Annotated in this window: 47 protein-coding genes; 21 read left to right on the top strand and 26 right to left on the bottom strand. The window is 63.1% G+C overall.

Translation table 11 applies throughout. The features are described 5' to 3' along the window. Positions 1-86: 86 nt before the first annotated feature. The 6 genes from C8D72_RS15880 to C8D72_RS15855 form a co-directional block, all read right to left on the bottom strand. On the bottom strand, positions 87-1559 hold the full coding sequence (locus C8D72_RS15880; RefSeq protein ID WP_170140627.1) for a glycoside hydrolase family 2 TIM barrel-domain containing protein: 1473 nt from the start codon (positions 1557-1559) through the stop codon (positions 87-89). Positions 1560-1638: 79 nt separating this feature from the next. Further along, on the bottom strand, positions 1639-2730 hold the full coding sequence (locus tag C8D72_RS15875; protein WP_115855412.1) for an ABC transporter ATP-binding protein: 1092 nt from the start codon (positions 2728-2730) through the stop codon (positions 1639-1641). A gap of 59 nt (positions 2731-2789) precedes the next feature. After that, positions 2790-4991, bottom strand: a complete 2202-nt coding sequence (locus tag C8D72_RS15870; protein ID WP_211308869.1) for an alpha-galactosidase — start codon at positions 4989-4991, stop codon at positions 2790-2792. Next, a complete protein-coding gene (locus tag C8D72_RS15865) occupies positions 4988-5836 on the bottom strand; it encodes a carbohydrate ABC transporter permease (RefSeq protein ID WP_115855411.1) in 849 nt (282 codons plus the stop codon). The genes C8D72_RS15870 and C8D72_RS15865 overlap by 4 nt, the downstream gene beginning before the upstream one ends. A gap of 3 nt (positions 5837-5839) precedes the next feature. Continuing rightward, a complete protein-coding gene (locus tag C8D72_RS15860) occupies positions 5840-6760 on the bottom strand; it encodes a carbohydrate ABC transporter permease (protein WP_115855410.1) in 921 nt (306 codons plus the stop codon). A 47-nt stretch (positions 6761-6807) separates the two neighbouring features. Then, the gene (locus C8D72_RS15855) at positions 6808-8022 is read right to left on the bottom strand and encodes an ABC transporter substrate-binding protein (RefSeq protein ID WP_115855445.1); all 1215 of its coding nucleotides are present in this window, start codon (positions 8020-8022) and stop codon (positions 6808-6810) included. A 280-nt stretch (positions 8023-8302) separates the two neighbouring features. Between C8D72_RS15855 and C8D72_RS15850 the strand changes: the two genes are divergently transcribed. Beyond that, positions 8303-9088 (top strand): IclR family transcriptional regulator, encoded by a 786-nt coding sequence (locus tag C8D72_RS15850; protein ID WP_115855409.1) that lies wholly within the window; start codon positions 8303-8305, stop codon positions 9086-9088. A 98-nt stretch (positions 9089-9186) separates the two neighbouring features. On the opposite strand, the gene C8D72_RS15845 is transcribed toward C8D72_RS15850, so the two are convergent. Beyond that, positions 9187-9834, bottom strand: coding sequence for an HD domain-containing protein (locus C8D72_RS15845; RefSeq protein ID WP_115855408.1), 648 nt, complete (start codon positions 9832-9834; stop codon positions 9187-9189). Positions 9835-9904: 70 nt separating this feature from the next. Next, positions 9905-10243 carry a tRNA-binding protein gene (locus C8D72_RS15840; RefSeq protein ID WP_115855407.1) on the bottom strand — a complete coding sequence of 113 codons (339 nt, stop codon included), beginning with the start codon at positions 10241-10243 and terminating at the stop codon, positions 9905-9907. A 277-nt stretch (positions 10244-10520) separates the two neighbouring features. Here C8D72_RS15840 and C8D72_RS15835 point away from each other — a divergent pair, with 277 nt between their 5' ends. The 4 genes from C8D72_RS15835 (at position 10521) to C8D72_RS15820 (ending at position 15767) form a co-directional block, all read left to right on the top strand. Then, positions 10521-11939, top strand: coding sequence for a glycoside-pentoside-hexuronide (GPH):cation symporter (locus C8D72_RS15835; RefSeq protein ID WP_170140626.1), 1419 nt, complete (start codon positions 10521-10523; stop codon positions 11937-11939). A gap of 35 nt (positions 11940-11974) precedes the next feature. Next, entirely contained in the window at positions 11975-13492 is a 1518-nt protein-coding gene (gene arfA, locus C8D72_RS15830; protein WP_115855405.1) for an arabinosylfuranosidase ArfA, read from the top strand. Between the two features lie 340 nt (positions 13493-13832). Then, positions 13833-15302 (top strand): glycoside-pentoside-hexuronide (GPH):cation symporter, encoded by a 1470-nt coding sequence (locus C8D72_RS15825; protein WP_211308868.1) that lies wholly within the window; start codon positions 13833-13835, stop codon positions 15300-15302. Positions 15303-15419: 117 nt separating this feature from the next. Continuing rightward, complete coding sequence (locus C8D72_RS15820) at positions 15420-15767, top strand: zinc ribbon domain-containing protein YjdM (RefSeq protein WP_115855404.1); 348 nt, start codon at positions 15420-15422, stop codon at positions 15765-15767. 77 nt (positions 15768-15844) lie between these two features. Here the strand turns inward: C8D72_RS15820 and C8D72_RS15815 are convergent, their stop codons facing one another. Next, positions 15845-16774 (bottom strand): LysR substrate-binding domain-containing protein, encoded by a 930-nt coding sequence (locus tag C8D72_RS15815; RefSeq protein ID WP_170140625.1) that lies wholly within the window; start codon positions 16772-16774, stop codon positions 15845-15847. A 104-nt stretch (positions 16775-16878) separates the two neighbouring features. Between C8D72_RS15815 and C8D72_RS15810 the strand changes: the two genes are divergently transcribed. The 4 genes from C8D72_RS15810 (at position 16879) to C8D72_RS15795 (ending at position 21049) form a co-directional block, all read left to right on the top strand. Next, a complete protein-coding gene (locus C8D72_RS15810; protein WP_147301554.1) occupies positions 16879-17820 on the top strand; it encodes a DMT family transporter in 942 nt (313 codons plus the stop codon). A gap of 88 nt (positions 17821-17908) precedes the next feature. Further along, positions 17909-19348: an amino acid permease gene (locus tag C8D72_RS15805; protein WP_245955298.1), complete on the top strand. Its 1440-nt coding sequence runs from the start codon at positions 17909-17911 to the stop codon at positions 19346-19348. Further along, complete coding sequence (mmuM, locus tag C8D72_RS15800) at positions 19345-20298, top strand: homocysteine S-methyltransferase (protein WP_115855401.1); 954 nt, start codon at positions 19345-19347, stop codon at positions 20296-20298. The genes C8D72_RS15805 and mmuM overlap by 4 nt, the downstream gene beginning before the upstream one ends. Before the next feature lie 148 nt (positions 20299-20446). Further along, a complete protein-coding gene (locus C8D72_RS15795; RefSeq protein ID WP_115855400.1) occupies positions 20447-21049 on the top strand; it encodes a hypothetical protein in 603 nt (200 codons plus the stop codon). Between the two features lie 91 nt (positions 21050-21140). Here C8D72_RS15795 and C8D72_RS15790 read toward each other — a convergent pair whose 3' ends face one another. From C8D72_RS15790 to C8D72_RS15780, 3 genes are all read right to left on the bottom strand, one after another. Next, positions 21141-22583, bottom strand: coding sequence for a YfcC family protein (locus C8D72_RS15790; protein ID WP_115855399.1), 1443 nt, complete (start codon positions 22581-22583; stop codon positions 21141-21143). 139 nt (positions 22584-22722) lie between these two features. Then, a complete protein-coding gene (locus tag C8D72_RS15785; RefSeq protein WP_115855442.1) occupies positions 22723-23790 on the bottom strand; it encodes an aldo/keto reductase in 1068 nt (355 codons plus the stop codon). Positions 23791-23919: 129 nt separating this feature from the next. After that, the gene (locus tag C8D72_RS15780) at positions 23920-24711 is read right to left on the bottom strand and encodes a sulfite exporter TauE/SafE family protein (protein WP_115855398.1); all 792 of its coding nucleotides are present in this window, start codon (positions 24709-24711) and stop codon (positions 23920-23922) included. Between the two features lie 304 nt (positions 24712-25015). Here C8D72_RS15780 and C8D72_RS15775 point away from each other — a divergent pair, with 304 nt between their 5' ends. Further along, positions 25016-26839, top strand: a complete 1824-nt coding sequence (locus tag C8D72_RS15775; protein ID WP_115855397.1) for a glycoside hydrolase family 15 protein — start codon at positions 25016-25018, stop codon at positions 26837-26839. Positions 26840-27000: 161 nt separating this feature from the next. Beyond that, entirely contained in the window at positions 27001-27795 is a 795-nt protein-coding gene (locus tag C8D72_RS15770; protein WP_211308867.1) for an MBL fold metallo-hydrolase, read from the top strand. Positions 27796-27875: 80 nt separating this feature from the next. Here the strand turns inward: C8D72_RS15770 and C8D72_RS15765 are convergent, their stop codons facing one another. Then, positions 27876-29078, bottom strand: a complete 1203-nt coding sequence (locus C8D72_RS15765; RefSeq protein ID WP_115855396.1) for a PQQ-dependent sugar dehydrogenase — start codon at positions 29076-29078, stop codon at positions 27876-27878. A 219-nt stretch (positions 29079-29297) separates the two neighbouring features. Here C8D72_RS15765 and rhtB point away from each other — a divergent pair, with 219 nt between their 5' ends. Next, positions 29298-29921 (top strand): homoserine/homoserine lactone efflux protein, encoded by a 624-nt coding sequence (rhtB, locus tag C8D72_RS15760; RefSeq protein ID WP_115855395.1) that lies wholly within the window; start codon positions 29298-29300, stop codon positions 29919-29921. A gap of 5 nt (positions 29922-29926) precedes the next feature. Here the strand turns inward: rhtB and C8D72_RS15755 are convergent, their stop codons facing one another. The 5 genes from C8D72_RS15755 to C8D72_RS15735 all read right to left on the bottom strand — a co-directional run bounded on the left by C8D72_RS15755 (position 29927) and on the right by C8D72_RS15735 (position 35399). Next, on the bottom strand, positions 29927-30928 hold the full coding sequence (locus tag C8D72_RS15755) for an ATP-grasp fold amidoligase family protein (protein WP_115855394.1): 1002 nt from the start codon (positions 30926-30928) through the stop codon (positions 29927-29929). A gap of 302 nt (positions 30929-31230) precedes the next feature. Beyond that, positions 31231-32742, bottom strand: coding sequence for a tripartite tricarboxylate transporter permease (locus C8D72_RS15750; RefSeq protein ID WP_115855393.1), 1512 nt, complete (start codon positions 32740-32742; stop codon positions 31231-31233). A 3-nt stretch (positions 32743-32745) separates the two neighbouring features. After that, a complete protein-coding gene (locus tag C8D72_RS15745; protein WP_147301553.1) occupies positions 32746-33219 on the bottom strand; it encodes a tripartite tricarboxylate transporter TctB family protein in 474 nt (157 codons plus the stop codon). Positions 33220-33308: 89 nt separating this feature from the next. Continuing rightward, the gene (locus C8D72_RS15740; protein WP_211308866.1) at positions 33309-34262 is read right to left on the bottom strand and encodes a Bug family tripartite tricarboxylate transporter substrate binding protein; all 954 of its coding nucleotides are present in this window, start codon (positions 34260-34262) and stop codon (positions 33309-33311) included. A gap of 99 nt (positions 34263-34361) precedes the next feature. Next, on the bottom strand, positions 34362-35399 hold the full coding sequence (locus C8D72_RS15735) for a 4-hydroxythreonine-4-phosphate dehydrogenase PdxA (RefSeq protein WP_115855391.1): 1038 nt from the start codon (positions 35397-35399) through the stop codon (positions 34362-34364). Positions 35400-35652: 253 nt separating this feature from the next. Here C8D72_RS15735 and C8D72_RS15730 point away from each other — a divergent pair, with 253 nt between their 5' ends. Next, positions 35653-36327, top strand: a complete 675-nt coding sequence (locus tag C8D72_RS15730; RefSeq protein ID WP_115855390.1) for a GntR family transcriptional regulator — start codon at positions 35653-35655, stop codon at positions 36325-36327. On the opposite strand, the gene C8D72_RS15725 is transcribed toward C8D72_RS15730, so the two are convergent. From C8D72_RS15725 to C8D72_RS15700, 6 genes are all read right to left on the bottom strand, one after another. Next, positions 36311-37114, bottom strand: a complete 804-nt coding sequence (locus tag C8D72_RS15725; RefSeq protein WP_115855389.1) for an ABC transporter ATP-binding protein — start codon at positions 37112-37114, stop codon at positions 36311-36313. The two genes, C8D72_RS15730 and C8D72_RS15725, sit on opposite strands and share 17 nt — an antisense overlap. Positions 37115-37183: 69 nt before the next feature. Beyond that, positions 37184-38227: a FecCD family ABC transporter permease gene (locus C8D72_RS15720; protein ID WP_425453300.1), complete on the bottom strand. Its 1044-nt coding sequence runs from the start codon at positions 38225-38227 to the stop codon at positions 37184-37186. A gap of 5 nt (positions 38228-38232) precedes the next feature. Further along, positions 38233-39294: an ABC transporter substrate-binding protein gene (locus tag C8D72_RS15715; protein WP_115855387.1), complete on the bottom strand. Its 1062-nt coding sequence runs from the start codon at positions 39292-39294 to the stop codon at positions 38233-38235. A 139-nt stretch (positions 39295-39433) separates the two neighbouring features. Further along, positions 39434-40633: a multidrug effflux MFS transporter gene (locus C8D72_RS15710; protein WP_115855386.1), complete on the bottom strand. Its 1200-nt coding sequence runs from the start codon at positions 40631-40633 to the stop codon at positions 39434-39436. Between the two features lie 172 nt (positions 40634-40805). Next, complete coding sequence (locus C8D72_RS15705) at positions 40806-42032, bottom strand: pyridoxal phosphate-dependent aminotransferase (protein ID WP_115855385.1); 1227 nt, start codon at positions 42030-42032, stop codon at positions 40806-40808. Positions 42033-42120: 88 nt separating this feature from the next. Continuing rightward, positions 42121-43065, bottom strand: a complete 945-nt coding sequence (locus C8D72_RS15700; protein ID WP_115855384.1) for a LysR substrate-binding domain-containing protein — start codon at positions 43063-43065, stop codon at positions 42121-42123. Positions 43066-43248: 183 nt separating this feature from the next. On the opposite strand from C8D72_RS15700, the gene C8D72_RS15695 reads away from it, so the two are divergent. The 4 genes from C8D72_RS15695 (at position 43249) to C8D72_RS15680 (ending at position 48021) form a co-directional block, all read left to right on the top strand. Continuing rightward, positions 43249-44640 carry a GntP family permease gene (locus C8D72_RS15695; protein ID WP_115855383.1) on the top strand — a complete coding sequence of 464 codons (1392 nt, stop codon included), beginning with the start codon at positions 43249-43251 and terminating at the stop codon, positions 44638-44640. A gap of 86 nt (positions 44641-44726) precedes the next feature. Then, on the top strand, positions 44727-45695 hold the full coding sequence (locus C8D72_RS15690; RefSeq protein WP_115855382.1) for a sugar phosphate isomerase/epimerase family protein: 969 nt from the start codon (positions 44727-44729) through the stop codon (positions 45693-45695). A gap of 53 nt (positions 45696-45748) precedes the next feature. After that, positions 45749-46699 carry a 3-hydroxyacyl-CoA dehydrogenase family protein gene (locus C8D72_RS15685; protein WP_115855381.1) on the top strand — a complete coding sequence of 317 codons (951 nt, stop codon included), beginning with the start codon at positions 45749-45751 and terminating at the stop codon, positions 46697-46699. A 188-nt stretch (positions 46700-46887) separates the two neighbouring features. Further along, positions 46888-48021, top strand: coding sequence for an aldo/keto reductase (locus C8D72_RS15680; RefSeq protein WP_115855380.1), 1134 nt, complete (start codon positions 46888-46890; stop codon positions 48019-48021). Between the two features lie 20 nt (positions 48022-48041). On the opposite strand, the gene C8D72_RS15675 is transcribed toward C8D72_RS15680, so the two are convergent. Beyond that, complete coding sequence (locus tag C8D72_RS15675) at positions 48042-48794, bottom strand: IclR family transcriptional regulator (RefSeq protein WP_115855379.1); 753 nt, start codon at positions 48792-48794, stop codon at positions 48042-48044. Between the two features lie 202 nt (positions 48795-48996). Here C8D72_RS15675 and C8D72_RS15670 point away from each other — a divergent pair, with 202 nt between their 5' ends. The 3 genes from C8D72_RS15670 (at position 48997) to C8D72_RS15660 (ending at position 54499) form a co-directional block, all read left to right on the top strand. Next, a complete protein-coding gene (locus C8D72_RS15670) occupies positions 48997-50334 on the top strand; it encodes an NAD(P)/FAD-dependent oxidoreductase (protein WP_115855378.1) in 1338 nt (445 codons plus the stop codon). A 96-nt stretch (positions 50335-50430) separates the two neighbouring features. Further along, the gene (locus C8D72_RS15665; RefSeq protein WP_115855377.1) at positions 50431-52500 is read left to right on the top strand and encodes a hydantoinase/oxoprolinase family protein; all 2070 of its coding nucleotides are present in this window, start codon (positions 50431-50433) and stop codon (positions 52498-52500) included. Further along, positions 52490-54499 carry a hydantoinase B/oxoprolinase family protein gene (locus C8D72_RS15660; RefSeq protein ID WP_115855376.1) on the top strand — a complete coding sequence of 670 codons (2010 nt, stop codon included), beginning with the start codon at positions 52490-52492 and terminating at the stop codon, positions 54497-54499. Before C8D72_RS15665 ends, C8D72_RS15660 begins: the two co-directional genes overlap by 11 nt. Before the next feature lie 49 nt (positions 54500-54548). Here C8D72_RS15660 and C8D72_RS15655 read toward each other — a convergent pair whose 3' ends face one another. Beyond that, complete coding sequence (locus C8D72_RS15655) at positions 54549-55403, bottom strand: GNAT family N-acetyltransferase (protein WP_115855375.1); 855 nt, start codon at positions 55401-55403, stop codon at positions 54549-54551. Positions 55404-55656: 253 nt separating this feature from the next. On the opposite strand from C8D72_RS15655, the gene C8D72_RS15650 reads away from it, so the two are divergent. Further along, entirely contained in the window at positions 55657-57132 is a 1476-nt protein-coding gene (locus C8D72_RS15650; protein ID WP_115855374.1) for an aldehyde dehydrogenase family protein, read from the top strand. Positions 57133-57230 lie beyond the last annotated feature (98 nt).

Raw genomic sequence — 57230 nt, 5'->3', positions numbered from 1 at the left:
TTGTTGCGAATAGTCGCATTTAGCCTCAGTCCCGGTGTTTTCTGGGCTCATGGCCTATAACTCCCGCCACAGGCGGCCCTTATATCTCATTCGTACTGCACCGGCCGCGAGGGGTCACGGCTCTTGAGCCAGCGATAGAGGGCGTCGTGGTTGGCGCCGTGGCCGGACTCGTTGCCCAGAGACCAGATCACGACGCAGGCATGATGGGCGTCGCGCTCGAACATGCGAGTCACCCGGGCTGCATAGGCCGGCAGCCAGTCCGGATCATCGGACAAACGACCCATCGGTTTGACCCCATGGGTTTCGATGTTGGCCTCGTCGACGACGTACAAGCCGTAGCGGTCGCACAGGCGATACCACTCGGGGTGGTTCGGGTAGTGGGAGGTGCGCACCGCGTTGAAATTGTTCTGCTTGAGCAGGCGGATGTCTTCGATCATCGATGCTGTTGTGACGGCATGCCCGCGGCGTTCGTCATGCTCGTGGCGATTGACGCCGCGCACTAGAAGCGGCTTTCCGTTGATCTCGAGCACGCCGTCACGGATGGCGACATCGCGAAACCCGGTATCGAACGCCTCGACCTGCCACGGCTGGCCTTGTCCGTCTTCAAGGCTGATCACCGTCCGGTACAGGTGGGGCACCTCGGCACTCCACAGGGCCGGCTCGTCGACGGTCAGCGTCGCGATGACACGATCGTCATGACCGCCGTTGGCATCCACCGGTGGCGTGCCTGGTGAAACCACCGTCTCGCCGACACGGGTCTGCCCGTCGTAGAGCGCCACGCGCGCACGCACCTCGGGGTTGGGGTGCTCAAGGGCGATCGAGGCGCTGACGTGCAGCTCGCCGCGCGAGCGGTCATGCGTCAAGTGTGGCTCGATGCTGACCTGAATCAGACGGTTGGCCGGCCGGTGATGGAGCGTGACGTCGCGAAAGATGCCGGAGAGACGCCACATGTCCTGGTCTTCCAGATAGCTGCCGGCCGACCAGCGCAGCACGACCACGACCAGGCGGTTTTTGCCCGCCCGGGCGGCGTTGCCCAGATCGAAGAACGACGGCAGGCGGCTGTCCTGGGCATAGCCGATGAAGTAGCCATTGCACCAGACATAAAACGCTGAATCCACGCCGTCAAAACACAGCTCGACCTGGCCGGAGTCGCACCACGTCGTCTCCAGCGCAAAATCGCAGGCATAAACGCCGGTCGGGTTGTCCTCCGGCACGCGAGGCGGGTCGACCGGAAATGGATAGGTCACGTTGGTATAGATGGGTGTATCGAAGCCTTCGCACTGCCAGTTGGAGGGCACGGGCATGGCGGTCGCCCCTGTCGGGTCGCGGTCGAGCCAGCCGTCCGGCACGTCGTCAGGGCGATCGTAGAGCGCGAATCGCCAAGTGCCGTTCAGGCTCGCCCGGGTGGGGCTGTCGGCGTCGGCCAGCGCATCGGCAATGGTGGTCCAGCCGTGAAAGGGGGCGTGCATGGGCAGGCGCTGGCGGTCGATCACGGCGGGGTTTTGCCAGTCGCGCGCGGCCAGTACGGTGCTGATCGACAGTGGTTTTAGTAGGGTCATGGCGGGTCCCTTGAGATCGAAAGCATTCATGGCGCGCGGCTCGCCGGCGAGTCGCACGTGATATGAACCTGGTAAATGGCTAGAGAATCGGCTGCCCGTCAGCGTCAAACACATGGCTGCTGGCGGTATCAAACGACACGGTGGCGTCATCCCCCGATTGCGTCGGACTCAGGGCATCGGCCTGAATCACGAAGCGCTCCAGATTGGCAAAGCGCCCGTAGATGAAGGTGACGTTCCCGAGCCGCTCGGTCACATCCACTGCCACCCGAATGACCGTGTCTCCCTCGTGGCCCTCGTGCAGATGTTCGGGGCGCACGCCAACGCTGACGCTGTCGCCGGGCGCCACCGGGCGCTGTGGGGTGCGATCCAGCACGACCGACGTTTGATCCTGATCGGCCAGCTTGATGATTAGACGCTGCTCGCCGACCTCACTGACGGCCCCGTCGATAAAGTTCATGCGTGGCGACCCGATGAAGCCGGCGACGAAGCTGTTGCAGGGCCGTTCGTACAGCTCCAGCGGCGCCCCGACCTGCTGGATCACGCCATCGCGCAGCACCACGATCTTGTCTGCCATGGTCATGGCTTCCACCTGGTCATGGGTCACGTAGATCATCGTGGCATCGAGCTTGTGGTGAAGCTCCTGAAGCTGCACCCGCATCTCGACCCGGAGCTCGGCATCGAGATTGGACAGCGGTTCGTCGAACAGAAACACCTCCGGCTGACGTACGATCGCCCGGCCGATGGCGACACGCTGGCGCTGCCCTCCCGACAGGTGTTTTGGCTTGCGATCCAGCAGCGCCTCGAGCTGCAGCGTCTGCGCGGCGTGGTCGACGCGTTTTCTGACCTCGCCGGCGGGCATGCCGGACATCTTGAGTCCAAATCCCATGTTCTGGGCCACGCTCATGTGGGGATACAGCGCGTAGGACTGAAACACCATGGCAACGCCGCGCTCCGAGGCATCGATATCGTTGGCTCTCGTGTCGCCAATATGCAGATCGCCCTCGGTGATCGATTCAAGACCGGCAATCAGGCGCAGCAGCGTGGTCTTGCCGCAGCCCGAGGGGCCCACGAACACCACGAACTCCTTGTGCCGGATGTCCAGGTCCACGCCATGGATGGTCTCGACGTCGCCAAAGCGCTTGACGACATTTCGCATGGTTAAAGCGGCCATGATGCCTCTCCTTTACGGGTTCAGCCTCGCCATCGGCGCGGTGAACGCTTGCGTGCATCTCACGCGGTGGCTGAAAACGGCGGCAAATCGATCCGTTCCCCGATAACGACCCAGAGCGAGTCGGGAAAACCGATGGGCAGTCGCAGCCCGCTGTGCATCAGCGCGCGTCCGCTGAGGACCAGCCCTTCCGGTGTGACAAGCGGTGAAGCATGAAAGCGCGTCGGAGGGGCGGTCATATCTTCCCGATTCCACAGCGTGACGCGATAGCGCGCGTGGTCGGCCAGCCCCGCCAGACACAGCGGGGTAGTGCTCTCACTGCGCGGCGTTTCCAGCGTGGCCGAGAACAGCAAAAAGCGTTGCCCGTCGGCGGCAACCGACATGTGGGCCCGGGTTTCGCCCTCATCGCCGGGACAGAGGCGATAGTCCAGCGCCGTGTGCAGCCACTGGCGATTGCGCTTGTAGAATGCGGTATAGCGCATCAGCGTCTGCTGCTCTGCCTCGGTCAGCTCTCGCACGTCCATCTCGAAACCCATGTGCCCGGTCAGCGCCGTGCCGGCGCGAAACGCCATGCTCAGCCGGCGCCCGGAGGTGTGACACAGCCGCGGCCCGACATGGCTGCCCATGATCTCGGATGGCAAAAACAGTCGGGCGTCGTGCTGCATGCGCCAGCGCTCGTGGGCGTCGTTGGAGTCGGACAGCCACACGCGCTGGGTGCGTGCCAGAATGGCGTAGTCGATGCGGCCCCCGCCGGATGCGCAGGATTCGATTTCAACCCTGGGGTGACGCGCGCGCAGCCGGTCGAGCAGCGCGTAGACCGCCAGCGTCTGACGGCGCAGTAGGGGCCGGCCATCGCCGTCGACGGCCAGCGTGAGATCGCGATTCATGTCCCATTTGAGATAGTCGATCTCATGCTCGGTCAGCAGCGCGTCCAGGCAGGTGAAGAGGTACTCGGCGGCTCCCGGGGCGGTCAGGTCGAGCACCTGCTGGTGGCGTGCGGTCGGCTGATGGCGGCCGTTCGGCGCGATCATCCACTCCGAATGCGCGCGCGCCAGATCGCTGTCGGGGCTGATCATTTCGGGTTCGACCCATAGCCCGAAGCGCATGCCCAGGCCGCGCACGTGTTCGATCAGCGGGGCCAGACCGTGCGGATACTTGCGCGTATCGACCTGCCAGTCGCCGAGGCTTGTGGTGTCGTCGTCGCGTCGTCCGAACCAGCCGTCGTCCAGTACGAAGCGTTCCGCACCGAGCGCGGCGGCGCGACCGGCAAGGTCTGTCAGCGTGTCGATATCGTGGTCGAAATAAACGGCTTCCCAGCAGTTATAGTGCACCGGGCGTGGCCAGCCGGTGGCTGTATGGGTCACGACATGGTGACGCAGGTGCTGCTGATAGCGCTGACCGATGGCGCTCAGACCGGCATCGGCCCAGCCAAGGTAGGTGGTTTGCGAGGTCAGGACGTCGCCCGAGGCCAGGTGGGCCGGCTCCGGCACGCCTGCCTGGAGTTGGCGTCGGCCATCGGCCAGGCACTCCACCAGCAGCCGGTGCGCCCCGGAAAACCCGAAGTGCAGGGCCCGGACCTCGCCGGCGTTGTCGGTGCAGCCGGGTTCGGGGAACAGGATTGCCGGAAAATGATCGTGACCGGTGCGGCCGCGCCGGCTCTCGCGCAGATGCACGCCGCGGGCGAAGGCGACTTCTCGCAGGCCGAATTCCCGGGTCCAACGGCCGGCAAATTCGAGCATATGCGACGCCGTGCTGGAGACGGGCATGACCGGCGCGGACAGCCAGGCGACCGTGACCGGTGTCTCGCCGGCGCTGAGTTCGGCATGGCTTTCGATAATGTCGCTGTGCGCCCGGGTCTGGAATACGGCGCGATAGCCAAGCCCGGTGGGCCGGTCCACGGCCTCGATGACCAGGGCGCCGCCGTGAAGGCCCACCGAGCCCAGCGTGAACTGAGTCAGCACCGGGCGCTGCTCGGCATCATGCACGACAAGCCCCGGCTGGCCATACATCCCGCGGCCGATTTCCGGGCAGATCGACAGATCGATCGGCTCATCGAGCGCGTTGTTGCCGATGGGGGCTGTCAGGGCCGCAGCGAGCGCATCGAGGTCTTCATCGGCGTCCAGGCGCGCGCCCCAGTAGACCACGCACGGCAGGGCGTTATTGAAAAAGGCTGCAAGCACCAGGGTCTGGCGCACCGTGTCCAGACGCCAGCAATGGGGCAGGGTGTCGTCCGTCGGTAACGATGGCTGTTCGCGGTGCGTCATCCCTTGGTCGCTCCCATGGTGAGTCCGGCAATAAAGTGCTTTTGCATCAGAAAGAACATGGCGACCGGCGGCAGGGCGGCCACAATGGCGCCGGCCGACACCAGCTGCCAGGCCGATACCCATTGGCCGTTGAGGGCGTTGAGGCCGGCAGTGATGGGTTGGCTGCCCGCGCCCTGGGTGAGCACCAGCGCCCAGAAGTAGTCGTTCCAGACGAAGGTAAAGACCAGCACGGACAGAGCGGCAATTGCCGGGCGCATCAACGGCAGGATGATGTACCAGAAAATGCGCCACTCGGAGACGCCCTCGACGCGGGCAGACTCCACCAGCTCGTGGGGCAGCGCACGGATGAAGTTGCGCATGAACAGCGTGCAAAATCCGCTCTGGAAGGCCACATGAAACAGCACCAGACCAGTCACGGTGTCATAGAGCCCCAGTTGCAGGGTCAGGTCACGTACCGGCACCATCAGGATCTGAAAAGGGACAAAGTTGCCCGCCACGAAGATGAAAAACAGAAGCAGGTTGCCGCGAAACCGATAGCTGGACAGTGCATAGCCGGTCAGGCAGGAGATGGCCACTGCGCCGGCGACCGACGGCAGCGTGATGCGCAGCGAATTCCACAGGTAGTCGCCCATGGCCGAGGTCGTGAAGACCTCGACGTAGTTGCCCAGCGCTATCGCACTGGGCAGGCCGAAATAGTTGCCGGTGGCCAGATCCTGCGCCGGCCGGATCGAGGTAATCGCGATGCCGATCAGCGGCAGCAGCCAGACAATCAGCGACACCGGGAGGACGACCTGATACAGCGCGCGATAGCCTCGCGAATACTCGCTAATGGGACGTGGAAACATGAATCAGCCCTCCTTCTCGTCACCGAACATGCGCCAGACAAAGCCGGAGATGAACAGCATCATGATCACCAGCAGCACCACGGCAATGGCGGCGCCATAGCCCATCTGATAGCCGTACTCCGACAGCGCCTGTTCGTACATATAGTAGGAGAGCACCCGGGAGGAGCCGTACGGTCCGCCGCTGGTCATGATCGAAATAAGATCAAACGAGCGCAGGGCGCCGATGACTGTCACCACCAGAGCGATGAAGGTCGCCGGTCGCAGCTGTGGGAGGATCACGTAGCGCAGCATGCGCAGCCCGCGGGCGCCGTCCAGGCGTGCGGCCTCGATCTGGTCGGCGGCGATGTTGTTGAGACCGGTCAGATAAATGATCATGCAGTAGGCGATCTGCGGCCATAGACCGGCGACGATGACGGCATAGGTGACGTAGCGTTCGTCGGCAAGCACAGCAATCTGGCCGAGTCCGAGCCACTCGGTGATCTCCGGCAGCAGCCCGATACCAGGGGCGTAAAACCAGGAAAAGATCAGTCCTACCACGACCTGGCTGATCACGAACGGGAAGAAAAACAGCGACTTGTAAATGCGGATGCCGGTCACGTTCTGATTGAGAAAGATCGCGGCTGCAAGCCCCAGCGGGATGGCCAGTAAATAAAGCGCCATCCAGATCAGGTTGTTTTTCAGCGATGTCCAGAAGGCCGGGTCATCGTACAGATCCGTATAGTTGGTCAGCCCGGCCCAGTCTTTCGGGCCCATGCCGTCCCAGTGAAAAAAACTGATCCAGACCGATTGGAAAATTGGCAACACAACATAGACGGCGAACATGACCACGCCCGGTGCCAGAAACAGCAGCGGCGCCAGGCGCCGCTGGTTTCGGCGCCAGATGCTGCTCACCCCGGGTTTTGAAAACGTACTCGCGCGATTCATGGCAGTACTCCGGACGAGGGTGGAGGGTCAACGCCACGCCATACCGCTCAGCGATAGAGCCGGCGCGTCATTTGATCCAGACGCTGGAGAATGTCTGCCTGCTGATCGGGCCTGACCATGAACTCCTGAAAGCCCTGCATGCCTACCTTGGCCATGCGCGGCGGTACGTCGCGATCATAGAACTGCGAGACCGACTCGACGCCTGACAGCAGCGCTGTCGCCTGTCGGGTCAACGGGCTATCGTCGACACTGGCGTGGCGGTTGGCCGGCAACGTGCCTGCGATACGATTCATCTCGGCCTGAACGTCAGGCCGGGCGACATAGGCCAGAAACTTGCGTGCCGAGTCCGGGTTGGGGGCATTGGCCGGGGTGGCAAACATTTCGGTAGGTGCCTCCACGGCATCGGCCACGTCACGATCGATCGTGGGGAAACGCATCAGGCCGATCTGCGCCTCTTCCAGCCCCGCGGACTTCATGACTTCGACGGTGAAGCTGCCCATCAGATACATCGCCGCCTCGCCCTGGGCAAAAAGCGGTACTGCGTCCTGCCACTCCAGGGCGGCATGGTTCTGGTTGTAGAAGCCCGGTTTGACCAGTTCGGCCCAGTGGTCGAACACATTTTTCACGCGCGGATCCGTATAGTCCGCCTCGCCGCGGGTGAGCTGCATGTGGAAGTCGTAGCCGTTGAGTCGCAGGTTGATATAGTCAAACCAGCCGGCGGCCGGCCACAGCGCCTTGGAACCGATGGCAAAGGGGGTAATGCCGTTGTCCTTGAGCTGGCGGGAGGCGGCCAGCAGGGCCTGCCAGTCCTCGGGCGGCGTAATGCCCTGCTCTTCGAAGATATCGGCTCGATAGTAGATGCCCCACGGGTAGTAGCTGTAGGGCACGGCCCACTGCTTGTCCTGATACGTCAGCGACGACGCCATCGAGGGGAAGGCATCCGACATCTCCTCCTGCTGCCAGAGGTCGCTGATGTCAGCAAACAATCCGGCTTCGACAAAGGGCAACATTCGGTTGCCTGCATACCAGCGAACGATATCCGGCGGATTGGCCGCCAGGAAGTTGCGAATCGAGCTCTTGTAGCCCTCGGTGGCGAAGCGGTTCCAGGTGACCTTGATATCCGGATACGTGTTTTCGAAACCCTCGATGACGGCGGCCAGCGATTCGCGTGCTGCCGGGTCCGTATGATCGGAGTTGATCACCAGAGAGGCTGCCGACCCCATCCCGCTTGCCAGAACACCGCCTGACAGCGCTAGACCCATTGCCCATTGTCGACCGTATTTGTGCAGCATCGCTTTTATGCCCCCGAACTGAATGGTTTTCCTGTGATGACGGCATCTACGACGTAGGTCCAAGCCACCAGAGAACGTCCCTCCAGAGATATTAACGACGATTAATATGAACGCTGTCTCTACGCCATTGGTATCGTTATCCGGAACCGTGTTTGACTATTCGGAACACGGCGCCGTGTAATACGCCGGTAGCTGGCTGTGGCGTGGTCTCTCATTTCTTCAGAGCGTGGGTATCGGGGAGCGCTATTATATGAACAGGCAGGCCAACACCGGCACGCTCGGCAAGGCGATGGATATCGTCGAAATCATTGCCGAAGCCAATTCGCCGCCGCGTTTCAGCGATATACTGCGGCGTACCGGCCAGCCAAGGGGCACGCTTCATCGCCAGATGGCGAATCTGCTCAACGAAGAGATGATCGCTCTAAACCCCGATCAGACCTATTCACTCGGTATACGCCTGCTGAAGCTGGCATCGCAGGCCTGGTCCACTAACGGATTTCGCACGGCCGCCACTCGGGGGCTGAACTGGCTGCATCAGCAGACCGACGAGACCACGCATCTGGCCGTACTGCGCGGCGCAGAAGTGATCTATCTGGACAAGGTGGAAAGCGGCCAGTCGATACGCATGCATTCGCAGATCGGCAAGGCATCCCCGGTCTACTGCACCGGCATTGGCAAGGCTGCGCTGTCGAGGGTCGATGACACAACGCTTGAGTCGATTCTCTCCGAGCTGTCGTTCTCTCGCTTTACCCCGCACACGATCACCAATACCAGAGCACTGCGTGAAGAGCTTGATGGCATCAGGGCGCGGGGCATTGCCTTTGACAACGAAGAGCACGAAATCGGCATTTGTTGCGTAGCGGCACCTGTCGTGCCAATCAGCCGCTCGTTTTACGCCGGGGTGTCGGTGACCGGTCCTGTATATCGCGTCGACGAAGCAAAATGGCTGGCGTGGCAGTCACTGGTGCCCGAAGCTGCTCGACTGATTGTGGAAGATGTCGAAATATTGCTGGGCCCGGGAGGCCGTATTTGCTAGGCGCGCACTGGTAGAGAATCATGCAGTATCTTCTGATCCTGGATGCCATTCACGCCCTGCATGGGCTGATCAGGATGCCAATTCAATCCAATCAGGGCTTAGCAGTCGCCGATCTCCTCAAGCATCGCCTCCCGAAAGGCGACCAGCCGGGCGTGACGCGCGTCGGCCAGTTGCTGACCGGTGGCGGTCTGAAAACCTTCCCTGAGCGTCAAAAGCTTGGTCTGGAAGTGATCCAGCGTGAAACGTTGATCACTCAGCGCTCGATGGACGGCCTGTGGGTCGAGTGGGTCATATAGCGCGCTGCCCATCTGGCCGGCGGTATAAAAACAGCGCGCGATACCCATGGCGCCCAGCGCGTCGAGCCGGTCGGCGTCCTGCAAAATCCTGGCTTCCAGCATTTGCGGAGGGATGGCTGCCGAGAAGCTGTGGGCTTCGATGGTATGCGCCACTGCCTCGATGCGTGAGGTTTCCCATTCCAGCGCGGCGAGAATCTCCCGGGCCTGCGCAGCGGCCAGTCGTGAGGCCTGTGCCCGACGCGGGTCATTCTTGGGCACGTGAACGCCGTCATGCAGCACGGTGGCGGCCAGCAGCAGTTCGCTGTCGCCACCCTCCTCGGCCGCGATGCGCTGTACGTTGCGCCACACGCGTACCAGATGGGCAAGGTCGTGAGCGCCGTCGTCAGCGTCAGGCAGCCGGGCCAGCAGGGTTTCGGCGAGCGTCTGATGAGGCGTGAAGAAAGTGGTCATGACGGCAGGATGATGTTCGACAGGACGTCGGTCAACGCCGCCCTGTCGCTACCCGGGCGTGTCCCGGAAGCTACATCAGCCGGGTGCCCAGCGGCACGTCCTGATCCGGCACGCACAGCGCCACGGCGCCGTCCTCGTTGTGAAAGCCGGTCACCAGACACTCCGACATGATCGGACCGATCTGTTTGGGCGGGAAGTTGGTGACCGCCACAACCAGTCGGCCGATGAGCGTTGCGGGATCATACAGCTCGGTGATCTGGGCGCTGGACTTGCGCACACCGAACTCGGCACCGAAATCCACCTGCAGTACATAGGCCGGCCGCCGTGCCTTTTCGAACACTTCAGCGTGCGTAATGCGCCCGACGCGCAGCTCTACCCTTGAAAACTCTTCCCAGCTCAGTGTCGACACCGATCGCTCCTTTCAGGTCTGCGCCATTGGTCGTAATAAACGTTTAAGTCCTACAACTTTGGCAGCTCGAGTGATGCCTGTATTGACGACATTGGTCGTCTTTTCAATGACCTGACAAAAGGCATAACCAAATGGATATGACTTGATGGTTAGGCCGCTATTAGTGAGCCACTTGCACATCTCCTTATGCTCGGACGGTCGAATCAACCGGTCCGCCGCCCGGACACCCGTCCCTCAGCGGCCGCCAAGGTGCACCGCACTCACGCAGGAGAGGAGCATGCAAAAGGGCAGAATCAGTATCGTCGAGAAGATCGGCTTTGGCATGGGGGACGCCGGCAACAACATGACCTTTGCCGCCGTGGTCATGTATCTGTCCTACTTCTACACCGATGTCTACGGCATCTCGCCGGCGGTGGTCGGCACCATCTTTTTGTCGATGCGCTTTGTGGATGCCGTTACCGATCCGATCATGGGCGCCATTGCCGACCGTACCCGCAGCCGCTGGGGCCGCTTTCGCCCCTGGATCCTGTTCATTCCGGTGCCGCTGGCGGTGGCCTGTGTGCTGATGTTCACCACGCCGGACTGGTCGGATCAGGGCAAGATCATCTACGCCTTTGTCACCTACGCGGTGATGTCGCTTCTATACACGGCCGTCAACATTCCCTACTGCGCGCTGGGCGGCGTGGTTACCAGCGACCACCGCGAGCGGGTGTCGTGTCAGTCCTGGCGCTTTGTGCTGGTGGGCGTGGCCTATCTGATTCTCAACTCCTCGCTGATGCCGCTGGTCGAGTGGTTCGGTGAGGGCGATCAGGCCCGCGGCTTTCAGATCACCATGGGGCTGATGTGCGTGATTGCGCTGTTCATGTTCGGTTTCTGCTTTGCCACCGTGCGCGAGCGGGTCCAGCCGGTCGAGAACACCTCTAACGGGCTGATAAAGGATCTGAAAACCCTGGCCGCCAACCCCAAGTGGCGCCAGGTGCTGGCGATTACCTTCCTGCAGGCCTTTCAGTTCTTCCTGCGTCAGGGCGCGGCGATCTACTACGCCACCTGGGTGCTGGGGCTTGGTGCTGCCGGTATCTCGATCTTTGTCACCTCCGGGGTGCTCGGCGGCATGGCGGGGACGGCCATCTCGCCGCTTCTGACCCGCCATTCGACCAAGCTGCGCGTGTTCATTCTCAGCTCCATCGCGCTGGTCGCGGCCTGCGTGGCGCTCTATTTCGTTTCGGGTGATCAGGTGATACTGGCGGCGATCGTGGTGCTTGTGATCAACATCTGCCACGGCATCGGCACGCCGATCGCCTGGGCCTTCATGGCCGATGCCGAGGACTACGGCGAGTGGCAGAGCGGCTATCGTAATACCGGCGTTTCGTTTGCCGGCAACCTCTTCTTTCTCAAGCTGGGCCTGGCGGCGGCCGGCGGACTGGTGGGCTTCATGCTCTCGATGGGCGGCTATGTCGGCGGTGCCGACGCTCAGGAGCCCCAGGCGCTGACCATGATCGTGCTGCTCTTTACCCTGATTCCGGCGCTGGTCAGTGTGTTGATGACGCTGGCCGGCTGGCGCTTTGGGCTGGATGATGCCGAGATGGACCGCATTCGCCATGATCTGGAGGCGCGCGCCGGCGACCGCTCAAGCCCCAATTCTGATGAGACCGACAGGACTGGCCCGTCCGGCACTGCCCGACCGGCCACCACCTGATGTTGACCATGACCACTGACCGGGAGAATTCCCCCATGCAGACCCGCGTGACCCTGCACCGCGACTTTGTCACCAGCACCATCGACGGGCGTCTCTACAGTGCCTTTCTCGAGCACATGGGACGCGCCATCTACGGCGGCATCTATGAGCCCGGCCATCCGCAGGCGGACGCCAACGGCTTTCGTCAGGATGTGCTGTCGCTGGTGCGCGAGCTGGCCCCGCCGCTGGTGCGCTACCCGGGCGGCAACTTCGTCTCGGCCTACAACTGGGAAGACGGCATCGGCCCGCGCGAGGAGCGCCCGGTGCGGCTGGATCTGGCCTGGCACAGCCGTGAATCCAACCAGGTCGGCATCCATGAATTTGCCGACTGGTGCGAGCAGGCCGGCATCGAGATGATGCTGGCGGTCAATCTGGGCTCGCGCGGTATTGATGAGGCGCGCAACTTCCTGGAGTACGTTAACCACCCCGGCGGCAGCGCCTGGAGCGATGAGCGCATCAAAAACGGTCGCAAGGACCCGTGGAACGTGCGGCTATGGTGTCTGGGCAACGAGATGGACGGCCCCTGGCAGATCGGCCACAAGAGTGCGGCGGAGTACGGCCATCTGGCCAACGAGACCGGCAAGGCGCTCAAGGCCTATGACCGCTCGCTGGAACTGGTCGCCTGCGGCTCCTCCAACCCGAAGATGGCCAGCTACCCGGAGTGGGAAGCCACAGTGCTGGATCATTGCTACGAGACGGTCGATCACATCTCGCTGCACATGTACTTCACCAACCACGAGGACCAGCTGGGCGACTATCTGGCGCTGGCCGAGCAGCTCGATCGCTACATCATGTCGATTGCCGGCGTCATCGACTACATCCAGGCCAAGAAGCGCACCCGCCATCAGGTCCATATCTGCTTTGATGAGTGGAACGTCTGGTATCACAGCGTGCAGCAGGACCGACGCGTGCTGGAAGGCAGCGACTGGCCGTTTGCGCCGCCGATTCTCGAAGACGTCTACAACGTCGAGGACGCGCTGCTGATCGGCTGCGTGATCAACACCTTCATTCGCCGCTCGGATCGGGTGCGCATCGCCTGTATTGCCCAGCTGGTCAACGTGATCGCGCCGATCATGACCGACACCGGTGGCGACGTGTGGCGCCAGACCATCTTCTACCCGCTGATGTTTGCCTCGCGCTACGGCCGCGGCAAGGCCCTGCAGCTGGCCGTGGATGGCCCCACCTACCAGACCCGCGAGCTCGAGGACGTGCCGTGTCTGGATGTCTCTGCCGTTCACGATGACGAGGGCGGGTTCGTGACGCTCTTCGCCGTCAACCGGCATCAGAAGGAGGCGCTGGATCTGAACGTGGCGCTGCACGGCTTTGAAAACGCTCGGCTGGTCGAGCATCAGTGCATCAACCATCCGCAGATGAAGGTCGTCAACACGGCCAGCCAGCCGGATCAGGTGCGCCCGGTAGCGGGCGAGGGCGTCGGCGTTGAAGACGGCGCGCTCAAGGGCAGCCTGCCGCCGCTGAGCTATCACGTCATTCGCCTGTCGGTGGGCGCCGCGTAAGACAGATACGTAGCCCCGGGCGCGATCAGCGTTGATCGCGTACCCCGAGCCGGCGTCGCCATAAGGCGACGCCGGCTTTTTTGATGCTGCCATCCGCCGATGGTGAAAGGCCGGCAGTTGAAACGGGCAGGGCAGGGCCGAGGCGGTGTGTTTCATGTGAAACATGTCTTCGACCAATGATTCCGGGAGGCCGCTACAACCTTGGTGTGGGGTCGACAATCAGCAGCAGCGAAAATCTTCAGCCTCATCAGGTGTCCTGGTTGATCAATAACACATCAGTTATTGCTGTTATTCGTGTGTGCATTGGTGTCTCGCGTAGCGGCGCTCATAGGGTCGAACGATGGGCGATCTGCTGGAGGCAGGTCGCGGCGATCCGATTCCCCGCACGGAGACAGGCATGGGCAAGGGCAGTATCAGCACGCTTGAAAAGATCGGCTTTGGCATGGGCGACGCCGGCAATAACATGACCTTTGCCGCCGTTGTGATGTATCTGTCGTATTTCTATACCGACGTCTACGGCATCTCGCCGGCCGTGGTCGGCACCATCTTTTTGTCGATGCGCGTCGTGGATGCCGTCACCGACCCGCTCATGGGCGCCATTGCCGACCGTACCCGTAGCCGCTGGGGCCGCTTTCGCCCCTGGATTCTGTTTATTCCGGTGCCGCTGGCGATCGCCTGCGTACTGATGTTCACCACCCCGGACTGGTCGGATCAGGGCAAAATCATTTACGCCTTTGTCACCTATGGGGCGATGTCGTTGCTGTACACAGCCGTCAACATCCCCTACTGCGCATTGGGCGGTGTGATCACCGATGACCACCGCGAGCGGGTGTCGTGCCAGTCGTGGCGCTTCGTGCTGGTGGGCGTGGCCTATCTGATTCTCAACAGCGGTCTGCTGCCGCTGGTGGAATGGATCGGTGACGGCGACGAGGCGCGGGGCTTTCAGATCGCGATGGGGCTGATGTGCGTGATTGCGCTGTTCATGTTCGGGTTCTGCTTTGCCACCGTGCGCGAGCGCGTTACGCCGCCGGCACAGAACAGCCGCAACCCCTGGCGGGATCTGCGCACCCTGGCGGCCAACCCCAAGTGGCGCATCATCCTGAGCATTACCTTTTTGCAGGCCCTGCAGTTCTTTCTGCGTCAGGGGGCGGCCGTGTACTACGCCGACTGGGTGCTGGGCCTCGGCGCCACCGGTATCTCGATTTTCGTGACGCTGGGCGTGGTGGGCAAGATGGCCGGCACGGCCCTGTCCCCCCTGATTACCGGGAGAGTCAGCAAGCGCCAGGTGTTCATGGCCAGCACGGCGCTGCTGATTCTGGCCTCGATAGGGCTGTTTGTGGTGCCGGGCAGCCTGCTGGTGGTCGCCACGACGGTCTTTGTGCTGGTCAACTTCTTCCACGGCATCGGCACGCCGATCTCCTGGGCGCTGATGGCTGACGCCGAGGATTACGGCGAATGGCGTCACCGTCACCGCCTGACCGGGGTCTCCTTTGCCGGCAATCTCTTCTTTCTCAAGCTGGGGCTGGCGTTTGGCGGCGGCCTGATCGGCTTTCTGCTCTCCTGGGGTGGCTATGACGCCGACCTCGAACAGCAGGGCAGCTCGGCGCTGCTGGCGATTACCTTGATGCTGACCCTGATTCCTGCCGCCATCTGCGTGGCGATGAATGTCGCCATCTGGGCCTTCGGACTGGGGGATGCGGACATGGATCGCATTCGCCGTGACCTGCAGGCGCGCAGCGAGGATCGCGAGTACGCACCATCACAAGACGAGGAGGGCGCTTCAAACGGCCCCGCACCCCGCCCCTCGTGAAATCGATCGGGCACGCTCCGGGCCATGACCATGGCCCGGGGCAGCCAAATAGTGCGGTTCCGAGCGGTCAAAACGCGTAAGATGCCTGCCCGTTTACGCTTCCAACAGGACAATCGAATGTCAGCACTGCCCCATTGCCCCGCCTGCGACGCCGACTACACCTACGAAGATGGCGCCATGTTCGTCTGCCCCATGTGCGGCCATGAATGGGCGCAGTCCGGTGACGACGCCGCCTCTTCCGCCGAAGACAGCCGTGACATCCGTGATGCCCACGGCAATGTGCTGATCGATGGCGACACCATCACGGTGATCAAGGATCTCAAGATCAAGGGCTCGTCACAGGTGGTGAAGGTTGGCACGCGAGTGAAAAATATCCGCCTGGTCGACGGCGATCATGACATCGACTGCAAAATCGACGGCATCGGCGCGATGAAGCTCAAGTCGGAGTTCGTCAAAAAGGCCTGACAGGGTATCGAATTTTCGTCCTGTCGTTCGGCACACCGGGATCGAAAGTCGGATGTTTCACGTGAAACACGGCATATTCAGTGACTGTCGATTTGCGTCACGCTCGGGGGAGCCTGCAATTTTGCCGTCAGCCATGCCTGCACAATCCGGGTCGCTGTCTGGTCTCGGATATGTCGGGCACGATAGAGGGACATGCCCTCCGGTAGATGAACGCGCTGTCGGCTCGGGCGTACCAGAGTGTTATTGGCCAGTAGCTCGTCCAGACCACCGGCCCAACCCAGCCCTATCCCCTGACCGGCCATCACGGCCTGTAACATGACCGGGTAGCTGTCAAAACAGTTGCCTTCCGGGATGGCTGGTGTCTTGCCCAGCGCGGCAAACCATTCATGCCAGCCCATCCAGTTGTCCTGTAGCTCCTCCCTGAAATGCAGCAGCGGCAGCGCGAGAAGGTCCTCGATATCCAGCGACGCTTCAGCGGCCAGCGCCGGGCTGCAGATGGGAAAGACCGTATCCGGGACCGACAGTATCGGCTGCAGCAGACCACTGGGACGGCCGGTGCACTGCAGGGCGAGATCGAAACGTTCTTCGGCCCGGCTCAGCGGCTGGCTGGAAGCGTTGAGTCGTATGGTGATGTCAGGGTGATTTGATCTGAATTCGGCAAGCCGGGGCACCAGCCAGTACATGGCGACATACAGCTCCGTGAACAGCACGACCTCTCGCTGTCCCTGCTGATGACGCAACCGGCTGGTACAGCCGGCAATCTCCTCAAGACCTGATGTCACGGCAGCCGCCAGCGTATTTCCTGCCCTGGTCAGTCGTACTTCACGATAATGACGTTCGAATAGCGCCACGCCCATATTCTCTTCCAGCGCCCTGATCTGGCGGCTGATAGCGGCCTGCGTCAGGCACAGCTCTTCGGCTGCCTTCTTGAAGCTGCCCAGTCGGGCGGCAGCTTCAAAGGGCAGCAGGGTTGCCATGGGTGGCAGCTCACTGCGTAGTCGGCTCATGTTCGCTTGATCCCGGGTCAAGTGAGTCGTACCAGACATCGTGTGAAGACTGGTCATGCACGTGGAACACTTTACGTCATCACCGCTTCCCTGGAGATTTCTGCGTGCATAACCTCTTCCGATGTCATGTTGATAACGTCCTGGCGATCGCCATGATCATTCTCTCGGCACTGGCCATTTCGCTCAGCGATGCGCTGATCAAGCTGAACAGTGCTGATACCAGTATCGGGCAGCTTTATGTGTTGCGAAGCCTTTTTGCGCTTCCACTCTTGCTGTTGATCATGATGGCGAGGGGACATTGCCAACGACCTGAAGGACTCGGCTGGCTGATATGCCGCAGCCTGTTGATGGCCGTCATGTGGGCGATGGTTTATGCCGCGCTGCCGGCCCTGAGCCTGTCGGTAGTGGCGGCTGGCGTATATACCTTCCCACTTTTCATGGCCCTGTTTATGGCCTGTTCCCGAAAGGGTCGCTGGAGTCCAAGAACCCTGTTGGCCGTTCTAACAGGCTTTGGCGGTGTACTGGTAATGCTGCGCCCGGGTGTCGAGCGTGTGTCTTGGCAGATGCTGCTGCCGCTAAGTGCTGCTGCCTGTTATGCCTTGGCGGCGTTGGTCACGCGTTATCGCTGTCGGCAGGAACATGCTCTGATGCTCTCGTTGGGACTGAACCTTGCCTTCCTCCTGACAGGGCTTGGCATGCTGTTGTTGTTTAACTGGTGGCCGCTTCAGGCGGATCTGGTTGCGCGGCATGCCTTCATTTTCTCCGGCTGGCACGCCACGAATATCTCGCATTGGGTGCTGGCGGCTGCCCTTGGGGGATTAATCGTGATTGCCAGTATCACCATGGCGCTGGCCTATCAGCGCGGCCAGCCATTGGTGATCGCCACCTTTGATTACAGCTATCTGGTTTTTGTCGTGCTCTGGGGTGTCGTTCTGTTGGGTGAGCATCCCGATTTTTTTACGCTCACGGGTATGCTGCTGATCATGGGCGCCGGGCTTCTGACGCTGCTGCCGGCACGAGCCCGCCGACAAGGTACCCGAGGATGACGCCGCGCGCATGGGCCGTATAATGCGCGCTCTTATGCCTTTCATTTATTGAAGGGCGTTTTTTTATGGCAACCGGTAGCAGAGCGTCATGAGCAACATGTCATCCGACGGCCCGGAGATTCCCGAGCCCCGCGGCACGTCCCGCGATTTCAAGCGCAGCATGCAGTCGCGTCACCTGGTGATGCTGTCACTGGGCGGCGTGATCGGCACCGGCCTCTTTCTGAGTTCGGGCTATACCGTCAATCAGGCCGGCCCCATGGGGGCGATCCTCGCCTACCTGATCGGCGGGGTAGTGGTTTATCTGGTGATGATGTGTCTGGGCGAGCTGTCCGTGCACATGCCCGAAACCGGCGCCTTCAGCGCCCATGCCACGCGCTATATCGGCCCCGGCACCGGCTACACGGTGGCCTGGCTCTACTGGCTGACCTGGACGGTGGCGCTGGGCTCGGAGTTCACCGCCTCCGGGCTTTTGATGGCGAAGTGGTTCCCAGACGTGCCGATCTGGATCTGGAGCGCGCTCTTTGCCCTGATTGTCTTTCTGACCAACGCCTTTACACCGAAGATCTTTGCCGAGACCGAGTTCTGGCTCTCGCTGATCAAGGTGGCGACCGTGGTGATCTTCATCATCGTGGGGGCGGCGGCGATTTTCGGTCTTGCCGGGCCGGAAGGCCAGCCGGCACCGATGTTTCATAACCTCACCCGAGAAGGGTTCTTTCCTACCGGCATCATGCCGATTCTGGTCACCATGCTGGCGGTGAGCTTTGCCTTCTCCGGCACCGAGCTGATCGGCATTGCGGCCGGGGAGACCGAAGACCCGGAGAAGAACGTGCCGCGCGCCATTCGCGCCACGCTGTGGCGGCTGGTGGTCTTTTTTGTCGGCACCATCGTGGTGATCGCCGCCATGCTGCCGCGCGAGCAGGCGGGTCTGGTTGAAAGCCCGTTCGTCACCGTCTTTGCCATGACCGGCATCCCGCACGCCGGTGACATCATGAACTTCGTCATCATCACGGCGCTGCTGTCGGCGGCCAATTCGGGGCTTTATGCGGCCTCGCGCATGCTGTGGTCGCTGGGCGAGCAGCGCACCCTGCCGTCGGTCTTTGCCCGCGTGACCCGCGGCGGCATTCCGCTCAATGCGCTGTTGTTCAGCATGCTCGGCGGGCTTCTGGCGCTGCTTTCGAGTGCCTTCGCGCCGGACACGCTCTATCTGGTGCTGGTGTCGATCTCGGGCTTTGCCGTGGTGGCGGTGTGGATGAGCATTGCCGTGAGCCAGATGTGCTTTCGCCGCCAGTTCGTGCGTGGCGGCGGCGATCCGGCCACGCTCGGCTACCGGACACCGTTCTATCCCTGGGTGCCGCTGGGGGCCTTTGTCGCCTGCCTTCTGTGCTTTGTCGGCATCGCCTTTGACCCCACTCAACGCATCGCTCTGTATTGCGGCATTCCCTTTATTGGCCTGTGCTATCTGGCGTTTTATCTGACCGACCCGCGCCGCAAGGGTGCCCCCACTTCCCGTGTTCAGGAGAGACCATGACCCCCGCTACCAACCCCATCGCTGACGCCCTGGCTGCTCATCCGCTGTTGATCGTCGATGGGGCGCTGGCCACCGAGCTGGAAGCGCGCGGCTGCGATCTCAACGACAGCCTCTGGTCGGCGCGCGTACTGGCCGAGAGCCCCGAGCTGATTCGCCAGGTGCATCTGGACTATTTCAGGGCCGGCGCTGATATCGCCATCACTTCCAGCTATCAGGCCACTATCGAGGGCTACATGGCACGCGGCATGAGCGAGAGCAAGGCGCTGGAGCTGATCACCCGCTCGGTGCGCCTTGCCGCGCAGGCGCGCGACGATTTCTGGGGCGAGGCAAATCATGAGGGCCGGCCAAAGCCGCTGGTCGCCGCCTCGGTCGGGCCCTACGGGGCGTATCTGGCCGACGGTTCGGAGTATCGCGGCCACTACAATATCGATGAGGCGGGTCTGGTGGCGTTTCACCGCGCCCGCATGGCCGCGCTGGTGGCCGCCGGCGCCGATGTGCTGGCCTGTGAAACCATGCCGTCGCTGACCGAGGCAAAAGCGCTGGTGACCGTGCTGCGTGAATTCCCCGATATGAGCGCCTGGATCACCTTTACCGCGCAAGACGGCGAGCACATCAGCGAAGGCACGCCGATTGCCGAGTGCGCCCGCTGGCTCAATGACCAGCCCCAGATTGCCGCGCTGGGGGTGAACTGCACGGCCCTTGAGCACATTCCTTCCTTGCTGGAACAGATGGCCAACGCCACCGACAAGCCCCTGATCGTCTATCCCAACTCGGGGGAAACCTATGACGCCACCAGCAGGACCTGGCAGGGGTGTGGCATCTCGCACGGTGCCGGTTTCGGCGAGCAGGCCGCGCAATGGTACGCCCGCGGGGCACGTCTGATCGGTGGCTGCTGTCGCACCACGCCCGAGGATATCCGGGCGATTGCGGCCTTTCGCGCCGAACTTTGAATACCCGCCGTTTTAAATGATGATGACAGCCCGTCCCCTGGACGGGCATTTTTTGCCTGTCGTCCCAGTACCTTGCCGCAGGACGGCGGCAAAGGGGCTACGCTTTGGGCAAGCGTACCGAATCCAGGTTTGATCAGGAGTAATCATCATGAAGTCATATCGCGTGCTGGCCCTTTTACCGCTGGCAGCCCTTCTCAGCGCCTGTGGCGATGCTCGGGAAGCCAGCGAGAGCAACTTCCGCTCGGCGCTGCAGGATGATGTCGGCAACATGGGCCCGGCCATCTGTCTGGAGGCGCCGGCACCGCGCCTGCCGTTCGTGATGGACAAGCGCGCCGTCAGTCAGAACCCCGACATGGCCGATCGCGCCAAACGTGCCAATGCGCTGGTGGAGGCCGGCATGCTGGAGCGTGAAGACTTAAGCGACGGGCGCCAGCGCTACGAGCTCACCGATGACGGACGCGACAGCTATGCCCGCGCCCATGGGCTCGAGCAGGGCGGGTTCTGCTTCGGCAAGGTGCGCATTGAAGGGGTCGATAGCTTCACGCCGGCCCAAGCCATCGAGGGCGGCTACACCGTCTCCCACGTACGCTACAGCTACAAGGTTCGCGATATTCCGAGCTGGGCCGAGGAAGACAGCCTGCGCAAGGCCTACAAGGGTGGGCTCGAAAGTCTCGAGGATACTCAGCACAAGCGCGCCATGATGATTCTGACCAACCAGGGGTGGCAGACCGAACGCCGCTTCGCGCAGTAATCACGACGCTTGGGTAAAAAAGCGCATCAAAAAAGGCGACTTTTGGGGGTCGCCTTTTTCATGCCGGGACAGTGAGGAACAGCGCTTGAGCTCAGCCCTGCCAGCCGGTGGCCTGGGCCACGATCAAAAGCACCACGGCAATCCCGACCCACATGCCGAACAGCGGCAGGAAAAAGCGCACCCACTTCTGCCAGGGCACGCCCGCCAGAGCGAGCGTGGCCATGAAATAGCCCGAGGTGGGATAGAGGATATTGCCGATGCCGTCGCCGAGTTGATAGGCCAGCACCGCAGTCTGGCGGGTCACGCCGATCACATCGGACAGCGGCGCCATGATCGGCATGGTCACCAGCGCCTGACCGCTGCCCGAGGGCACCACGAAGTTAAAGCCGAGCTGGGCCAGATACATGCCCAGCGCCGACAGCGCCGTGGGCAGCCCGCCGACCAGATGGCCCAGAGAGTACACCATGGTGTCGAGCACCTGACCATCTTCAAGCACCACCGCCACGGCGCGCGCAATGCCGGCGATCATGGCGCCCATCAGCACGTCGCGAAAGCCTTCGTTGAAGCCCTCGCAGATCTCATCGATTTTGAGCCCTGCCACCAGACCGGCGACAATCCCCATGACGATAAAGAGCCCGGCCATTTCCGACATGAACCAGCCGCGCCCCAGCACGCCGTAGACCAGCATGCCAAAGAGACCCAGCGTCACCGCGATGCAGAGTTTCTGGCGGCCGGTGGCCGGCGCGGCAACCTCGTTGAGGGCGTGCTGATAGCGCGTGCGCTTTTGCTGCTCGTCCGCGTCGTCATGCATCAGACTCGCCTCGGGATTGTCGCGCACACGCCGGGCGTAGCGAATCACCCAGAACACCGCGACCGTCAGCATCAGCACCAGCGCCAACAGGCGTAGGCCGAAACCCGAGTAGAGCGGCAGGTTGGCCAGCTGCTGGGCCAGCCCCGTGTTGATCGGGTTGATGACCCCGGCGGCAAAGCCCGCCGTGGTGGCACACAGCGCGATGGCAGCGGCCGTAACCGAGTCAAAGCGCAGCGCGATCAGAAGCGGCAAAATCACCGGCACATAGACCAGTGACAGCTCCTGGGTGCCAATGATCGTGGCCAGCACCGCAAAGAGCACCATTAATACCGGGATGACCCACAGGCTGCGCCCGGCAAAGTGGCGAGTCAGATGATCGACCCCCAGCTCGATGATGCCGGTACGGCGCAGCACGGCAAACATGCCGCCGATCAGCAGGGTAAAGAACACCACCTCTCCGGCACCGAGCAGTCCACGCGGGATGGCCAGCAACAGCTCGGTCGGCCCGGCCGGGCTGGCTGGTACCCAGTGAAAGGAGTCGGCATCGATGGTGGTACGCCCGTCGGGGCCGGGCACGGTGTCGTAGGCGCCGGCCGGAATCAGCCAGGTGGCCAGGCCCGCCAGCAGGATGAAGATGAAAAGAATGGCGTAAATATGGGGAATCTGAAACGAACGTTTCTCTGGCGCACGTCCTGATGGGTTCGGGGAGGAATCCTGTGACATGGTGTCGGGCTCGTTGTTGTTGATTGGACGTCGGGCCAGCCGTAAAGGGCTGCGCCCGCGTCCTGATCGTTGCACAACGGGCCATCATACGAAAGTCGGGATGGTTGGCGGCAGGTGGCCCCGCCGCCGGTTGGAAGGGTTACGACTCTTTCTGCTCGTCCAGCCAGGGCTGCTGCAGAATCCGGTCCACATCGTTAAAGCGCGCGGCGGCAGTGCGCTGCTGATGCCAGTAGGGGTAGATCAGCGGGGCACGTCCGGCCTTTTCGATGGCGCGAATCTCGTCATCGGCGAGTTTGAGTTCGGCGCCGGCAAGATTGTCCTCGAGCTGCTCGTCCTTGCGCGCGCCGATCACGGCGGTGGTGACCCCGCGTCGGCCCAGGATCCACGACAGCGCCACCCGGGCGGCGGAAACGCCGTGGGCATCGCCCACTTCCACCAGGGTGTCGATGAGGTTGTAGAGCTGCTCCTCGTCGCGAATGGGCGGCTCGGTCCAGCCCTGGCTGAAGCGGGTGCCATCCGGGTTCTTCTGGCCGCGACGATACTTGCCCGACAGCAGACCGCCGGCCAGCGGGCTCCAGATCATGGTGCCCAGCCCCTGATCCACCGCCATCGGCATCAGTTCGTATTCGGCATCACGCGCCTGGGCGGTGTAGTGAATCTGCTGACTGATCGGGCGATGGAAGCCGTGGCGCTCGCACAGCAGCAGCGCCTTCGACATCTGCCAGCCGGTGAAGTTGGAGACACCGTAGTAGCGAATCTTGCCGTCACGGACCAGCTGATCCATGGTGGCCAGCGTCTCTTCCAACGGCGTCAGGCCGTCCCACTCGTGCAGCTGATAGAGATCGATGTAGTCGGTCTGCAGCCGCTCAAGGCTTGAATGAAGCTGGCGCAGGATGTGATGGCGCGACAGGCCGCTGTCGTTGGGACCCTCGCCCATCGGAAAGCGTACCTTGGTGGTCAGCAGCAGATCATCGCGCTGTCCCTTGATCGCCTCGCCGAGGATTTTCTCCGAAGCGCCAGCGGAATACATGTTGGCGGTATCGAAGAAGTTCACCCCGCGATCGATACACATATCGATCTGACGGCGTGCACCCTCGACATCCGTATTGCCAAGACTGGCCATTTTGCCTTCACCGCCGAACGTCATGGTGCCCAGCGTCATGGTCGAAACACGCAGGCCTGACTGGCCCAGATTGCGATATTCCACGAAAACCTCCTTGTGTCCGAAAGTCAGACGACGGCTGCCGCGCATGCGGTGGGCGACAGCTGCCTTTCAGTGTGGACGCCAAAACACTATTTCAGCGAATGCCGAAGTCCCTGTTCCAGAAAGAGGCGCCTACAGCAGGAAGTTGATACCGATCACCAGCAGCAGCGCGGCGAACAGACGCTTTAACAGCGTGGGCGAGAGCCGATGCGCCAGCCGCACGCCCAGCCGCGCCGAGAGCATGCTGGTCAGCGCAATGCCCAGCACGCCCGGCAGGTAGACATAGCCGATGCTCCAGGGTGGCAGCTCGGCATGATTGTGGCCGAACCACATGAACGATAGCGCGCCGGCAATGGCGATTGGCAGGCCGCAGGCGGCCGATGTTCCCACCGCGTGCTGCGCCGGCAGGTTGCGCCACAGCAGAAAGGGCACGGTCAGCGAGCCGCCGCCGATGCCGAAGATCGCCGAGGCCCAGCCGATGAACGTGCCGCCGCCGATCAGCCAGGGTCGCCCGGGTGGCCGGTACTCGGTACCGCCACCCTTCGGGCGCAGGTTGAAGGCGATCTGGATCGCCATGGCGATGGCAAACACCCCGATCACCATCTGCAGATCGTTGCCTGGAATCCATGAAGCGGTCAGCGCCCCCAGCGCGCAACCGACGACAATGCCGATGCTCATCCAGCCCACCAGCGGCCAGCGCGTGGCGCCTTTCTGGTGGTGGCCATGAATCGAGTTGATCGAGGTGAAGATGATGGTGGCTAATGAGGTGCCCACCGCCAGATGGGTCATGACGGCCGGGTCGACCCCCTGCAGGGTAAAGCTGTAGATCAGTACGGGTACGATGATCAGGCCCCCGCCGACGCCAAACAGGCCGGCCAGAATGCCGGCCACGACGCCGAGAGCCATATAGATAAGAAAGATCATGCGACATCCAGAGTCATCATGTGAGCGTCATCATGCGAAGGGGCCGTCCTGGAATGGGGACGGCGTATCAACCAGCATAGCGTCTTCAGGTTAGACGGTAGAGCGTTTGCTGCCGGCCGGTCCATGACTTAATAAAGTGTTACGACATTGGCGCCAGAGCGCTGTCGCGTCCACAGTTGTGATTACTCTCAATCCAGCTTTTGCGCGCGCTCAGCGTCGCCCCTCCCCGGCGGCCGATCTGCGTGCGCTGCATTGATCCGCTGCACACGGAATGCGGCACGTCACCGCACAGGAATGTTCGTCGATGACCAAAAGACAGGTTGCCAACCCTGAACGAGAAGAGGGGTTTGCCCCACTGGGTGACTACGCCGCCATTGGCGAGGGGCGCTCGGTGGCGCTGATCGCCCTTGATGGTGCCATTGACTGGTGGTGCGTTCCGAGCATGGATGACCCGCCGCTATTTGATCGTCTGCTCGAGCCCGAAGTGGGCGGTTACTTCTGCCTCACCCCGCAGGAGGCGTACCGTGTCGAGCGACGCTATCGTGACAACAGCAACGTGCTGGAGACCACCTTCATCACCGACAGCGGCCGGGCAAGGATCACCGAGTCGATCAACAGCAACACCGCCGGGCGTCTGCCCTGGTGTGAGCTGGCCCGGCGCGTGGAAGGGCTCGAAGGCGAAGTGCGCCTCGATATCTATTTTCACGCCGGCACCCGCACTGAAATGGTCAGCCCCTGGCTGCAGAAAACGCCCATGGGCCGGGTCTACAACATCGGCCATCTGATGGCGATGCTGCGCTGCTCCGATGATGTGGAGATCTCGGAATGCTGCGACCGTTACACCCGGGGCACGCTGACCTCGCGCGAAGGACAGCGCTCAATGGTGGCGCTGCTGGCCACCGAGGGGCAGCCGCTGGCGGTGCCCTCGATCGACAGCATCGATGAGCGCATCGAGGTGAGCGACTTTGCCTGGCGAGACTGGGTCGAGAAGCTCGATTTTGACGGCGAGTACTCCGAGTGGGTCTATCGTTCGGCGCTGGCACTGAAGTTTCTGCTCTACTCACCGAGCGGCGCGATCGCCGCGGCCGCGACCACCTCGCTGCCCGAGCGCATCGGCGGCGACAAGAACTATGACTATCGCTACGCCTGGGTGCGTGACGCCTGTCTGATGATCAAGGCGTTTGTGCATGCCGGCGCCATCGAGGAGTCCCAGGCGGCCTTCTCCTGGCTGACCCAGACGATTCGGCGTCACGGCCCGAACATGCGCGTGTGCTACACCCTCAAGGGCGACCTGATTCCCGCCGAGACGCATCCGCTACTGACCGGCTACAAGGGATCAAAACCGGTACGCGTGGGCAACAACGCCCGCGATCAGATCCAGCTGGGGATGTATGGCGACATGCTTGCCACGGCAACGCTGTTTATCGACGCCGGCCACATCATCGATCTCGATACGGCCCGGCTGCTGGGGGATCTGGCCAACCAGTGCGCCGATCGCTGGCGCATTCGCGATGCCGGCATCTGGGAGCTGCCCGGTGAGCAGCAGCACTATACCCACTCCAAGATGGCCTGCTGGCTGGCGCTGACTCATGCGGTCCAGCTGGCCGAGGACGGCCATATCGAGCCGACCTGGAAGGATCGCTGGAAGCGCGAGAAGGAGCGCATCGCCAACTGGATCGAGACGCACTGCTGGTCCGAGGCGCGTGGCGCCTACGTCTTCCACGAAGGCGTGGAAGGGCTCGACGCCGCGCTGTGTCTGACCCACCGCTTCGGCGCCGAGGTCAATCGCGAGCGCATGCTTTCGACCTATCGCGCCATTCGCCAGGAGCTGGGCCGCGGGTCGCTGATCTATCGCTACTCCGGCGTCCACGAGGAAGAGGGGGCCTTTGTCGCCTGCTCCTTCTGGCTGGTCGAGGCGCTGGCAGCACTCGGTGAGAAAGAGGAAGCCCGTGAGTTGATGGAGGAGGCGCTCAAGGCCACCAACGGCAATCTGGGGCTTCTGACCGAGATGGTCGACCCCTCCACCGGCGAGCACCTGGGCAACGTGCCCCAGGGGCTCAGTCATCTGGCGCAGATCTGTGCGGCCAACGCGCTCTCCGGACGCGCGCTGGAGGATGCCCACTACTAGCGCGTCATGCCCGTCATGAACGCCCCCTGCGCCTCGCGGCAGCAGGGGGCGTTTTTTTGATCTCTCGACGTCTTCAAGCCGCCGCGCGGCAGACCGGGACCAGGCGTGCCATGCTTGCCCTGACACCGGGATAACCGACACTGAAGCGGGAGGCAGACGCCATGCTCAAAAAGGGGGTCTTGTGCGCCAACTGCGGCGTCCAGTTTGAAGAAAGTGAGCACTCACCAGCGCGCTGTCCCATCTGTGAAGACGAGCGCGAGTTCGTGCCCGTCCAGGGCCAGCGCTGGACCTCGCCCGAGGCGCTTGTCGCGCAGCATGCCAACGTGTTCGAGCAGCTCACGCCCGGGCTTTTGAGCCTTCGCACCACACCATCGTTCGGCATCGGCCAGCGGGCGCTGCTCCTGCAGACGCCCCACGGCAACGTGCTGTGGGACTGCATCAGCCTGCTCGATGACGCCACGGTTCAGATCATTGAGGGGCTCGGCGGGCTGGCCGCCATCGCGATCTCGCACCCGCACTACTACAGCACCATGGCGAGCTGGGCCGAGGCCTTTGACTGCCCGATAACCCTGCACGGCGATGACCGGGAGTGGGTGATGCAGCCTTCCGAGCGACTATCGTTCTGGCAGGGCGATCGGCTCGAGGTACTGCCGGGCGTGACCCTGCACCGACTGGGCGGCCACTTTCCCGGCGCCTGCGTGCTGCACGACGCCGAGCGGGGGCTGCTGCTGGGCGGCGATACGCTGCTGGTGACGCCGGATCGGCTGGCCTCGTTCATGTGGTCCTGGCCCAACAACATTCCGCTGCCGGCGGCCAGAGTGAAGGCCATGGGCGAGACGCTCGAAACGCTCGAGTTTGATGCCCTCTACTGCGCCTTCAGGGGCAGCGAGATTGTTGAGGGGGCCGGTAAGGCCGTACGGTATTCGGTGGCGCGCTACTGTCGCGCGCTCGAATAACGCTTCAGCGTTCGGGCTCACATGACAACGCCCCCGTACCGGAAACCGGCGCGGGGGCGTGGGTTGTGGCCTGCTCGGGGTTACTCCTGAGGCAAGGCGCGGATCAGTGCGCCATCCCTCTTGTCGGTCAGAATCCACAGCGCGCCGTCCGGTCCCTGATCGACATCGCGTACCCGACCCAGCTCTTCGAGATAGCGCGCCTCACCGGTGACGCGGCCGTCTTCCAGGCTCAGCTGAACAATCCCGCCGGGCTTGAGCGAGGCGATCAGGATATCGTTTTGCCATCCTGCAAACAGCTCGCCGGTATAGAAGGTCATGTCGCCGGGGGCGATGACCGGGTCCCAGTAATAAACCGGCTGTTCCATGCCGTCCTGCTGGGTAATGCCGTCACCGATGGCCGCGCCGGAGTAGTCTTCCCCGTAGGTAATCACCGGCCAGCCGTAGTTGAGTCCCGGCTCGGGACGGTTGAGCTCGTCGCCGCCCTTCGGGCCGTGCTCGATGGTCCAGAGCTCATTGGTTTCGGGATGCAGGGCGGCGCCCTGGAGGTTGCGGTGGCCGTACGACCAGATTTCGTCCAGAGCATCGTCGCGACCCACGAAGGGGTTGTCGTCGGGTGTGCTGCCGTCGGCGTTGACGCGCACGATCTTGCCGATCGTATTGTCCAGCGTCTGGGCCAGCTGGCGTGGCTCGACCAGCGAGCGCTCGCCCAGGGTGATGAAGAGCCGGCCGTTATTGTCCCATATGAGCCTGGAGCCAAAGTGTTTGGTGGACTCCCACCCCGGCTGCTGCTGGAAGATGACCTCGACATCGCTCAGACGCGTGTTGTCCTCGGAGAGGCGGGCGCGGGCCACGGCGGTGCCGTTTTGATCGCCATCGCGCGGCTCGGCGTAGCTCAGATAGACCCGGCGCTCGGTGTCGAAATCGGGGCCGAGACTGACATCCAGCAGGCCGCCCTGGCCTCTGGCATCCATCTCGGGGAGGCCTTCGATCGGCTCGGACATCTCGCCATCCGGCGTAATGAGCCGCAGCCGGCCTGCGCGCTCGGTGACCAGCATGTCGCCGCCGGGCAGAAAGGCGAGTCCCCAGGGGTGTTCAAGGCCGTCGGCGATGATCTGCGTGTCGAGCTCGAGGGTATTGGCAAGCTGCGGGGCGCGGGTCTGATCCTCGAAGGCAGGTGTCTGCGAGGGCGCGTTGGGTGGGCCAACATCGACCGGTTCGGCCATGGCCGTGGGGGCCATCAGAAACGTTGTCAGAAGTGTCAGAGACGGTAACGTGGTACGCATGCCGGGGCCCTCTTGCCGGGATTGAAGGGAGGTGTTCAAAATCGGCTTCAAGCCTTGCACGTTCACTCATGTAATGCCCGTCGGGCCTCAGGCTGGCTTCAAGCGCGGCACAAGGCTTGTTTTTGATCGCCATGCGATGACGCTCGGGTCATGGTAGTGACATGACACCGGGCGTATCATCACCCGCTGATACAGCCAACGATGCCACGAGTGCCGACCATGTCTCCCGAACTCTTCTGGGCCTTTCTGGCCGCCTCGCTCTTGATCAGCATCACGCCCGGCGCAGGCGCCATCAATACCATGTCCAATGGCCTGCGCTATGGCCTCAAACGGACCCTGCCGGCGATTCTCGGGCTGCAGGTGGGGCTGGGCGTGCAGATTCTGGTGGTTGGGGTGGGCCTTGGGGCGCTGCTGGCCTCCTCGGAGCTGGCCTTCATGCTGATCAAGTGGGTGGGGGTGGCCTATCTGATCTATCTGGGCATCAGCAAGTGGCGGGAGACGGCGGTGGATATCGACGCCTCATCAAACGATACCCCTCGCGAGCCGGTGATGAGTCGTTTCTGGAAGAGCGTGCTGGTCAACGTGACCAACCCCAAGGCGACGATTTTCATGATCGCGCTGCTGCCGCAGTTTCTGGATCCGGCGCTGTCGCGCGTCACACAGTTTACCGTCATGGGGATCACCATGATCGGTATCGACATTCTGGTGATGTGCGGCTTTGCCGGGCTTGCCACCCTGGTCGCCCGCTGGCTGCGCTCACCGCGCCAGCAGCGACTGCTCAATCGCCTCTTTGGCGGCCTCTTTGTCTTCGTGGCCGGGCTGCTGGCCACCTGGCGGGCCTGATGCCCTCAGCGGGCCTCACGCCAGGGCATGTCGATCGTTTCAGGGTAAGGGGATGAATTGCCGGGCTGTCGCAGAGGCTGCATCAGCTGGCCCCACCACCGGTCGTGCGCGGGCGTCTTGAAGTTCTTGAGCCCGCCTGTCGGGGTAAAGGTGATTTCACCGAAATAGATGCGACCATCGGTCAGGTAGAGATCCACCCGGGCAAAGTCGAACCCTTCGGAAAGCCTTGTGGCCACCTCGATGGCCTCATCGAGCCGTTTGGGTTTCGGGATTCGCCGCCCGGTGGTGAACCGGTCCTTCACCACCTCGACCAGATTCCAGTTCACGTCATAGTAATCGACGGCAAAGTCGGTGAAGCGGTCCTGCACCACCTCGATATAGATTTCGGGGTCGCGTCGGTCCGGGCGTCGGAAACAGTAGAACTTGAAGTCCATGGGGGGCCGGCCGTATTCATCCAGCAGCAGATCCTCAAACAGCAGGCGGGGCTCGATCTCCCGGTAGTGCGATTCACGGCTCACGGCGTAGTAGTCGGCATTCAGCCAGTGCCGGCCGATGCTGTCCAGCAGCCATAGCGGATACTGCTGCTTGTCCTTTACCAGCAGGTTGAATCCGGAACCATGGTTGCCCTTCATGACAAAGCTTTCCGGCAGCTGTCCGTAGATGGCCGGCGTCATTTCCCGGGTCTGGCCATGGCAGGGAATCAGATACTCGTCACCGACGGTGGCCGCCACGTAGTCGCGTACCGCGTACTTGTCGCTCAGTATCGTATAGACCGGCTCGGGGTCAAAACGCCGGCGGCAGATCTTTTCATTGAAGGTCTGCGGATGGGTCAGATCCGGAAATCTGCCAAACTCGCGCCGATAGACAAACGTGACATACAACCTGTCGTTGATACGCGATGTGAGGGTCCTGCGCGCCTTGCGGACCAGCGCCCGGTATTTGACCCCGGTGGTCCCCGGCTGCTGCTCTGCGGGTTGTTCCTTGTTATCGAGCGATGCTCTCCTCATGCCTCACGCTCCCTTGATGTCAGGAGGAGAAAGGTTTCGTCCTCGCTGGTTGGTTCTTGTTGATGTCATGGGATGTATTTCTTTTATCGATAACCTTGCTGGAAAAAACATGGCTTCGGCTTAAGATGGCCTGAAGAGCTGTTCCGGAAAGCTGGTGGGCGGGCCTCGTGCAGGTGATTTGCCTTGTTTGTTATCGGGTGAGTGGTTTGTCGTGAATCGATTCGTGAGGACGTCCGTGGTGTAGACATGAAAACCCGACGGCAAGCGTCGGGTGGTGAAAGGGCGTGATCGACAGATAGGCCTTAAAAACGCGTGCCTTGACCGGAGCCATTACGGGTGGCTTTTCTTTTCTGTCGCCATCGGGCAAGCATCGGGGCACAAAGGGTCAGAAGCGTCAGGGCAAAAAATGCCAGAGCAATGGGGCGGGTGAACATCAACAGCCAGTTGCCGTCATACATGGCCACGCTCTGATCCAGCCGCTGTTCCACCATGGCGCCCAGTACCAGGCCGATGGCCAGCGATACCACCGAAAAGCCGTAGCGCTGCATCAGAAAGCCGACCAGCCCGAAGGCCAGCGTAATGTAGATATCAAACACCGACTGGCGAATGGCGTAGGCGCCGAGTACCGAGAACATGAACACCAGCGGCCACAGGATCGGCACCGGCATCTGAGTGATGCGGGCATAGATCTTCGCACCTCCCAGCCCTACGCCGATGAACAGGATGTTGCCCAGCAACAGCGCGGCAAAAAGCGCGCTTAAAAGATTGGTCTGCTCGGTAAAAAGGGTAGGCCCCGGCTGGACGCCCTGGGCCAGCAGGCCGGCAAGAATGATGGCGGCGGTAGGGCTGCCGGGAATGCCAAGCGCCAGAGTGGGAACCAGTGAGCCGCCAACGGCCGAGTTGTTGGCCGCTTCGGAGGCCGCCACCCCTTCGATGGATCCGTGACCGAACTCCTCCCTGTTTTTGGAGGTGCGCCGCGCTTCGTTGTAACTGATCATCGAGGCGATGGTGGCGCCTTCGGCCGGCAGTACGCCGATAAAGGTACCGATGCCGGTAGAACGCAGTACGGTATTTCTGATGCGTCGAATGTCCGCCCAGCACGGCAGTCGTGTTGCCTTCATGCCGATGACTTCGCGCTTGAGGCCCAGCTCGGTGGACTGGCGCAGAAATTCCGCAATGCCGAACAGGCCGATCATGACCGGTACGAAACCGATGCCGTCATAGAGCGCGTCGCTGCTAAAGGTGTAGCGTTCGATGCCCGTGGCCAGATGGACCCCGACCGTTGCGATCAGCACGCCCATCGCACCGGCGATCAGGTTCTTGGCCGGTGATCCGCCCCCGATGGTGGCCAGCATCGACAGCCCAAAGATGGTCAGCGCAAAGTACTCGGGCGGACCAAACTGATAGGCGATGCCTGCCAGCAGCGGGGCAGCAAACAGCAGAAAGAGCACGCTGATCACGCCCCCGAAACTTGAGGACAGTGTTGCAATGCCGATGGCCCGGCCTGCTTCACCCCTGCGGGCCAGTGGATAGCCGTCCAGGCAGGTGGTGGCCGAGGCGGAGGTTCCGGGGGTATTGATCAGTATTGCCGTGATACAGCCGGCAAACGTTGAAGAGCCATAAATGGTGGCCAGCACCACGACCGCCGAAATGGGGTCCATGGTCAGAGTGAAGGGCAATACCAGCGCCGCGCCGGTGGTGCCGCTGAGCCCCGGCAGTACGCCGATCACGGTCCCCACCAGGGTAGTGATCACGATCAGCATGAGCAGATCGGGATTGGCCAGCGCGCCAAATCCGGAGAGAATCAGGTCCATGGCTCAGCTCCATTGATAATAAAGGTTCATGAGCGGACTGCGCGGGAAGCGAACCTCGAAGACCATATCGAACAGCACGATCGCCGCCAGAGGCGCCAGCGCCATGATGATCAGCATCAGCGGCCGACGTTCGCCCCACATCAGGGCGGCTCCAGGCGTGACAACGACCAGCGCAACCAGAAAAAGATTGAGCACCAGCAGGGCGGCAAACAGCGCCATCAAAAGCACGGTGAGATAGTAGATGCGTGGCAGTGCGGTTTGCGGCGCTGGCGGGCGACGTAGATCCTGCAAAAAGGCGACCCCGGCCAGTACCACGACCAGACCGGCGACCAGCTGTGGGAAGGTGGCCGGCTGCATGCCGCGTGCCAGAATGGCCGGCACCTCGTCAAAGCTGAAGGCGCGCAGCACGGCCAGCAGTGCCACCAGCGTGACAACCGCCAGCGGAATGGCAGCGCGCAGGGTAAAGGTGCTTCGCATGAAGACCTCGATCACATGAAAGGGATGTCAGTAATGGACAGGTGATCGGCACGACCACCTGTCCTCCTGCCTGTCATCTACTGCATGCCTCAGGGCTTGATGTACCCCAGCTCGATCAGCGCCTGATTCATCCGGGCCACGGAACTGTCCATTTGTTCTCCCCAAGCGTCAGCGCCGGCGACGGACGTCTTCGGATCCAGCCCCATGGTATTGGTCAGGAATTTACCGAACGCCTCGCCCTGCATGCCTTCCATCATGACGGCGCGCAGTTTGTCGACCACGGCGTCGGGGGTGCCCTCACGTACCGCGAAACCGCGCACGGTCGAGTAATTGGCATCGATGCCCAGCTGCTCGGTGGTGGCCACATCCGGGGCTTCTGCCAGCGGCTCGTCGGACATGACCACCATCGGGCAGATGGTACCGGCCTCGATCTGTGACGAGGCTTCGCCGTAGTTCATGACCGCCACGTCGATATTGCCGCCGACCAGGTTGGTCTGCAGCTCGCCACCCCCCTTGAAGGAGACGATATTGGGCTGGGCAATATCGGCCGCTCTGCCGAACATGAAGGCAGAGACATCGTCAATGTTGGCCACATGGGTCACGCCATAGCGCAGCGCCTTGTCCTTCTGGGCATCGATAAACGATTCGGCGTCTTCATAGGCGCCGCATTTGGTCATCAGCACCTGAGGGTCGTTGGTGGCACGGGCAATCGGGATCAGTCCGGTGGCCTCGGTCTCGCCATTCTTGGCCTGACGCACGGCGTGGCCGGTGGTCCAGGTAAGCACGGTATAGCCATCTGCCGGGCGCTGACCGAGATATTTCAGTGACGCATCACCTGCGCCGCCGGGCTTGTTGACGATGACCATGTCGGTGTCCATCAGCGGTTCAACCGAGCGCATCATGGCACGCGCCGTCAGGTCGGTGCCGCCGCCGGCACCGGAGTGGGTGACCACTTCGATCGTATCGCTTGGGAATTCCGAGGCCTGTCCATGTGCTGCCAGACCCAGTGCGACCATGCCGGCCGCCAGTACGGAAACTTTCATGTGCTTCTCCCGGTGAGCGTCACTGCATTATCGGGCGCTGCCTGTATCGGCCGTGGTCTGATCAGGACAGCGCAGTGCTTGAAACGTGAATGATCCCTTTCAGGCGATCGCTTGTTGCTGAAGGCGTGAGGCCATTTTTGCAGCCAGCAGCAGGGCCTGACGTGAGGCGCCGATATCGGCGATACCGCGACCGGCAATGTCATAGGCGGTGCCGTGAGCCGGCGTACAGACCGGGAACGGAAAGCCACCCAGCATGGTCACGCCGCTGTCAAAGCCCATCAGTTTCATCGCGATCTGACCCTGGTCGTGGTACATGGTCAGCACCGCGTGATAGCCCTCGCGCGGCGCGCGCAAAAAGACCGTATCGGCAGGAAAGGGGCCGACGGCCTCGATGCCGCGTTCGGCGGCCTGTTCAACGGCGGGAGCAATGATCTCCTCTTCCTCGCTGCCGAAATTGCCGCCGTCACCGGCGTGAGGGTTAAGCCCCGCCACCGCGATGCGCGGCGACTCGATCCCCGACTGGCGCAGACACTGATCGGTCAGGGCCAGCTCCTCGAGGATGGCGCCCGAACTCAGCGATTCGGCCACTTTTGCCAGCGGGATATGCGAGGTCACGCGCGCATTCCAGATGTTGTCCAGTATGTTGAATTCACGTGCCTTGCCCTCGAAGCCGATGGCACGAGCCACAAAGCGAATCTCGTCGTCGTAGTCGGGGTTGGCGTAGCGCATCGCCTGCTTGTTGAACGGCGTAAAGCAGACCGCTTCGACGTGGCCGTCGCCGGCCAGCGCCAGCGCCTCGTTGAAATTGCGTGAGCAGAACGTGCCGCCGGCCAGCGAGGGAACGCCCTGCTCGATCTCTTCAGGCGACAGGTGGCCAAGATCCACAAAGGCGACCTGATCCGGTGCGCTGGTTTTCAGTGCCTCAAGAGTGGTGTCGACCAGTTCGGGGGAAAGCCCTGCCGCACGGGCGCCTTCATCAAATACGCGTCGATCCCCGATGATGACCAGTCTGGCGGCGGCATTGACCTGCGGGTCGGCAGCCAGGCGGGCCGTCAGCTCCGGGCTGATACCGGCAGGATCTCCCATGGCCAGGGCAATCAGGGGGCGGTCTGCGCCGGAAGAAGTAGTCTGGGTCATGTCATCTCTCATCGGTCGTGAACAGAAAGTACCGCTTGACGATGAGCCTGCGCCTTAATAAATAATGTATACATTATACGATGGTCCCGAATGGGCCCTTTTGATCCTGGCCATAAGTCCTGGATCGTTTTACATGCCGCCCTGAAATGATGCTTCGAGTGGCCAGAGAACACGCCCGTGCGGGAACACTCTGCCAGGCGACATGAAGTGATCCGGGCCACACTGGTGCAGCCCCGGGCAATGAGGATATGAAATGACGAAGTCACAGAGCGCACGTGACACGACCGGAGCCATCTCCCGGCATTCGCTGCACGATGCGATCACCAGCCGTCTGCGCGACATGATTATTGAAGGCGAGCTGGAGCAGGGCGCGCGAATTTATGAAGGACCGCTGTGCGAAACGCTGGGCGTATCACGCACGCCGCTTCGTGAGGCGCTTCGTTTTCTGGCCAGTGAAGGGCTGGTGGAGCTGGTGCCGCAGCGCGGAGCCCGCGTGCGTCAGTTTTCAGCCCGCGATATCGAGGACATGCTGGTGTTGATTCGCTCGCTGGAGGAACTGGCGGCAAGGCTGGCCTGCGAGCGGGCCACTGATGACGAGGTGGCCGAGGTACGTCAATTGCACGATCAGATGGTCGATTACTATCAGGCAGGCAATCGACTCGACTATTACAAGACCAATCAACAGATTCATACGGCCATCGTGGCGCTGTCCCACAATGAACCGCTGGTACAGATGCATGCCTCCCTGCAGTCAAAGCTCAAGCGCATTCGCTTTATCGGCCACTCGGGCGCCGACAAGTGGGCCGCGGCGGTGGATGAGCATGAGCACATCATGACTGCACTTGAGCAGCGCAACACCGAAGCGCTGGTAACCGCATTGGGAGAGCACCTGGGCTATGCCTGGCGGCGGGTCAGACATATGGTGTGAGAGATGCCTGCGTGCTCATGCCCTGGCGCGGCAGATAGTGCACGTGCAGGCAGCCGTGATGCGGCGAGCGCTCGATAACGGTGTCCACGCCATAAACCTCGAAAATACGCTGCGACGTCAGTACTGACTCCGGCGTGCCGGCAGCGGCCACGCGGCCCTGCTTTAAAAGCACCAGCTGATCACAGAACATGGCTGCCAGATTGAGATCGTGCAGTGCCATCACGCAGGTGGTGGACAGCCGCCGGACCAGCGCAAGAATCTCCAGCTGGTGCTGAATGTCCAGATGGTTGGTGGGCTCGTCGAGCAGCAGTTCCTGCGGGCGCTGGGCGAGCGCCCGAGCGATGTGGACACGCTGGCGCTCGCCGCCGGAGAGCGTATGCCAGCTCTGATGGCGCCTTGTGGTCATGCCGACCTGAGCAAGTGCCTGCTCGACGGCGGCGCTGTCCTCCTCGCGCCAGCCGGCAAGCATCGAGCGCCACGGCGTGCGGCCAAGGCGTACCACATCCAGAACGGTAACATCGGCATCGGTGGTGGCACTTTGCTCCACCAGCGCCAGCCGCCGGGCCACCTCCCGACGACTCAGCTGCGCAAGCGGCGCGTCATCAAAGGTTACGACCCCGTCGGTGACGCGGCGTAGACCGCACAAAAGCCGCAGCAGCGACGACTTCCCCGAGCCGTTGGGGCCGAGCAGTCCGACGGTCTCGCCGGGGGTGATGGCAAGGCTGACGTTATCGACAATCAGGCGGCCGGCCGTGGACCAGCTCACCCCATGAGCCTGAATCGACATCTTATGCCTCCCCGGGCAAGTAGGTGGTGCTGGGTAAGCAGGTTTTGGGTAAGCAAGTCTTCACTTCGCTCATAGCGGGGGTCTGGCGCGATACAGGATCATGGCAAAGACTGGTGCCCCCACCAGCGCCGTCACCACGCCAATGGGCAGGCTCTGATGCGGCAGGATCACCCGTGAGACGATATCGGCCAGCACCATGAAAATCGCCCCGATCAAAAGTGAGGCCGGCAGCAGGCGCACGTGTGCCGTGCCAACGATAAAGCGCGCGGCGTGAGGAATCACCAGCCCGACAAAGCCGATGGCACCGACCATGCTGACCATGGTGGCGGTCATCAGCGCCGTGATGGCAAACAGGATCAGTCGCACGGCGCCGACCGGAATGCCCAGCGCGGCGGCGGCGTCCTGACCGAAGGTAAAGGCGTCCAGCGCCCGGGCAAACAGCAGACAGATCACAAAGCCCGGCAGCACGACCGCCAGCGCCAGGGTGACATCCGGCCAGCGCACCCCGCCCAGATTGCCCAAAAGCCAGAACATGATGCCGCGCACCTGCTCGGCGCTCGCCGAGGTGCTGATCACCCAGGCCGTCAGCGCGTTAAAAAGCTGAGAGCCGGCAACGCCGGCCAGAATAATGCGGTTAGGGCTGCTCGAGGCGCCGCGGGAGAGTGCCAGCACGACCGCGAAGGCGCCCAGCGCGCCCAGAAAGGCCCCAAGCGATAGACCCACCGCGCCGCCGCCGATGCCTAGCACCATGATGCACACCGCCCCGGTCGAGGCGCCCGCCGAGATGCCCAGCACGTAGGGCTCGGCCAGCGGATTGCGCAACAGCGCCTGCAAAATGGCGCCGCACAGGGCCAACCCGGCCCCGCAGCAGGCCGCCACCAGCGTCCTGCTGAGGCGATACTCGCGGATGATGCTTTCATGAATGCGGTCAAGTGAGTACTCACTCATACCCAGCGCATTGCTCAGCGCCTTGAAGGTCGTGGCCAGCGGAATATGAATCTCGCCGATCGACACGGCCAGTGCCATCGCCAGCACCAGCACCGCCAGTGCCAGTACGATCAGCCCCAGATGCAGGCCCTGACGATGTCGGATGCGGGGAAGGTGATCCTGCATCGGACTCATGGCGTCTCATCCGGCGTGGAGGTACCGGTCAGCCTCAGCCTGCTCAGGTCGTTGGCCACGATCTCGAGACCCTCGAGGGTGCGCAGGGTCGGGTTCATCGCCTGAGCGTCGAGCACGATGAAGTGGCGCTCTCGCACCGCGCGCATCTCGCGGGTGACCGGGTCATGCTCGAGAAAATCGATCTTTTGGGCCACGTCATCGGCCGGGAAGTTGCGCCGTGCCATCTCGCCCAGCACGATCACGTCCGGGTCGGCCGCCGCGATGCGCTCCCAGCTCACCGCCGGCCACTCCTCCCGGCTTTTGATAATGTTGTGCACACCCAGTTTTTTCATGATGTAGCCTGGCGCACCCAGCTCTCCGGCCACCCACGCATCGCCTGCAAGTTCGGCGCTGGAAAACCACCACACCATGGAGAGATTCCCGGGCATGTTGGCACCGGCACCGGCCGCTGCGGCGCGGGCCTCACGCGCGCGCAGCGAGTCGACCAGATCAACACCGCGCGCCGGGACGTTGAAAATCTCCGCCAGTTGTTGAATTTCCCGATATACCAGCGACATGTCGAACGCTCGGGTGCGGGCGCCATCAGGATTGGTGTCGCCACCGTACACCCGTCCGACGCAGTCGGTGGGGGAGAGATAGGTGGGCACGCCGAGTGCGGCAAACTGCTCGCGGCGGGCAACACGCCCCTGGGGGCCGACATCGTTTTCAAACTGCGCCGCCACCAGATCGGGGTTTTGCCCCAGCACGCTCTCAAAGCCCGGAATGCCGCTCGATAACCGGGGTACACGGGCGTTATCGGCCTCAAGATCCTGCGGCACCTCACCGATCCAGACGGCGCTGGCGGCCATGCGATCGGCCAGCCCCAGCGAAAGCAGAATCTCGGTAGTGTTCTGGCCGATGCTGACCGCCCGCTGTGGCGGGGCGTCAACGGTGACCTGCATGCCGCAGTTGTCCAGCGTGACCGGATAGTGGTCATCGGCATTGGCGGCCTGCGCCTGAAGAGCGGGCGCCATGAGCAGCAGCAGGAGAACAGCAGGGCGCAGAAGGGCAGAAGGCATCAGGGGGTCCGGTGAACAGGCGGTGGATCGAGCCGTGAACATACCCGACGAACCGGATCGACAAAAGCGAGCAGGATTCAGTCGGGTATGGCACGGCATTCATGCAGGCGGTCAGGCCCTGTTGTTCAGAACATGAGGCTCAGGTCCGGGCGCGCTCCTGGCGCAGTGACAGCACCAGCATCCAGAGCGTGACCGCCGAGCAGGCCGCCATCGCCAGTACCACGGCCGTGACCGACAGCGGCAGGCGCGAGGAGAGCGCGCTGACCACGCCGGCAATGCCGAACTGCGAGGCCCCCAGCAGTGCGGCGGCCGTGCCGCTGTTGACGCCGAAGTATTCGATAAACGAGGCCTGGATGTTGGGGGCGATGGCCCCGACCATGCCGATGCTCACCATCATCGCCGGCAGGAAGACATAAAGCCCCGCATCGAAGACGCTGGCCAGCAGCAGCACGACAATGGCGCCGGCCTGAATGCAGGTCGCCCCGCGCAGAATGCGCCGTGAGCCGAAGCGCTCCAGCAGCGAGCGGTTGGTCAGATTCGCGATCAGCATGACGATGACGTTGGCGCCGAACAGCAGCCCGAAGGTGTGCTCATTGGCACCGAAATGCGTCTGATAAACGAAGGAAGCGTGGGTGACAAAGATCATCAGCACCGAAAACGAGGCGGCCTGCCAGAACAGAAAGGGCAGCGCCTGGCGGGTGGCCAGCACCTGGGCGTAGCGCTTGAAGATGCTCACCTTCGGCCCCGGCGGCGCGCTCGGCGCGGCCTTGCCGGTGTCCTTGAATGCGATCATTTTCAACAGCGGAATGACCAGCAGGGCATAGAGCGCGAGAAACAAAAAGATGAACGGCCAGCCGCCCAGGGTCAGCAGCGCCCCGCCCACGGTGGGTGCGATGCCCGGCGCCACGACCATGATCAGCCCGATCAGGCTGAAAAGCCGCGCCGCTTCCACCCCCTGAACGCGGTCGCGCACCAGTGCCGGCACCGACACCAGCGTCCAGCCGGCGCCGAAGGCCTGCAGGGCGCGAAAGGCCAGCACGCTCTCGAGCTGCTCGCTCTGCCAGATCAGAAGGCTGGCCACGCTGTAAATGATCAGTCCCGAGAACATGATCTTCTGGCGTCCGAGCTGATCGGACAGTGGCCCACCGATGAGCTGACCGATCGACATCGTGAAGATATAGACCGACACGCTCAGGGCGACATCGCTGATGGACACGCCCAGCGATTCGGCCATGGCAGGAAAGGCGGGCAGATAGGCGTCAAGCGAGAAGGGGCCGATGGCGGCCGTCAGCGCCAGCACCACGGCCAGCGGAAAATGTGAGGGGGTTCTGGATGCCATGAAACGTTGTCGCCTGAATAACCGTCGGTGAAATGAGTCCGCCATTATGGCGAAGTGAGATGCATTATCAACGCGCAGCCGCCGGGCCGCACCCACCGGGGGGGCGGCCGGGCAGAAGTGGCCGGGCAGAAGTGGCCGGGCAGAAGTAACCGGGCAGAAGTGGTCGGGTCGTTCAGGGCCGCTCGGTCATGGACGCATCCGTCAGTGTCTCGCAGGCGTGCGCAATGCGCTCGCACGCCTCGCCCAGGCGTTCGGTGGCAGCGGCAAAGGAGATGCGAAACCAGGGCCCCAGGCCAAAGGCCGTGCCCGGCACCACGGCCACGTGGGCGGCATCCAGCAGAAAACGGGCCACGTCGACATCGCGCTCGAGCACCTCGCCTTCCGGCGTTTTGCGACCGATCAGTCCCTGACAGCTGATGAAGAGATAGAACGCGCCTTCCGGGGCGCGACACGACAGCCCGTCGATGGCATTGAAGGCGGCCGTGCACATGTCGCGGCGCTGGCGAAAGATCTCGAGGTGCTCTTCCAGAAACTCCCGGGAGCCGTTGAGCGCCTCCACGGCCGCGGCCTGGGAGATGGCGCTGGGATTGGTGGTCATCTGCCCCTGCAGCATCGCCATGGCGCGGATCAGATCCTTCGGGCCGCCGCCAAAGCCGATGCGCCAGCCGGTCATGGCGTAGCCCTTGGAGACGCCGTTGACGGTCAGGGTGCGCTCGAAAAGCTCGGGTACGACAGCGGCGAGGGTGGTAAAGGCCCAGTCGTCGTAGGCGAGATATTCATAGATGTCATCGCTGATCACGAACACCTGCGGGTGGCGCTTTAACACCTCGCCCAGCGCGATGAGCTCCTCGCGGTGATAGCCGGCCCCGGTCGGGTTGCCGGGCGAGTTGAGGATCAGGCATTTCGTCTGTGGCGTGATCGCGGTTTCGAGCTGCTCGGGGGTGAGCTTGAAACCCTGTGTCCCATCGCATTCGACGCAGACCGGCATGCCGCCGGCCAGACGCACCATGTCCGGGTAGGAGACCCAGTAGGGCGCCGGGATGATGACCTCGTCTTCGGGGTCGATCAGGGCAAACAGGGCGTTGAAGATGACCTGCTTGCCGCCGGTGCCCACCGAGATCTGGTCGGTCGCGTAGTGCAGACCGTTGTCGCGTTCGAATTTGGCCGCGACCGCCTGCTTGAGCTCGGGGGTGCCATCGACATCGGTATAGCGGGTCTGGCCGTCGTCGATGGCGCGCTTGCCGGCCTGAGCGATGTGGGCGGGCGTGTCGAAATCGGGCTCGCCCTGTGACAGGGAGATGATATCCAGCCCCTGGCGGCGCATGTCGGCGGCGCGGCGCGAGATTTCAATGGTGGCCGAGGGGGCTATCGTACTCAGACGGCGGGCAAGCGTGGTCATGATCAACCTTCCGGTCAGCAGGGGGATGTGCCCCAGAGTAGCGGCTTTGATCAAGCGCGGCCACGCGCCCGCCGAAGCGGCACTGACCTCAGCTCAGGGGCTGGCGGATCAGATGACGCAACAGGCGCATCATGGCGGCAACGCCCGGGGGCAGCTGCTGGCGGCGCAGGCTGACCAGTCCATAGGGTTGCACGCTCAGGCGTTTGGACAGGGCGATGATGCGAAAGCGCTGCGGGTCGCACAAAAGCTCTGCCACGCCCCGGGTGGCGACCGTCAGAAATGACGAGGCGTTCACCAGTGCCAGCGAGGTGGTCAGGTCCGAGGTGTCCACGATCCAGTGGGGCGGTTCGAGGCCGCGATGGCGCACCAGATCATCGACGCGCTGGCGCATCAGGGTGCCGGGCGGCTGCAGGGCCCAGGGGTAGTCGACCATGGCGGCGAGATCCGGCACCGGCTGTTCGGCCAGCGGATGCGAGCGACTGCAGATAAAGCAGATCTCCTCCTCGCCGATCTCCTCGAACACGAAGTGCTCGCCGGAAAAACCGGCCGGGACACGAGAGATTACAAAATTGTAATGACCGTCGAGCAGTCCGGAGATCAGGGCGCGACTGACATCGACGTGCACGTTGATGCGAAGCCCGGGGCGCTCGCTGTGCATCTGCTCGATGGCGCGGGTGAGCAGTGCCACGGCCGGTTCCATCACCGTGCCGACCCGGACCAGCCCGGCGTGTCCTGCCTGAATGGCGTTGAACTCCTCGCCGGCGCGTTCGAGCTCATCGATGATGGTGCGGGCGCGGCGAATCATCAGCTCGCCATACAGGTTGGGCGAGAGCCCACGGCCGTGGCGCTCGAACAGGGTCGTGCCCAGGCGCTCCTCGAGTTCAATCAGAAGCCTTGAGGCCGCCGGCTGGCTGATGCCCAGCACTTCGGCGCTGCGATGCAGGTTGCCCTGCTCCCCAAGGGCCACAAACAGCTGCAGATGACGCAACTTTAGTCGTGATCGGAAAAACCAGTCTTCCGGCAGAGTCCCCATGACGTGCGGCTCGTTATCAAAGTGATATCAAAATGGTCATCATCTTGCGGCATGACCGGCATTGGTCGGTATTGCCCGGGAAAGATATCGTCTGTGCCATTGGACTTACAGCGATGTAAGGCATTTTGCGACCAATGGCGCATCGAAGCGCTTCGAGCGTCATGGTCTGTCCCGGAGCCGGTTATGCCCAACGCCCCCGAAGCTGCATTGTCGACACCTCTTCTGCTGTCGATTTCAGCAATGGCGATCGCCATTTTGCTGGTATTGATCATCCGTATCCGCCTGCACCCCTTCTTCGCCCTGGTCATCGTCAGTATCGGCACGGCACTGGCCACCGGCATCGGGGTCGGCAACCTCATCGAAACCCTGACCGGCGGCTTTGGCCAAACGCTGGGCAACGTGGCCATGCTGATCGGCTTCGGTGCCGTGCTCGGGCGGATCGTTGCCGTCTCCGGCGGTGCCCGGGTGCTCTCCGACACCCTGATTCGCATCTGCGGACGCGATCGGGCGCCGCTGGGGCTGTCGATCGCCGCACTTCTGTTCTGCTTTCCGATCTTTCTCGACGCCGCCTATGTGGTGATGCTGCCGATCATCTTTGCGGTGGCGCGCGAGCTCAAGGGCTCGCTTTTGCTCTACGGGCTGCCGGTGGCGGGCTCGGCGCTGGTCATGCACGCCCTGATGCCGCCACATCCCGGGCCGGTCGCGGCGGCGGTCTTTCTGGAGGCCGATATCGGTCTGGTGCTGTTCGTCGGTCTGCTGGTCGGCCTGCCCACCTGGTATGTGATGGGCTATCGCCTGGCAGTATGGCTGGCCAACAAGACGCCGTTTCAGTCGGTGCCCGATGTGATGGGGGGCGAAGAAGACGACGGCGGGCCGCGCCCGGCCTTTGGCACCGTGCTGCTGGTTCTGCTGCTGCCGCTGGTGCTGATCTTCATGAACACCGGCATCTCGACGCTGATCTCGGCCGGCACCCTGCCGGATGACAATGCCCTGCTCGATGCCTTCGTCGTGATCGGCGAGACCCCGATCGCACTGTTGATCAGCACCTGCGTGGCGATGTGGCTGCTGGTGTTTCGGCGCGGGCTCAAGGAGCCGATGGAGGCCGTCAACGACATCATCGAGAAGGCGCTGGCGCCGGTGTGCACCATCATCCTGATTACCGGGGCCGGCGGCATGTTCGGCGGGGTGCTCACCGCCAGCGGTATCGGTAACGCTCTGGCGGAAAGCCTGGATGCGATCGGTATGCCGCTGATCCTGGCCGGCTATCTCATCGCCTCGGTGATCCGTATCGCTCAGGGTTCGGCCACCGTTGCCGGCACGACCGCCGCCGGCATCATGGCGCCCGCCGTGCTGGCCGAACCGGCACTGGCCGGCATGCCGGCGGCCTGTATCACGACCGCGATCGTGGCCGGCGCCATCGGCTACTCCCACGTCAACGATTCAGGCTTCTGGCTGGTCGGGCGGTTTCTGCAGGTCGAGACCCGCACCATGCTGCGCACCTGGAGTGTGATGTCGACCGGTATTTCCCTGATGGCCTTTGCTCTGGCCTGGGCGCTGTTCGTTCTGGTCACGTAGCGCGCCGTTTCCTTGCCCCTGGGCCCGCGGCACGTCCCGGGCCCTGATCCAAACCCCGTGAAAGCCTCTCACAAGGAGATATACCCATGCCTTATACCGCTGATGACTGGCCGATCACGGCCGCCCTGCTGCAGTTCTCCGGTGTTGATGCCCAGGGGCGCGCCGTCAACGATGCCGACCCCGCGCACTGGCGCAGCGTGTTTGAAGAAGTTCGCGATGCCGGCTTTGACAACGCCGATCTGTTCGACAGCTGGATCAAGCCCGGCGATCTCTCCCGCGACCGGCTGGAGGCGCTCGGCGGCGCTGCGAAGGAGGTGGGCATCGGCCTGCCGTCGGTCTCGGCCATTCGCCGCAGCGTCATCGATACCGAACACGGCGAGGACAACCTGGCCTACAGCCACCGCACGCTGGAATCGGCCGCGGCGCTGGGCTGCCGGGTGGTCTCCTTCGGCCTGCACCAGGCGCTGACCCCGGAGCAGCAAAAGCAGCTGTGGTTCTGGACCGTGGAGGGCCACAAGGACCCGAAGGCCGATCGCGACATGTGGAATCTGGCCGTGAAGCGTCTGCAGGAGCTGGGCCGACATGCTGATGAGCTGGGTCTTCTGATGTCGCTGGAGATGTATGAAGACACCTATCTGGGCACGGCGGACTCGTCCGTGGCGCTGGTCAAGGACATCGGCCTGGACAACGTCGGCATCAACCCGGACGTGGGCAACCTGATCCGTCTGCATCGCCCGATCGAGCCCTGGCTCGAGATCATGGAAAAGACCATGCCGTATGCCAACTACTGGCATGTGAAGAACTACATCCGCGACGAGGACGTGGCGCGCGACTACTACGTGGCCATGCCCGCGCCGCTGGAATCGGGGCTGATCAGCTACCGCAAGGCGTTTGAAATTGCGCTCGCCAACGGCTTCCAGGGCATCATCTGCACCGAGCACTACGGTGGCGATGGTCTGAGCGTGTCCAGCAGCAATCAGCGCTATCTGCGCGAGAAGATTCTGCCGCGCAGCGCCGATTACGCCCTCGGTAAAAGCCAGGTGCGCCAGGGCTGATCAGCCTCTGACCGCGATATGACGACACCATGAGTACAGGGAGTAAAGGATTCATGACACGTAAAATTGCCATTGTCGGCTCGGGCTACATGGGCGGCGGTATCGCCCAGGTCATGGCGCTGGCCGGTGCTGACGTATTGATCAGTGATGTGTCGCTTGAGGTGACGCAGGCCAACCGTGAACGCCTGATCGAGGAAACCCGCAAGTTCGTCGCCGACGGCCTGTTTCCGAGCGACGCCGTTGAGCGCATCGAACGTCAGGTGAAGGTGGCCGAGTCGATCGAGGACGCCGTGCGCGATGCCGACTTCATCGAAGAGGCGGTGCCGGAAAAGATCGATATCAAACACGAGATCTTTCGTCGCGTCAGCGCCGCAGCGCGCCCCGATGCGATCATCGCCACCAACACCTCGACCATCTCGATTGCCAAACTGTCCGAGGCCGTGACGCATCCGGAGCGGTTTCTGGGCGTGCACTTCTCCAACCCGTCGCCGTTTGTGCCGGGCGTGGAGATCATCCCGCATGAAGGCACGGCTTCCGATATCGTCGAAAAGGCCTGCGCCATTGTCCACGAGACCGGCAAGGAGACGGCCACGGTCAAGGACGTGACCGGCTTTGTGCTCAACCGGTTGCAGTACGCGCTGTTCCACGAGGCGACCCAGCTGCTGGAAGAGGGTGTGGCCAGCGCCGAGGACATCGATACCCTGGTGCGTACGACGTTCGGCTTCCGACTGCCGTTTTTCGGCCCGTTCGCGATCGCCGACATGGCGGGGCTGGATGTCTACAACTTCTGCTATCAGTCGCTGCAGACCGACTTTCCCGAGCGCTTTGCCACCCCCGAGGCGCTCAGCTCGCTGATCGAGCAGGGCAAGATGGGCACCAAGAGCGGCGGTGGCTTTACCGACGTGCCGGCCGAGCGCATCCCGGATCTGATCGCCTGGCGCAACCGGGCCTACGTGAAGCTTTCGGAGCTGATGAAGGAGCTCGGGCCGCCGCCCATGAAATAACCGGCGGGATGCCCCGACTCATCAGGGAATGAGCAGGTAGCCACAGGACGCCCGTCCGGCATTGCCGGGCGGGCGTTTTTTATCCTGCGTCCCCACAGAGAAGATCCGTGATAACCGGGCGGGACTGGCTGGCAGGGTGATGCTGTTCCAGGCTTTCCCCATCATTTGTCACGACAGGAGACATCGCTATGGCATCAAGACGCGATTTTCTGGCCCTGAGTGCCGTGGCCGCCGCCGCAGGCGTGGCCGCACCGCGACTCATGGCGGCAGAGAAGGGCGGCGACAACGAACAGGGCCGGCGCGACGAGGCACTGCCGAACAATCCGCCGCTGGCCATGGACCGCTTTCCCCCCGAGCACAAGTACGGGGTGGGCGGCACCCAGATGGGTAACATGTACCGGGTCACCTCCAATGAAGAGGCGCGCGCCATGCTGGCGGCGGCCTGGGAGAGCGGTACGCGCTATTTCGATACCTCCCCCTGGTACGGACTGGGGCTTTCCGAGCGACGCATGGGCCATTTCCTGTCCGACAGGGACCCGAGCGAATATCTGCTCTCGACCAAGGTCGGGCGGCTGTTGACCCCGGATGCTTCGGTGGGAAGCGTGGGCATGTGGAAGGGCAACCTTCGCACTGACTACCGCTATGACTACTCCGCCGACGGCGTGCGTCGCTCGATCGAGGACAGTCTGCAGCGCATGGGCGTGTCCAAGATCGATCTGGCCTATATCCATGATCTGTCGCCGGACAACGAGGACATGGGGTCGCAGTGGAAAGAGTATTTCGAAATCGCCCGCAAGGGCGCCATCCCCGAACTCGAGCGCCTGCGTGATGAAGGCATCATTGGCGGCTGGGGCATGGGCGTCAACGAGATTGAGCCGAGCCTGGCCGCCATGGACGCCGGTAACCCCGATGTCATTTTGCAGGCCACGCAGTACACCCTGCTCAACCATCGCGACGCGCTGGACCGGCTGTTTCCGGCCTGCCGCAAGCGCGACGTGTCGCTGGTGATCGGCGCGCCGCTGGGTTCGGGCTTTCTGGCCGGCAGCAACCACTGGATGTATAGCACCGACATTCCCGATGGTTTTGCAGAGCAGCGCGATCGCATCAGCGCCATTGCCCGCGAGCACGGCACCAACCTGCGCACCGCGGCGCTGCAGTTCACCGCCGCACCCGACGTGGTTGGCGCCACCATTCCCGGCGCTCGCACGGCCGAGCATGCCCGCGAAAATCAGGCCTCGATGACCGTCGATATTCCGGCGGAGTTCTGGGACGCGCTGAAATCGGAAGGGTTGATCGAGAGTGACGCGCCCGTACCGGGCTGATGTCGTGACCTGCCGGCCTGTCAGATCGGGTCGGCAGGCTGCATCAGGCTGATCCGACGTGCGGCTTCGACGACCTGCTGCCCCCACTGCGACAGCCTTGCCGGGTCATAGCGCGATTGAGGCATGGAGATGCACAGGCTGCCTACGGGACGGTTGTCGGCATCCATGATGGCGGCGCCGATGGCGCAGATGGCCGGTCGGTAGTTCGACATGTTCAGCGAGTAGCCGCGCTGGCGAATGGCCGCGAGCTCCTCGCGCAGCCTGTCGGGCCGGGTAATGGTCTGTTCGGTAAAGGCGGGCAGACCGCGGGCAATGATGTCGTCGATCTCCTGATCACTCAACCACGCCATGATCGCCATGCCGTTGGCGGTGGCGTGAAAGGGGGCCGCATCGCCCAGTGGGCTGAAGGTGCGCACGTTTTGCTGGCAGTCGGCGCGGTCGATCAGTACCACGCTGTTGAGCCCGTCAGGGATCGATAGATGAACGGTCTCATTGGTGGCATCGCGCAGTTCACGCATGGGCTCGCGAGCCGCTGCATAGAGCCTGCCCCCGTTGAGTTCGGGCGGGCGCACGCCCAGTATCCGCGCCCCTACCTCCCAGCGGGTCATATCACCACGACGCTGGCGCAGCCAGCCCGCCTCGTGAAAGGTCAGCAGCACCCGCTGCACCGTTGATTTGGGCAGTGACAGTCGTTTGGCCAGCTCACCCACGCTGACCGGCTGGTGTTCGGCGACCGCCTCCAGTATTTCCAGGCTTTTCAAAAGACTCTTCATTGGCGGCTCATGTCTCGGTGCAGAGCCACAGTGTATCGGCTTGCTCTGCGCTCGTCCCACCCCGACTCGCACATGCAAAAGAAGTTGCCAGCAGCGGGTTCGGGCGTGTAGCGTTTATATATGGCATGGCGTTCCATAATATGGCACGACGTGAGGCGCGCTTTCCCCACTCGTTGATCGAGGGGGCATTCGGGAGCAGGAGATGGCACCAGCACAGTCCTTTCTGGCCGATGATTTTCGCGAGACCCCCTACTGGTGGGAGGTGTGGCAGCCTCACGACAGTGGAACGAGGGATGTTTCACGTGAAACACACACGGCAATTGTCGGCGCCGGCTATGCAGGTCTTTGCTGCGCGCTCGAATTGGCACGCCATGGCGAGACGGTGACCGTGCTGGAGGCTGGTCTGCTGGGTGCCGGCGCCAGTACGCTCAGCGGTGGTCAGGTAACCGGCGGCGTCAACGTTGGCAAGAGCATGACGGGCAGGGCGGCGCTTGATCCGGCACGCGTCGAGGCAAGGCTCACGGAAGCCGCGGCCGGCTATCGGTTTCTGGAATCCCTGATCAAGCGAGAAGACATCGACTGCGACTACCGCCGCTCGGGCCGTCTGGCGCCGGCCTGGACCCGGGCGCACCTCGAGAAATGGCAGGCCCGAATCGAACGACTCAACGCGCTGACCGACAGCGATGTGCAGGTGCTCTCACGCGAGGCGTTAAGAGAGGAGCTGGCCACCGACGCCTACGTGGGTGGGGTGTTGATCAACGGGGCCGGCCAGCTTCATCCGGCAAAGTACTACGCCGGGCTGCTCTCGGCCGCCCAGGCCGCTGGCGTTCGGCTGTGCAGCCAGACGCCGGTGACCGATATCACACGTGAAGGGGCGCACTACCGACTCACCACCCCACAGGGCCGGCTGAACGCGGCGCGCGTGATCATCGCGACCAACGGCTACACCGGGGCGCTGTCACCGGCGCTTCGCCGCGGCATCGTGCCGGTCACCTCCCATCAGATCGCTACGCAGATCCTGCCCGAGGCGTTGCAACATGCGCTGATTCCCGGAAAACGCAGCGTGGCTGATACCGGGCGCGTGACGACCTACTACCGCTATTCGCCGGACGGAAAGCGATTCCTGTTCGGCGGCCGGGCGCGCTTTTATCCGCTCAACCGGCGCCAGAGTGCCGGCATGCTGCATCAGCAGATGGTGGCGCGTTTTCCTCAGCTGCGTGACGTGTCGGTGAGTTTCAGCTGGGGCGGGCGCGTGGCGGTCACGCTGGACGCGCTGCCCCATATCGGCCGGACGGCGTCGGAATGCTATTACGCCCTGGGCTGCAATGGCAGCGGCATTACGACCATGAGCTGGCTGGGCCATCGCCTTGCCCGGCATCTCATCGAGGGGGAACCGCTCGAAAACAGTGCCTTTGGCACACCGCTGCCCGGGCATCCGCTCTATCACGGCAGGCCATGGTTCATGCCGGTGCTGGGCAGCTACTACCAGTGGCGCGACCGTCTCGATCGACGCCAGGAGGAGCGCACACGCCGGCCGTGACGCGGCGCCTCCAGGCCCGTGGCACAGGCGTTGAGCGCCTTTCCAGCGATGCATCACTTAAAACAATGACCCACAAACGACAGGAGTACGCCGCCCATGGGCCTTCGCATTGGAGTGGATATTGGCGGGTCCTTTACGGATTTCGCCGTACTGGATGACGCGACCGGCGTGCTTGAAAGCCTCAAGGTCTTTTCCCGGCCCGATAGCCCCGGCAGTGAGGTCATCACCGGCATGGAGACGTTGTCACGGCGCTATGGCATCGACCCGGCCGAGGTGGTGCACTTCACTCACGGCACGACCGTTGGGGTTAACGCCGTGGTCCAGCGTCGCGGCATTCGGCTGGGGCTGATCACCAATCGCCACTTCGAGGACGTACTCAACATCGCGCGTCTCAAGACGCCGGACATGTACCACCTGATGTCCGTGCGCCCGGCGCCTCTGATCGACCGACACTGCACCTTTGGCATCGACGGGCGCCTCAACGCCCAGGGCGAGGAGATCGCGCCGCTGGATGAGAGCGGCATCGCCGAGACCATCAAAGGGCTTGAGCGCACCGGCTGCGAGGGTGTGGTGATCTCGCTTTTGCACGCCTACCGCAACCCGGTGCACGAGCACCGCGTGCGCGACCTGATCGAGGCGGCGATGCCGGGGTTTTTTGTCTCCTGCGCCAGCGATGTCTGGCCGACCATTCGCGAATACGAGCGCACCGTGACCGCCGTGATCGGCGGCTACGTTCAGCCCCGGGTTTCGCACTATCTGGGCTCGCTGCAAAAGGCCCTGATCGAGACTGGCGTGACCGCGCCGCTGCAGGTGACGAAATCCAACGGCGGCATCATGAGTGCCGAGCGGGGCAAGACCGACTGCGTGCAGATGATCTTGTCCGGCACGGCCTCGGGGGTGATCGGCGCGGCCTGGATGGCCAGGCTTTGCGGTATCGACAACGTGATGAGTCTGGACATCGGTGGCACCACCGCGGATGTGGCCCTGATCGTGGGCGGCGCGCCGCGCTACGCCACCGGTGAATATATCGGCGACTATCAGATTCATATTCCGTCGGTGTCGGTGACCTCGATCGGTGACGGCGGCGGCTCGATTGCCAGTGTCGACACGCTCGGCGTGCTCAAGGTCGGCCCCGAAAGTGCCGGCTCGACGCCCGGACCGGTGTGCTACGGGCGCGGCGGCACGGCGCCCACCATCACCGATGCCTTTGCCGTCATGGGCATCCTGGGCCAGTCACCGCTGGGCTACGACACGGTCAACCTTGATATTGCCGCATCGCGCCGGGCGGTAGGGCAGCTGGCCGAGACACTGGGCCAGCCGGTGGAAGCCACGGCCGAGGCCATCGTCAACGTGGCGATTTCGGGCATGTATGCCGGCATCAGCCGGCTGGTATCGCGCTTCGGGATCGACCCGCGCCAGTTTTCGCTGATGCCTTTTGGCGGGGCCGGGCCGATGCTGGCCTGCTATCTGGCGCGTACGCTACACATGCAGACCATTGCCGTGCCCACTACGCCCGGCGTGCTCAGCGCTCTGGGCGGTCTGATCGCGGACACCCGCAACGACTTCGTGCGCATCACCTGGTATGACCTGACTCAGGCCACGCTTGAGCGGCTGGATCAGGACCGGGCAGCGCTGGAGCGCGAAGCACGCGACTGGATCGTCGAGGAGGCCGGCGACGCCGCCCCCGAGCTCACGCTCTCCGCCGAAATGCGCTACAAGGGCCAGTCGTTCGAGATCGAAACGCCCCTGACCGTTGAGGATGTTCGCCACGGGAAGCTGTCGGCGCTGCGCGACGCCTTTCATCGCGAGCACGAGCGCCTTTATCACTATCGCGACGAAGGGGCCGACATTCAGGTGGTATCGCTGCGCCTGATCGCCACCGTGCCCACTCCCAAGCCTACTCTGAAAACCATCGAAACCGCTCGGGAACCGGCACGCCCCTGTGATCACGTGCAGGCCTGGATGGACGGCGCCCATCGTCGGGTGGCGCTGTATCGCAGGTCCGATCTGAGATCGGGGCACCGCTTTGAGGGGCCGGCTATCGTGGCCCAGGACGACACCACCACCAGCGTGCTGCCGGGCTTTTCCGTCAGCGTTGACGGCTGGGGCAATCTGCATCTGATCAATAACGCCGTAACGAACGGGGAGAACCGCGATGGCCTTTGACAACACCGTTGTGCAGATCTTTGCCAACTACTGTGTGGCAGCGGCCGAAAGCATGGCCTACACCCTGGTACGTACGGCGCACTCGACCTTTATCAAGGAAACCGAAGACTTCTCGTGTGCGCTGATCACACCCGAGGGTCTGGCCTTTGCTTCCCCGCGCACGCTGGGGGCGACCTGGTATATCGGGCTCGACTATGGACCTGTGCTGTCACGGATTGAGGACTATCGCCCCGGCGATATCGCCATGACCAACGACCCCTACAGCGGCAGCGTGGCCACCCACACTCCGGATATCGTGATGTGGAAGCCGGTCTTTTATCAGGGCATGCTGATCTGTTTTGTCGGCGGCCACATTCATAACACCGACATGGGCGGCGCCGTGCCGGCCTCGCTGTCGCGCACGCTCACCGAAATCGAGCAGGAGGGCATTCGCTTTCCACCGGTCAAAATCGTGCGCGAGGGTGTGCTTGATGAGTCGCTGCTCGACATCATGGCCGCCAACGTGCGCGTGCCAAAGCAGAACCGGGGCGATCTCATGGCCCAGATCGCGATGCTGCACAACGGCGAAAAGCGGGTGCTGGAGATCATCGAGCGCTTCGGGACGGCGGATTTTTGTACCGGCATGGATGCGCTGCTTGATTACGCTGAACGCCAGGCCCGCCAGGTGATCGCTACCGTCCCCGACGGGGACTATTTCTTCGCCGAATACGCCGACGAGGACAGCGTGGCGGGCAAGCCGATGCGGCTGGCGCTTAATCTGCAGATTCGCGGCGAGGAGGCCATTCTCGATTACACCGGCAGCGATCCGCAGCTGGCCTCCTCGCTCAACATGCCCACCGGCGGCATGGTGCGCCACGCTCTGGCGCTGGTGGGCTATCACTATGTGCTCTACACCCTGCAGGACGACATTTTGCTCAACGCCGGTCTGGACCGGCCGGTGCGCTGTGTTTTGCCCGAGGGCAGTGTGGTCAACGCCGTGGCGCCGGCGGCCGTGGGTATGCGAAGTCTGACCTGCAAGCTCACCCACGTTTTGACCTTCGGGGCCTTCTCCCGAGCAATTCCCGAGCGGCTGCCGGCCTGCGCCGCGGCCGGTCTTGCCATCATGAGCGTCAAGACCATGGACAGTGACGGACGCACGCTGATGGCCTCGCTGGGTCCGGTCGGCGGCGGCGCCGGCGGCATGCCCTTTGGTGACGGCAGCGACGGTTCCGGAGCCAACGTGGCCTTTTTGCGCAATACGCCGGTCGAGATCAACGAGGCCGAAGTGCCCATCCTGATGCACCGCTACTGCCTGGTACCGGACTCCGGCGGGCCGGGTCGCTATCGCGGTGGGCTGGGGCTTTGCATGGAGTTTCAGGTGTTCTCCCCGGGTACCATGGTCACGGCGCGCAACCGCGACCGCACGCATTTCGCCTCCTGGGGGATTCTGGGCGGTCAGGCCGGTGCCACGGCGCGCTTTACCCGCAATCCGGAGGCCGACCATGCCGAGGCGCTCGGCAATACCGACATCGTGCATTGCCAGCCCGGTGACGTGATCCGGCTGGTGGGCTGTGGTGCGGGTGGCTACGGCGATCCGCTGGACCGGCTGTCGGAAGAGGTGCTCAGGGATGTGCGGTGTGGTTACGTCTCGCCCGAGCGGGCCCGAACCGACTACGGCGTGGTGCTTGATCATGATCGGGTCAGCGAGGAAAAGACGCAGGCGCTGCGCCGGTCAATGCGTGATCAGTCGCGCGTGCTGCCCGATGCGCCCTTCGCCTATGGCCCGTACCGCGATGCGTTCGAAACGCGCTGGACGCGCGAGCGCTACGCGGCGCTGACCGATATTCTGGCCAGCCTTCCGGTGGCGTGGCGATTTTTCATCAAGCACCAGCTTTTTGATGGCCTGGCGGCGCGTTACGACAAAGGAGAGGTGGTCGAGGGTGCCGCGGTGATTCATGAGCTGTTCGAACAGCTTATGAAACGCTATCCGGCCCTGTCACCGCAGCGTGACTCGGCGTAGACCCGCTCGGCACGATCGAGGCCGGATGTCTGTCATCCGGCCTCAACGATCAGCCCATCGCCTGAGTGATCAGGCCGAACCGCACCAGCGCTGCCGCGTCGCTGTCGGGGCCGCGGCGCATGCGCACCACCCGATCCACGCAGGCAAGCCCCGTATCGACCAGCCATTGATCATCTTCCGGATCCACCAGATCCAGCCGCACGAAGGCGCCCTCGGCGCGTGCCAGCAGCGAGGCCATTAGCGCGCGGGCCTGCTCTGGCGTTTCGGCCAGCACGGGGCCGATCTGCTCGCCGCGACCGAAGGGGCGGCGCAGGGCCATACCGACCAGTTGGCCGTCGCGTTCGATGACGGCGCCCTCCGTGGCCTGATCCACGGCCTTGCGGTGAACAGCGTTGTCGGGCGCCAGCGCCATGACGGATTCAAGGTCCTCGTCGGTCACGGCGCGCAGCCCGTCGGTGTCCGGCACCTGCACGGCGGTCGTGACGACGCCCTGGTACTGGCAGACCGTGTTGCACGGCGTGAAACCGAGTTTTTGATACAGCGGCGCGCCGGCAACGGTGGCGACCAGAAACTGGGTGCGATCCCCGGCCAGCGCCATCAGGCGAGTCATCATGGCGCGCCCCAGCCCCTTGCCCTGCCAGGCATCATCAACGATGACCAGTCCCAGCGTGGCCGCCTGACCCTGCGGCAGGCAAAATCCCGTGCCGATCAGCGTGCCCTCGGGATCCTCCAGCGCTACCCCCTCGCCCAGCTCGAGCATCATGGCCCAGTCCTCGATGCGATGGGGCCAGCCCAGACCCTGCGACAGTACATGGGCCGGGGCCAGGTCGGTGTCGTGCAGTGGGCGCCAGTACAGATCGCTCAGGGCGGCGTCGGATGAAGGCAGCGAGGATAGTGAAGACATGACGGCAGGCTCCCGTTGAAGGTGTCAGCGTGTGGTGGCAGGACTGTCGCATGCACCCGGCGTGCGTGCCACATCATTGAGGACCGGGCGGCACAATTCGGCAGATCTGACCGAATGGGGGCGGCTTTGGCGCATCAACTGCGCCGGGCGCGATCACACTCGGCACCCCGTGCCGGGCCATTGGTCGTAGCATGAAGGGAGCGTCTCGCCCCGAGTACCGGGCGTGTTCCTTCCCTGCCCGAGAGAGCCTGTCATGTCCAGTTTCGACCCCGCTCGTATCACGATTCCCTGTGCCCACTTCCTGCATGGTCGTCAGGTGTGCGATGACGCGGCGCTTGAAGTGCGTCGACCGGCCGATGGACAGGCCTATGCCGGACTGCCGCTCGCCGATGCCGAGCGTGTTGATGAGGCGGTCATCAGCGCGCGTCAGGCCTTCAGGCGCGCCAACTGGGCGCGGTGTGCCCCGCGCGAGCGCGCTCGCATCATGCGCCGCTGGGCGGATCTGATCGAGGCCGATATCGACTATCTGGCCGCGCTCGAGGCGCTGGGCTCGACCCGGCCGATCGATCAGGCGCGCGCCTGGGATGTGCCCTATACCGCCGAAGGCATCCGCTTTTTTGCCGAATTCTCCGACAAGCACGGCGGCGAGGTGGCCGCCACCGCCCACGATAGCCTGGGGATGCAGATTGCCGAACCGCTGGGCGTGGTCGGGGCCATCGCCCCCTGGAATTTTCCGCTGAGCATGACCTGCTGGAAGGTGGCCCCGGCGCTGGCGGCGGGCAACACCGTGGTATTAAAGCCTTCCGAAATGACGCCGTTTACGGCGGTGCGGCTGGCCGAGCTTGCCATCGAGGCCGGCATGCCGCCGGGCGTTTTCAACGTGATTCAGGGCGATGGCCCCACCACGGGGGACGCGTTGTGTCGCCATCCCGACGTGGCGAAAATCACATTTACCGGCTCCACGGTGACCGGTCGCGCCATCATGGGCGCCTGCGCCGAGACCGGGCCGAAACCGGTGACGCTGGAGCTGGGCGGCAAGAGCCCGCAGCTGGTCTTTGGTGATATCCCGGATCTCGACCGCACCGCTAAAACGCTGGCCGCGGCGATTACCGGCAATGCCGGCCAGGTGTGCGTGGCGGGCTCGCGTCTTCTGATCGAGCGCTCATTGCTCGAGCCCATGATCGAACGGCTGAGCGCCCGGTTTGATGATCTCGCGCCGGGACTGACCTGGCAGGCCGGCACACGCTTTTCCCCGATCATTTCCGAAACCCAGACCGGGCGTCTCGAGTCGATCATCCGCCGCGCCCGTGAGGCCGGTGCCGAGCTGATCACCGGCGGGGCACGCTTTGAAACGGAGTTCGGCGGCTGCTTTTATCGCCCCACGATCCTGCAGGTCGATGACAGCGATAATCCGGCCGTTCATGAGGAGATCTTCGGCCCGGTGCTCACCGTTCAGGCCTTTGACAGTGAAGAGGAGGCCCTGGCGCTGGCCGAACACGAGGTGTACGGCCTGGCCGCCGGGGTGCACACGGCCGATCTCGGGCGCGCCCTGCGCGCGGTACGCCATCTCAGCGCCGGCACGGTCTGGGTCAATCGCTACGGGCGCAGCAATGACTACATTCTGCCCACCGGTGGCTACAAGCGCTCCGGCATCGGGCGCGATCTGGGGCGCGCCGCCTTTGAGGCCAATCTGCATCACAAAAGCGTGCTGATCGACCTGAACCCCTGAGGCGAGGCGCCATCGTGACGTCGGAGGCCATGTCATAATCCAGCGCCTGAGTGAAGCGTCCGGTATGAGAGATGCCAACAACAAGACAAGAGGGTTTC

The organism is Kushneria indalinina DSM 14324, from assembly GCF_003385845.1.
Taxonomy (GTDB): domain Bacteria; phylum Pseudomonadota; class Gammaproteobacteria; order Pseudomonadales; family Halomonadaceae; genus Kushneria; species Kushneria indalinina.
The sequence above is the reverse complement of the archived record's forward strand: the minus strand, read 5'-3'. Positions and strand labels throughout refer to the sequence as shown.

Excerpts from the sequence above, each read along its gene's own strand:
- C8D72_RS15880 (WP_170140627.1), bottom strand. The coding sequence starts at position 1,559 with ATGACCCTACTAAAACCACTGTCGATCAGCACCGTACTGGCCGCGCGC.
- C8D72_RS15875 (WP_115855412.1), bottom strand. The coding sequence starts at position 2,730 with ATGGCCGCTTTAACCATGCGAAATGTCGTCAAGCGCTTTGGCGACGTC.
- C8D72_RS15870 (WP_211308869.1), bottom strand. The coding sequence starts at position 4,991 with ATGACGCACCGCGAACAGCCATCGTTACCGACGGACGACACCCTGCCC.
- C8D72_RS15865 (WP_115855411.1), bottom strand. The coding sequence starts at position 5,836 with ATGTTTCCACGTCCCATTAGCGAGTATTCGCGAGGCTATCGCGCGCTG.
- C8D72_RS15860 (WP_115855410.1), bottom strand. The coding sequence starts at position 6,760 with ATGAATCGCGCGAGTACGTTTTCAAAACCCGGGGTGAGCAGCATCTGG.
- C8D72_RS15855 (WP_115855445.1), bottom strand. The coding sequence starts at position 8,022 with ATGGGTCTAGCGCTGTCAGGCGGTGTTCTGGCAAGCGGGATGGGGTCG.
- C8D72_RS15850 (WP_115855409.1), top strand. The coding sequence starts at position 8,303 with ATGAACAGGCAGGCCAACACCGGCACGCTCGGCAAGGCGATGGATATC.
- C8D72_RS15845 (WP_115855408.1), bottom strand. The coding sequence starts at position 9,834 with ATGACCACTTTCTTCACGCCTCATCAGACGCTCGCCGAAACCCTGCTG.
- C8D72_RS15835 (WP_170140626.1), top strand. The coding sequence starts at position 10,521 with ATGCAAAAGGGCAGAATCAGTATCGTCGAGAAGATCGGCTTTGGCATG.
- arfA (WP_115855405.1), top strand. The coding sequence starts at position 11,975 with ATGCAGACCCGCGTGACCCTGCACCGCGACTTTGTCACCAGCACCATC.
- C8D72_RS15825 (WP_211308868.1), top strand. The coding sequence starts at position 13,833 with ATGGGCGATCTGCTGGAGGCAGGTCGCGGCGATCCGATTCCCCGCACG.
- C8D72_RS15820 (WP_115855404.1), top strand. The coding sequence starts at position 15,420 with ATGTCAGCACTGCCCCATTGCCCCGCCTGCGACGCCGACTACACCTAC.
- C8D72_RS15815 (WP_170140625.1), bottom strand. The coding sequence starts at position 16,774 with ATGAGCCGACTACGCAGTGAGCTGCCACCCATGGCAACCCTGCTGCCC.
- C8D72_RS15805 (WP_245955298.1), top strand. The coding sequence starts at position 17,909 with ATGAGCAACATGTCATCCGACGGCCCGGAGATTCCCGAGCCCCGCGGC.
- mmuM (WP_115855401.1), top strand. The coding sequence starts at position 19,345 with ATGACCCCCGCTACCAACCCCATCGCTGACGCCCTGGCTGCTCATCCG.
- C8D72_RS15795 (WP_115855400.1), top strand. The coding sequence starts at position 20,447 with ATGAAGTCATATCGCGTGCTGGCCCTTTTACCGCTGGCAGCCCTTCTC.
- C8D72_RS15790 (WP_115855399.1), bottom strand. The coding sequence starts at position 22,583 with ATGTCACAGGATTCCTCCCCGAACCCATCAGGACGTGCGCCAGAGAAA.
- C8D72_RS15780 (WP_115855398.1), bottom strand. The coding sequence starts at position 24,711 with ATGATCTTTCTTATCTATATGGCTCTCGGCGTCGTGGCCGGCATTCTG.
- C8D72_RS15775 (WP_115855397.1), top strand. The coding sequence starts at position 25,016 with ATGACCAAAAGACAGGTTGCCAACCCTGAACGAGAAGAGGGGTTTGCC.
- C8D72_RS15770 (WP_211308867.1), top strand. The coding sequence starts at position 27,001 with ATGCTCAAAAAGGGGGTCTTGTGCGCCAACTGCGGCGTCCAGTTTGAA.
- C8D72_RS15765 (WP_115855396.1), bottom strand. The coding sequence starts at position 29,078 with ATGCGTACCACGTTACCGTCTCTGACACTTCTGACAACGTTTCTGATG.
- rhtB (WP_115855395.1), top strand. The coding sequence starts at position 29,298 with ATGTCTCCCGAACTCTTCTGGGCCTTTCTGGCCGCCTCGCTCTTGATC.
- C8D72_RS15755 (WP_115855394.1), bottom strand. The coding sequence starts at position 30,928 with ATGAGGAGAGCATCGCTCGATAACAAGGAACAACCCGCAGAGCAGCAG.
- C8D72_RS15750 (WP_115855393.1), bottom strand. The coding sequence starts at position 32,742 with ATGGACCTGATTCTCTCCGGATTTGGCGCGCTGGCCAATCCCGATCTG.
- C8D72_RS15745 (WP_147301553.1), bottom strand. The coding sequence starts at position 33,219 with ATGCGAAGCACCTTTACCCTGCGCGCTGCCATTCCGCTGGCGGTTGTC.
- C8D72_RS15740 (WP_211308866.1), bottom strand. The coding sequence starts at position 34,262 with ATGAAAGTTTCCGTACTGGCGGCCGGCATGGTCGCACTGGGTCTGGCA.
- C8D72_RS15735 (WP_115855391.1), bottom strand. The coding sequence starts at position 35,399 with ATGACCCAGACTACTTCTTCCGGCGCAGACCGCCCCCTGATTGCCCTG.
- C8D72_RS15730 (WP_115855390.1), top strand. The coding sequence starts at position 35,653 with ATGACGAAGTCACAGAGCGCACGTGACACGACCGGAGCCATCTCCCGG.
- C8D72_RS15725 (WP_115855389.1), bottom strand. The coding sequence starts at position 37,114 with ATGTCGATTCAGGCTCATGGGGTGAGCTGGTCCACGGCCGGCCGCCTG.
- C8D72_RS15720 (WP_425453300.1), bottom strand. The coding sequence starts at position 38,227 with ATGCAGGATCACCTTCCCCGCATCCGACATCGTCAGGGCCTGCATCTG.
- C8D72_RS15715 (WP_115855387.1), bottom strand. The coding sequence starts at position 39,294 with ATGCCTTCTGCCCTTCTGCGCCCTGCTGTTCTCCTGCTGCTGCTCATG.
- C8D72_RS15710 (WP_115855386.1), bottom strand. The coding sequence starts at position 40,633 with ATGGCATCCAGAACCCCCTCACATTTTCCGCTGGCCGTGGTGCTGGCG.
- C8D72_RS15705 (WP_115855385.1), bottom strand. The coding sequence starts at position 42,032 with ATGACCACGCTTGCCCGCCGTCTGAGTACGATAGCCCCCTCGGCCACC.
- C8D72_RS15700 (WP_115855384.1), bottom strand. The coding sequence starts at position 43,065 with ATGGGGACTCTGCCGGAAGACTGGTTTTTCCGATCACGACTAAAGTTG.
- C8D72_RS15695 (WP_115855383.1), top strand. The coding sequence starts at position 43,249 with ATGCCCAACGCCCCCGAAGCTGCATTGTCGACACCTCTTCTGCTGTCG.
- C8D72_RS15690 (WP_115855382.1), top strand. The coding sequence starts at position 44,727 with ATGCCTTATACCGCTGATGACTGGCCGATCACGGCCGCCCTGCTGCAG.
- C8D72_RS15685 (WP_115855381.1), top strand. The coding sequence starts at position 45,749 with ATGACACGTAAAATTGCCATTGTCGGCTCGGGCTACATGGGCGGCGGT.
- C8D72_RS15680 (WP_115855380.1), top strand. The coding sequence starts at position 46,888 with ATGGCATCAAGACGCGATTTTCTGGCCCTGAGTGCCGTGGCCGCCGCC.
- C8D72_RS15675 (WP_115855379.1), bottom strand. The coding sequence starts at position 48,794 with ATGAAGAGTCTTTTGAAAAGCCTGGAAATACTGGAGGCGGTCGCCGAA.
- C8D72_RS15670 (WP_115855378.1), top strand. The coding sequence starts at position 48,997 with ATGGCACCAGCACAGTCCTTTCTGGCCGATGATTTTCGCGAGACCCCC.
- C8D72_RS15665 (WP_115855377.1), top strand. The coding sequence starts at position 50,431 with ATGGGCCTTCGCATTGGAGTGGATATTGGCGGGTCCTTTACGGATTTC.
- C8D72_RS15660 (WP_115855376.1), top strand. The coding sequence starts at position 52,490 with ATGGCCTTTGACAACACCGTTGTGCAGATCTTTGCCAACTACTGTGTG.
- C8D72_RS15655 (WP_115855375.1), bottom strand. The coding sequence starts at position 55,403 with ATGTCTTCACTATCCTCGCTGCCTTCATCCGACGCCGCCCTGAGCGAT.
- C8D72_RS15650 (WP_115855374.1), top strand. The coding sequence starts at position 55,657 with ATGTCCAGTTTCGACCCCGCTCGTATCACGATTCCCTGTGCCCACTTC.